Origin of the sequence: Psychrobacter sp. BF1 (assembly GCF_019279065.1) — a bacterium.
In the GTDB taxonomy this organism is placed as follows: domain Bacteria; phylum Pseudomonadota; class Gammaproteobacteria; order Pseudomonadales; family Moraxellaceae; genus Psychrobacter; species Psychrobacter urativorans.
In genome coordinates this window covers 57,672-115,342 of the sequence record NZ_JAGYWV010000005.1, presented here as the reverse complement: position 1 = coordinate 115,342, position 57,671 = coordinate 57,672, and the positions used below count along the sequence as shown (strand labels likewise).

The 57,671-nt window shown below is 42.0% G+C and carries 53 protein-coding genes, 1 tRNA gene and 1 pseudogene (2 of these 55 cut by a window edge); 34 read left to right on the top strand and 21 right to left on the bottom strand.

The window, feature by feature from the left end; genetic code table 11:
* Positions 1–429, top strand: the 3' portion of a protein-coding gene (locus KZA12_RS07715) for a transposase (protein WP_218689820.1). It extends 111 nt beyond the left edge of the window; the window shows 429 of its 540 coding nt (coding positions 112–540); the start codon falls outside the window, past its left edge; the stop codon is at positions 427–429.
* Positions 430–580: 151 nt separating this feature from the next.
* Here the strand turns inward: KZA12_RS07715 and KZA12_RS07710 are convergent, their stop codons facing one another.
* Positions 581–1,210 (bottom strand): BLUF domain-containing protein, encoded by a 630-nt coding sequence (locus KZA12_RS07710; protein ID WP_218689819.1) that lies wholly within the window; start codon positions 1,208–1,210, stop codon positions 581–583.
* Between the two features lie 480 nt (positions 1,211–1,690).
* Between KZA12_RS07710 and KZA12_RS07705 the strand changes: the two genes are divergently transcribed.
* From KZA12_RS07705 to KZA12_RS07690, 3 genes are all read left to right on the top strand, one after another.
* Positions 1,691–5,041 (top strand): type I restriction endonuclease subunit R, encoded by a 3,351-nt coding sequence (locus KZA12_RS07705; RefSeq protein WP_218689818.1) that lies wholly within the window; start codon positions 1,691–1,693, stop codon positions 5,039–5,041.
* A gap of 6 nt (positions 5,042–5,047) precedes the next feature.
* Positions 5,048–5,866: a M48 family metallopeptidase gene (locus tag KZA12_RS07700; protein WP_218689817.1), complete on the top strand. Its 819-nt coding sequence runs from the start codon at positions 5,048–5,050 to the stop codon at positions 5,864–5,866.
* A gap of 319 nt (positions 5,867–6,185) precedes the next feature.
* A complete protein-coding gene (locus tag KZA12_RS07690; RefSeq protein ID WP_216581752.1) occupies positions 6,186–7,409 on the top strand; it encodes a DUF819 domain-containing protein in 1,224 nt (407 codons plus the stop codon).
* Between the two features lie 378 nt (positions 7,410–7,787).
* Here the strand turns inward: KZA12_RS07690 and KZA12_RS07685 are convergent.
* Positions 7,788–7,878 (bottom strand) — tRNA-Ser (locus tag KZA12_RS07685).
* Positions 7,879–8,030: 152 nt separating this feature from the next.
* Between KZA12_RS07685 and KZA12_RS07680 the strand changes: the two genes are divergently transcribed.
* The 3 genes from KZA12_RS07680 (at position 8,031) to KZA12_RS07670 (ending at position 10,188) form a co-directional block, all read left to right on the top strand.
* Positions 8,031–9,005 (top strand): DNA/RNA non-specific endonuclease, encoded by a 975-nt coding sequence (locus tag KZA12_RS07680; protein ID WP_218689815.1) that lies wholly within the window; start codon positions 8,031–8,033, stop codon positions 9,003–9,005.
* 283 nt (positions 9,006–9,288) lie between these two features.
* A complete protein-coding gene (locus KZA12_RS07675; protein ID WP_218689814.1) occupies positions 9,289–9,552 on the top strand; it encodes a histidine phosphatase family protein in 264 nt (87 codons plus the stop codon).
* Between the two features lie 252 nt (positions 9,553–9,804).
* Positions 9,805–10,188, top strand: coding sequence for a DUF2147 domain-containing protein (locus KZA12_RS07670; RefSeq protein WP_201622885.1), 384 nt, complete (start codon positions 9,805–9,807; stop codon positions 10,186–10,188).
* 132 nt (positions 10,189–10,320) lie between these two features.
* On the opposite strand, the gene KZA12_RS07665 is transcribed toward KZA12_RS07670, so the two are convergent.
* The 4 genes from KZA12_RS07665 to KZA12_RS07650 form a co-directional block, all read right to left on the bottom strand.
* On the bottom strand, positions 10,321–11,583 hold the full coding sequence (locus KZA12_RS07665) for an ammonium transporter (RefSeq protein WP_218689813.1): 1,263 nt from the start codon (positions 11,581–11,583) through the stop codon (positions 10,321–10,323).
* A gap of 158 nt (positions 11,584–11,741) precedes the next feature.
* A complete protein-coding gene (locus tag KZA12_RS07660; RefSeq protein WP_201622887.1) occupies positions 11,742–12,080 on the bottom strand; it encodes a P-II family nitrogen regulator in 339 nt (112 codons plus the stop codon).
* A gap of 696 nt (positions 12,081–12,776) precedes the next feature.
* Positions 12,777–13,631, bottom strand: a complete 855-nt coding sequence (locus KZA12_RS07655) for a universal stress protein (protein ID WP_218689812.1) — start codon at positions 13,629–13,631, stop codon at positions 12,777–12,779.
* A 75-nt stretch (positions 13,632–13,706) separates the two neighbouring features.
* Positions 13,707–15,206, bottom strand: coding sequence for a SulP family inorganic anion transporter (locus tag KZA12_RS07650; RefSeq protein WP_201622889.1), 1,500 nt, complete (start codon positions 15,204–15,206; stop codon positions 13,707–13,709).
* Positions 15,207–15,689: 483 nt separating this feature from the next.
* On the opposite strand from KZA12_RS07650, the gene murD reads away from it, so the two are divergent.
* Together murD and ftsW are read left to right on the top strand one after the other, a co-directional pair.
* Complete coding sequence (gene murD / locus KZA12_RS07645; protein WP_218689811.1) at positions 15,690–17,105, top strand: UDP-N-acetylmuramoyl-L-alanine--D-glutamate ligase; 1,416 nt, start codon at positions 15,690–15,692, stop codon at positions 17,103–17,105.
* Positions 17,106–17,358: 253 nt separating this feature from the next.
* On the top strand, positions 17,359–18,552 hold the full coding sequence (ftsW, locus tag KZA12_RS07640) for a putative lipid II flippase FtsW (protein ID WP_218689810.1): 1,194 nt from the start codon (positions 17,359–17,361) through the stop codon (positions 18,550–18,552).
* A gap of 116 nt (positions 18,553–18,668) precedes the next feature.
* Here ftsW and gluQRS read toward each other — a convergent pair whose 3' ends face one another.
* The 6 genes from gluQRS to KZA12_RS07610 all read right to left on the bottom strand — a co-directional run bounded on the left by gluQRS (position 18,669) and on the right by KZA12_RS07610 (position 24,199).
* On the bottom strand, positions 18,669–19,673 hold the full coding sequence (gene gluQRS, locus KZA12_RS07635; RefSeq protein WP_373416601.1) for a tRNA glutamyl-Q(34) synthetase GluQRS: 1,005 nt from the start codon (positions 19,671–19,673) through the stop codon (positions 18,669–18,671).
* A 235-nt stretch (positions 19,674–19,908) separates the two neighbouring features.
* Positions 19,909–20,349, bottom strand: a complete 441-nt coding sequence (gene dksA, locus KZA12_RS07630; protein ID WP_201622892.1) for an RNA polymerase-binding protein DksA — start codon at positions 20,347–20,349, stop codon at positions 19,909–19,911.
* Positions 20,350–20,612: 263 nt separating this feature from the next.
* A complete protein-coding gene (locus tag KZA12_RS07625; RefSeq protein ID WP_256932882.1) occupies positions 20,613–21,392 on the bottom strand; it encodes a metallophosphoesterase in 780 nt (259 codons plus the stop codon).
* Between the two features lie 411 nt (positions 21,393–21,803).
* Entirely contained in the window at positions 21,804–22,619 is an 816-nt protein-coding gene (locus KZA12_RS07620) for a metal ABC transporter permease (protein WP_201622893.1), read from the bottom strand.
* 92 nt (positions 22,620–22,711) lie between these two features.
* Positions 22,712–23,533, bottom strand: coding sequence for a metal ABC transporter ATP-binding protein (locus KZA12_RS07615; protein ID WP_218689809.1), 822 nt, complete (start codon positions 23,531–23,533; stop codon positions 22,712–22,714).
* A gap of 114 nt (positions 23,534–23,647) precedes the next feature.
* Positions 23,648–24,199, bottom strand: a complete 552-nt coding sequence (locus KZA12_RS07610) for a Fur family transcriptional regulator (RefSeq protein WP_218689893.1) — start codon at positions 24,197–24,199, stop codon at positions 23,648–23,650.
* Between the two features lie 186 nt (positions 24,200–24,385).
* On the opposite strand from KZA12_RS07610, the gene KZA12_RS07605 reads away from it, so the two are divergent.
* From KZA12_RS07605 to KZA12_RS07545, 13 genes are all read left to right on the top strand, one after another.
* Positions 24,386–25,339: a metal ABC transporter solute-binding protein, Zn/Mn family gene (locus KZA12_RS07605; protein ID WP_256932881.1), complete on the top strand. Its 954-nt coding sequence runs from the start codon at positions 24,386–24,388 to the stop codon at positions 25,337–25,339.
* 142 nt (positions 25,340–25,481) lie between these two features.
* Entirely contained in the window at positions 25,482–25,880 is a 399-nt protein-coding gene (locus KZA12_RS07600; RefSeq protein WP_218689808.1) for an ATP synthase subunit I, read from the top strand.
* Between the two features lie 532 nt (positions 25,881–26,412).
* Positions 26,413–27,279: a F0F1 ATP synthase subunit A gene (gene atpB, locus KZA12_RS07595; RefSeq protein ID WP_201622896.1), complete on the top strand. Its 867-nt coding sequence runs from the start codon at positions 26,413–26,415 to the stop codon at positions 27,277–27,279.
* 33 nt (positions 27,280–27,312) lie between these two features.
* Positions 27,313–27,561 carry a F0F1 ATP synthase subunit C gene (atpE, locus tag KZA12_RS07590; RefSeq protein ID WP_010197960.1) on the top strand — a complete coding sequence of 83 codons (249 nt, stop codon included), beginning with the start codon at positions 27,313–27,315 and terminating at the stop codon, positions 27,559–27,561.
* Positions 27,562–27,692: 131 nt separating this feature from the next.
* Entirely contained in the window at positions 27,693–28,163 is a 471-nt protein-coding gene (locus KZA12_RS07585) for a F0F1 ATP synthase subunit B (protein WP_201622897.1), read from the top strand.
* Between the two features lie 13 nt (positions 28,164–28,176).
* Positions 28,177–28,809, top strand: a complete 633-nt coding sequence (locus KZA12_RS07580; RefSeq protein ID WP_201622898.1) for a F0F1 ATP synthase subunit delta — start codon at positions 28,177–28,179, stop codon at positions 28,807–28,809.
* Between the two features lie 96 nt (positions 28,810–28,905).
* The gene (gene atpA, locus KZA12_RS07575; protein ID WP_218689807.1) at positions 28,906–30,450 is read left to right on the top strand and encodes a F0F1 ATP synthase subunit alpha; all 1,545 of its coding nucleotides are present in this window, start codon (positions 28,906–28,908) and stop codon (positions 30,448–30,450) included.
* 244 nt (positions 30,451–30,694) lie between these two features.
* Positions 30,695–31,576, top strand: a complete 882-nt coding sequence (gene atpG, locus KZA12_RS07570) for a F0F1 ATP synthase subunit gamma (protein WP_201622900.1) — start codon at positions 30,695–30,697, stop codon at positions 31,574–31,576.
* A 62-nt stretch (positions 31,577–31,638) separates the two neighbouring features.
* Complete coding sequence (atpD, locus tag KZA12_RS07565; RefSeq protein WP_201622901.1) at positions 31,639–33,072, top strand: F0F1 ATP synthase subunit beta; 1,434 nt, start codon at positions 31,639–31,641, stop codon at positions 33,070–33,072.
* A gap of 163 nt (positions 33,073–33,235) precedes the next feature.
* A complete protein-coding gene (locus KZA12_RS07560) occupies positions 33,236–33,652 on the top strand; it encodes a F0F1 ATP synthase subunit epsilon (RefSeq protein ID WP_201622902.1) in 417 nt (138 codons plus the stop codon).
* A gap of 535 nt (positions 33,653–34,187) precedes the next feature.
* On the top strand, positions 34,188–34,904 hold the full coding sequence (locus tag KZA12_RS07555; protein WP_201622903.1) for a response regulator: 717 nt from the start codon (positions 34,188–34,190) through the stop codon (positions 34,902–34,904).
* A gap of 221 nt (positions 34,905–35,125) precedes the next feature.
* Positions 35,126–36,811: an ATP-binding protein gene (locus tag KZA12_RS07550; protein ID WP_201622904.1), complete on the top strand. Its 1,686-nt coding sequence runs from the start codon at positions 35,126–35,128 to the stop codon at positions 36,809–36,811.
* A gap of 266 nt (positions 36,812–37,077) precedes the next feature.
* Entirely contained in the window at positions 37,078–37,257 is a 180-nt protein-coding gene (locus tag KZA12_RS07545; protein WP_201622905.1) for a hypothetical protein, read from the top strand.
* Positions 37,258–37,267: 10 nt separating this feature from the next.
* On the opposite strand, the gene KZA12_RS07540 is transcribed toward KZA12_RS07545, so the two are convergent.
* Complete coding sequence (locus KZA12_RS07540; protein ID WP_201622906.1) at positions 37,268–38,734, bottom strand: ATP-binding protein; 1,467 nt, start codon at positions 38,732–38,734, stop codon at positions 37,268–37,270.
* A 252-nt stretch (positions 38,735–38,986) separates the two neighbouring features.
* Between KZA12_RS07540 and rpsP the strand changes: the two genes are divergently transcribed.
* From rpsP to rplS, 4 genes are all read left to right on the top strand, one after another.
* Complete coding sequence (gene rpsP / locus KZA12_RS07535) at positions 38,987–39,253, top strand: 30S ribosomal protein S16 (RefSeq protein ID WP_201622907.1); 267 nt, start codon at positions 38,987–38,989, stop codon at positions 39,251–39,253.
* Between the two features lie 195 nt (positions 39,254–39,448).
* The gene (rimM, locus tag KZA12_RS07530) at positions 39,449–39,982 is read left to right on the top strand and encodes a ribosome maturation factor RimM (protein WP_201622908.1); all 534 of its coding nucleotides are present in this window, start codon (positions 39,449–39,451) and stop codon (positions 39,980–39,982) included.
* A gap of 95 nt (positions 39,983–40,077) precedes the next feature.
* A complete protein-coding gene (gene trmD, locus KZA12_RS07525) occupies positions 40,078–40,848 on the top strand; it encodes a tRNA (guanosine(37)-N1)-methyltransferase TrmD (protein ID WP_201622909.1) in 771 nt (256 codons plus the stop codon).
* Between the two features lie 162 nt (positions 40,849–41,010).
* Positions 41,011–41,436, top strand: a complete 426-nt coding sequence (rplS, locus tag KZA12_RS07520; RefSeq protein ID WP_201622910.1) for a 50S ribosomal protein L19 — start codon at positions 41,011–41,013, stop codon at positions 41,434–41,436.
* A 220-nt stretch (positions 41,437–41,656) separates the two neighbouring features.
* On the opposite strand, the gene KZA12_RS07515 is transcribed toward rplS, so the two are convergent.
* Positions 41,657–42,211 carry a DUF4442 domain-containing protein gene (locus KZA12_RS07515; RefSeq protein WP_218689806.1) on the bottom strand — a complete coding sequence of 185 codons (555 nt, stop codon included), beginning with the start codon at positions 42,209–42,211 and terminating at the stop codon, positions 41,657–41,659.
* Positions 42,212–42,914: 703 nt separating this feature from the next.
* Here KZA12_RS07515 and uvrC point away from each other — a divergent pair.
* A complete protein-coding gene (gene uvrC / locus KZA12_RS07510; RefSeq protein WP_373416600.1) occupies positions 42,915–44,744 on the top strand; it encodes an excinuclease ABC subunit UvrC in 1,830 nt (609 codons plus the stop codon).
* Positions 44,745–44,816: 72 nt separating this feature from the next.
* On the opposite strand, the gene KZA12_RS07505 is transcribed toward uvrC, so the two are convergent.
* From KZA12_RS07505 to KZA12_RS07490, 4 genes are all read right to left on the bottom strand, one after another.
* A complete protein-coding gene (locus KZA12_RS07505; protein WP_201622913.1) occupies positions 44,817–45,389 on the bottom strand; it encodes a dihydrofolate reductase in 573 nt (190 codons plus the stop codon).
* Between the two features lie 540 nt (positions 45,390–45,929).
* Positions 45,930–46,265 carry a cyclophilin-like fold protein gene (locus KZA12_RS14875; protein WP_227677217.1) on the bottom strand — a complete coding sequence of 112 codons (336 nt, stop codon included), beginning with the start codon at positions 46,263–46,265 and terminating at the stop codon, positions 45,930–45,932.
* Between the two features lie 205 nt (positions 46,266–46,470).
* A complete protein-coding gene (locus tag KZA12_RS07495; protein ID WP_218689805.1) occupies positions 46,471–47,652 on the bottom strand; it encodes an MFS transporter in 1,182 nt (393 codons plus the stop codon).
* A 110-nt stretch (positions 47,653–47,762) separates the two neighbouring features.
* The gene (locus KZA12_RS07490; protein ID WP_218689804.1) at positions 47,763–48,881 is read right to left on the bottom strand and encodes an alpha/beta hydrolase; all 1,119 of its coding nucleotides are present in this window, start codon (positions 48,879–48,881) and stop codon (positions 47,763–47,765) included.
* A gap of 195 nt (positions 48,882–49,076) precedes the next feature.
* Here KZA12_RS07490 and KZA12_RS07485 point away from each other — a divergent pair, with 195 nt between their 5' ends.
* From KZA12_RS07485 to KZA12_RS07475, 3 genes and pseudogenes are all read left to right on the top strand, one after another.
* Complete coding sequence (locus tag KZA12_RS07485; RefSeq protein WP_218689803.1) at positions 49,077–49,964, top strand: LysR family transcriptional regulator; 888 nt, start codon at positions 49,077–49,079, stop codon at positions 49,962–49,964.
* Between the two features lie 178 nt (positions 49,965–50,142).
* Positions 50,143–50,358, top strand: a pseudogene (locus tag KZA12_RS07480) (recombinase family protein); the annotation flags it as partial.
* Positions 50,359–50,498: 140 nt separating this feature from the next.
* A complete protein-coding gene (locus KZA12_RS07475; RefSeq protein ID WP_218689802.1) occupies positions 50,499–51,350 on the top strand; it encodes a thymidylate synthase in 852 nt (283 codons plus the stop codon).
* Positions 51,351–51,498: 148 nt separating this feature from the next.
* Here the strand turns inward: KZA12_RS07475 and lgt are convergent, their stop codons facing one another.
* The gene (gene lgt, locus KZA12_RS07470; RefSeq protein ID WP_201622920.1) at positions 51,499–52,383 is read right to left on the bottom strand and encodes a prolipoprotein diacylglyceryl transferase; all 885 of its coding nucleotides are present in this window, start codon (positions 52,381–52,383) and stop codon (positions 51,499–51,501) included.
* Positions 52,384–52,526: 143 nt separating this feature from the next.
* Between lgt and KZA12_RS07465 the strand changes: the two genes are divergently transcribed.
* Positions 52,527–54,197 carry a DUF4139 domain-containing protein gene (locus KZA12_RS07465; protein WP_256932880.1) on the top strand — a complete coding sequence of 557 codons (1,671 nt, stop codon included), beginning with the start codon at positions 52,527–52,529 and terminating at the stop codon, positions 54,195–54,197.
* A 133-nt stretch (positions 54,198–54,330) separates the two neighbouring features.
* Entirely contained in the window at positions 54,331–55,197 is an 867-nt protein-coding gene (locus KZA12_RS07460; protein ID WP_218689801.1) for an NRDE family protein, read from the top strand.
* A gap of 188 nt (positions 55,198–55,385) precedes the next feature.
* Here KZA12_RS07460 and KZA12_RS07455 read toward each other — a convergent pair whose 3' ends face one another.
* Complete coding sequence (locus KZA12_RS07455; protein WP_201622922.1) at positions 55,386–55,907, bottom strand: RNA pyrophosphohydrolase; 522 nt, start codon at positions 55,905–55,907, stop codon at positions 55,386–55,388.
* 562 nt (positions 55,908–56,469) lie between these two features.
* Between KZA12_RS07455 and KZA12_RS07450 the strand changes: the two genes are divergently transcribed.
* Positions 56,470–56,883 carry an OsmC family protein gene (locus KZA12_RS07450; RefSeq protein ID WP_218689800.1) on the top strand — a complete coding sequence of 138 codons (414 nt, stop codon included), beginning with the start codon at positions 56,470–56,472 and terminating at the stop codon, positions 56,881–56,883.
* A gap of 14 nt (positions 56,884–56,897) precedes the next feature.
* Positions 56,898–57,323, top strand: a complete 426-nt coding sequence (locus KZA12_RS07445; RefSeq protein ID WP_201622924.1) for an MAPEG family protein — start codon at positions 56,898–56,900, stop codon at positions 57,321–57,323.
* 170 nt (positions 57,324–57,493) lie between these two features.
* On the opposite strand, the gene KZA12_RS07440 is transcribed toward KZA12_RS07445, so the two are convergent.
* Positions 57,494–57,671, bottom strand: the final stretch of a protein-coding gene (locus KZA12_RS07440) for a tRNA-dihydrouridine synthase (protein ID WP_218689799.1). The gene runs 827 nt beyond the window's last position; 178 of the gene's 1,005 nt are visible here — the last part of the coding sequence; the start codon falls outside the window, past its right edge; its stop codon occupies positions 57,494–57,496.

Below are 57,671 nucleotides of genomic sequence, written 5' to 3'. Positions count from 1 at the left end.
GCGTTTAAAAAAACTAAGCAGCGTCAGTCGTTTGAGTTAAATGCGATGGTCGTATTACCTGACCATGTACACTTATTGATAACCCTAGCTGATGATAATGACAACTATGCCAATATTGTAGCGAATTTAAAAGCAAACTTCTCTCGTCAAATACCCAAATTAGAGTCTGAAAACATATCGCCATCAAGAGCAGATAAGAAAGAGCGTGGACTTTGGCAACGTCGGTTTTGGGAACATCGTATTCGCGACGATAATGACTATAAACAGCACGTTGACTACATTCATTACAACCCTGTAAAACATGGTTATTGTTCACAGCCAACAGAATGGAAGTATTCAACCATTCATAAATTAATATCCGATGGCCTATATCCCAAAGGTTGGAGCTATAGCGATATAGATGATAGATTTACTCTTTATCATGATTGAAATAATTTGCGCTATAAGCAAGGTTGTGGTGTGTAGGTTGGGTCAGTGCGATGCGTAGGCTGGGTTTTTAACCCAGCTTCAAGACTTTGCAAAATTACAACGCTGGGTTAAAAACCCAGTCTATAATGAGTGATAGTTATCATTATAAACATCAAAAAATAACATTATGTCTAAACAATAAGATTACCGTTGCAGAGCAAATTAGTAAACCAAGAAATATATAAAACAAAACATTATCACGAGCCAGCTTCTTTTTAATAGCGGAATACCCTAGAGTATCAAAGGTAATATAGCTCTGATTTATGTCAGAGTAATCGATTTTTTTTACAGTTTCGATGAAATGTTCAATGAACCAAGAGGGCCAATGCTGTGGTTTGAATGGTGAGATATCACTTACCTTGGTATAGTTTGAAAACTTTTCCCAATTATCATTATCTAAATTGAGACTGTGCATACGCCAATCTGTAAAACTATAACCACCCACCTTTTTAGCAAAAACAACAGTCACATCTTTGTGGTTTTCGTCTTTAAAGATTCTCTGCATAAGCGAAGACACAATATCCTTTGTACCCTCTAAACATTGCAAAAAGCTTTGGTCGTTATTGCACAAAAATCCTGCGATATTATTATCTTTATTAAAAGATTCTGAGTGACTCTGTATATGCTTAAATACAGAGTCACTAGTAGTGTTTAATCCACTAATATATATTAATCTTATCAGAGAGTCTGAAAGGACATCTTTCATAGACTCATCTAGCATGTCGTAACTGGCTATGCTCATATATGTACAGTCATCCCAAGTATTATGCCGTGTTTTTTACGGCTATCAATCTTACTATTTTAAAGTTTTTATTCAAGCTTACCGTATGAAAAACATTAGTAAACGTCCATATTGCCATATATATTCGCTTTAAATGAGAGTCACAGTTTTCAACGAGTAGAACAGGTTTGTAATCCAGTTTATATTACTTAAAAAGCTCTCTATAGCATTTAAATAGGTCAGATAATTAACGGAAGTAATAGAGGTGAGTTACTGTGCTCATTTGTGCAAATATCTGCAAATAGTCGTATTACCCTAGACCAAGCAATCAACCAATATATAGCTAATACAACCGTCACGCTGAGCGCTGTTTAATTAATCAGCAACGGTGGCGGTTTTGCTTTGCCTTTTTTACAGAGTCTTTCATAGGGTTTTAGGCTACAATCAATAAAACCAAACAAGTAATCAAACAAACAAACGCTATGTCTAAAGTGGGCAGATATGATCAACCCCAGCATCAACTTCGCCGAAGAATTCAGCTCAAAGATTCCTGCCTTAACCTTACTCACCACACTGGGCTATCAGTTTATTCCGCCAAGCCAATGCAACTCCATGCGCTCGAAGATGACTTCAAATAAAGCCACCAACCAAGTGGTGTTACTACCTATTATGCGGGCGTTTTTAGCCAAGCAAACCTTTATGTTTGAAGGTCAGGCGCATCCTTTATCGGACAGCGCCGTTGATAAAATCATGCACGAGCTAAACCCAGCCATGAACTTAGGCTTGCAGGCAGCAAACGAGGCACTGTATAACGCCATGCTCTATGGCGTGACCGTGACCGAATTTATCGACGGTAAAAAGACTTCGCAAACTATCAGTCTGATAGATTGGGAGCATATCGACAATAATAGCTTTCACTTTACCGAAGAGTTTGTAGTACAAAATAGCGAGGGTACAGGTAACGTCATTCCTGATATCGTCTGCTTTGTGAATGGTCTGCCTTTAGTGGTCATTGAAGCCAAACGCCCTGACTCTAATAGAGAAGGGCAATCGACTAACGCTCAAGCTATCTCCCAGCACATCCGTAATCAAGGTCAAAAACAAATTCCGCATCTATTCGCTTATAGCCAGCTATTGCTAGCAGTCAATGGTCATGACGGTCTTTATGGAACGTGCAAAACGCCTGAGAAGTTCTGGGCAAAATGGGTCGAAGAAGACATCCAAGAGCCTGAGTTTAATCGCTTAAAAAATCAAGCGCTCAGCCCTGAGCAGATTGATTGTCTGTTTGATCATCGTCCTGCGTCTATTAAAAATGAATATCAGGCGTTAATTGATGGCGGTGATCTAGTGGTTACCGATCAAGACCGCTTAATCATTAGCTTATTAAAGCCTGAGCGTCTGCTTGAGATGACGCGCATGTTTACCTTGTTTGATAAAAAGGCGGGCAAAATTGTTGCCCGTTATCAGCAAGTCTTTGGTATCAAAGCCCTGATTAAACGTATTAGCAGTTTCGATGAAAAGGGCAGTCGTGAGGGTGGGGTGATTTGGCATACCACCGGTAGTGGTAAATCTTTTACCATGGTGTTCTTCTCCAAAGCGCTTATTTGGTTAGAAGCATTGGCACAGTGCCGGGTGATTGTGGTCACTGACCGTGTCGATCTTGAGACCCAGCTCAGCCAAACCTTTGCCTCAGGCGGTGTATTAAGTGATCGCGACAAAACAGACGCCATGGCAACCTCTGGTCGCCGTCTAGCTCAGCAAATCGGGCATGGTAATGAGCGGGTTATTTTCTCTATTATTAATAAGTTTGGCTCAGCCGTTAAGTATGATGAGTGCTATAACGATAGCCCAAATATCATTGTCATGGTCGATGAGGGTCACCGTAGCCAAAACGGTGAGAACAATATTCGTATGAGCCAAGCCCTGCCAAACGCCGCCTTCATTGCTTTTACGGGTACGCCCCTGCTTAAAGACGATAAGACTGAAAATAAATTCGGTAGCATTATTCACTCCTACACTATGCAGCAAGCGGTGAAAGATAAAACCGTCACCCCACTGTTATACGAAGAGCGTATCCCTGAGCTCAATACCAATGATCAAGCCATAGATAGCTGGTTTGATCGTATCACCCAAAAGCTCACTAGCGATCAAAGGACCGATCTCAAGCGTAAGTTCTCGCAAAAGGGTCAAATCTACCAAACTGAAGGTCGTATTGAACTGATCGCTCATGACATCTCTGATCACTTTCAAAACTTTAAACAGCAGCATCTAAAAGGTCAGTTGGCTTGTGAGTCTAAAGCCTCTGCCATCCGTTATAAGATCGCCTTAGACAAGATTGGCAAAGTGTCATCGGTGGTGGCTATATCATCACCTGATACTCGTGAAGGCCATGACACGGTCGATGCTGAATCAAAAGACATCGTGCAAAACTGGTGGCAAGCCAATGTTGCACCTACCTATGGTGGTGATGAAAAAGCTTATACCAAAGCTATTATCGAAGCCTTTAGTCAAGATGATGGTCCTGACATTATGATCGTCGTTGATAAGCTGTTAACGGGCTTTGATGAACCGAAGAATACCGTGCTGTATATCGATAAGCCGTTAAAACAGCACAATCTCATTCAGGCCATTGCACGAGTAAACCGCTTGCATGAGAAGAAGCGCTTTGGCTATCTGATTGATTATCGCGGCATCTTAAAAGAGCTGGATATCACCATTGAGAAGTACCAGGATCTTGCCGAGCGTACGCAAGGGGGCTTCGATATTGAGGACCTTAAGGGCATGTATAACAGCATGGACACTGAGTACAAGCAACTACCAAAGCTGCATAGTGAGCTGTGGGCTATCTTCTCATCAGTAAAGAACAAGCAAGACGGTCCAGCGTTGCGACAAGTGCTAGCCCCTAAGATGCAAGATATCGATGGCAGAGTAGTCGATACTAGGCTTAAAGAACGTGATGACTTTTATGCCGCCTTAACTAACTTTTCTAATGCTATGAAAATTGCTTTGCAATCAGCGTCTTTTTTTGCAGACAGCTCATTTGATAGTAAGCGTGATCGCTACAAAGCCGATCTAAAAGCCTTTGTTAATCTGCGCAAACAAGTACGCGCGGACGCTGATGAAACCATTGATTATGATGAATATGAAGCGGATATTCGCAGCTTGCTCGATAAGCATATAGCGGGGCTTGAAGTGCGTGAGGCAAAAGGTGTTTACTTAGTCGATGGCCTAGGCAATGCCGGCAAGGTGGAAAAAGACATTCAGCCTGAGGCAATAAGTGACGATGAAGCCCGTAATCAAACCGATAAGATCACTGGTCGTGTCACTAGAATGATTGAGCAAGATTTGGCTGATGATCCCTATGCGCAAGAATATTTTTCTAAGCTACTTAAGCAAGCGATTGAAGATGCCAAAGCAATGTTCGATGCACCAGTGAAGCAATACATGATGTTTTTCGGTCTTGAGCAACAAGTTGATGAGCGTAAAGTCGCTGATATACCGAATGAGTTTATTGATGACTCTGGCAATTTAAACAAACATGCGCAGGCGTATTTTGGTTTGTTTAAACAGCTATTTAACGACGATAGCGATGCTACGTTTGCCGAAAAAGATGTTGATAATGAGCAGCTGGTTGCTTACGCCTTTAAGATTGATGAGGTAGTGAATACCGCAGTAGCTGAGTATTCTATCAATCCGGCGCAGATTGAGAACGCTATCAGCGTCAAATTACTGCCGATGCTATTTGCTGACTTAGGTATTGATAAAGCGCAACAGCTTATAGAAGCCGTGCTGAAGATTACCCGTCTTGGACTCTCAAGAGAGACCAAAATCTCCAAAGCAACAAGAGGGTGATGGCTAATGGTTAAAAGCGGCGTAATTTATTATGGTGAAGAAAAAATTCACTATGAAGTCGTGCATAAAGCCGTAAAAGAGCAGTATAAAAACGATACGCTTATTAGCGGAAAAAGCAAACCGAGTAAACCTCGTAAAATCGTTATCAAAGTACATCCTGATCAACGTGTGGTTGCTACTGCTCCTATCGATGCTACAGATGCAATAATATATGATGCGATGATAAAGCGTGCACGCTGGATATGGCAAAGCCTACAAGACTTCGCCAAGCAGCAAGATCATGTGCTACCTAAGCGTTATGTCAGCGGTGAAACCCAGTTTTATCTAGGTCGTCGTTATGTGTTAAAAGTGCTCATCAATGTAGAAAATAACGAGGTTATAAATAGCCCTGTTAAGCTTAGTCGCGGCAAGCTGAATGTAGAATTTTCGCAAAGCGATGCTGAACTAGAAGCTGAAGAACGAGCGAACAAGGTAAAAAGCCTTATTGATCAATGGTATCAAGATAAAGCAAAAAATCTCTTTCATGCTAGGCTTAAAGCTATGCTCACCAAAGCTTCATGGGTTGAAGAGATACCATCATTTAGACTGCTGGCAATGAAGAAACAATGGGGTAGTTGTTCGACAAAAGGCACTCTCATACTCAATCCGCATTTAGTCAAAGCGCCAAAGGAATGCATCGATTACGTCATTCTGCATGAGCTATGTCATATCGCTGAGCACAATCACAGCGAGCAATTTTGGCGCTTACTAACGCAAGTGATGCCGAATTGGAAAGAGGTCAAGGCTAGGCTTGATGGGATGGCTGAGCTTTATTTGAATGAGTGAAGATAGTTGAGAGTGATTTATTAAGATATATAAGTCTGGATTTTAGATAAGAGTCTTAGCTTAAGATGGAGTATATTTTATTTAACTCGTCCTATAGATAAATAGATAGTATTGGTTTGCTATATGCGGTCATGACTCAAGTTGGTTTTACTACCTTAACCACTCAATGGCGGCACTTTGATTATGGTAATCGGCTTTGGGCCTATAACGACAAGCAAAAACATGCAATTTACAGTGCAGCTCATTGAGATATTGTATCTACCTAATGCATAATAATTACTAGTTGTGAGAAACTTACATATCAGGTTTAAGGAAGAACATGATGGAAACATTAATACAGGCTGATGATCATTTAGCGTTGTGGACATTCGTTATGGTTGCCGCAACTTCTGCTATTTTCATTGAACAGCGCTATAAGTGGGCTAGTAAAATTCCAGGCGCTGTCATCGCACTATTGATTGCGATTGCGGCATCGAACATGAAAATTATTCCAATAGATGCCCCTACATACGACATCGTTTGGGGTTATATCGTTCCTTTAGCCATACCTTTACTATTGTTCAAAACAAACATACAGTCTCTGGTTAAAGAAAGTTGGAAGCTTCTACTACTATTTTTAACGTCTTCGATAGCTACCATGATCGGTACTGTTTTAGCATTTTTGGCTTTACGTCACTATATTCCAGAACTAGATAAAGTTAGTGGTATGATTTCAGCATCCTATAGTGGTGGTGGGGTGAATTACGCCGCCATGTCGGCTAAATTAGCGCCAAGTGAGAGCATTAATGCCGCTACTATCGTAGCTGACAATATGATGATGGCCTTTTACTTCTTAATACTTATTGGCTTAGCGGGTATACCTATTATACGCCGCGTATGGGGTTCGCCGCATACGGATGCAATTGAAAAAAATCCAGAAATGCTAAACAGTCGCACGTTGTCAGAAGCGTTCTGGAAACCCAACCTCATCTCTTTAAAAGATATTGCAATTTGCTTAGCATCATCAATGTTAATCGTATTGATTTCATTCAAACTATCAGCATTTTTACAGGCGGTGTTGGGTACTAGTGATAATATTGTGCTTGGCCTTATCATCAGTTTGATCACTGATAAATATCTGTTATTAACAACTATAACATTCGTAGTAGTTTCTATTTTTAAAAACTCTTTTGAGAATCTTAATGGCAGTCAAGAACTCGGTACTTACTGTATCTATCTGTTCTTTGTAGTCATTGGTATTCCGGCATCGATTAGTTTGATTGTCACTAAAGCCCCGCTATTATTTGTGTTTGTATTTATAATTGCTATGGTTAATTTAGCTATTACTATGGGTATAGGTAAATTATTTAAGTTTAATGTTGAAGAGGTGGTACTAGCTTGCAATGCTAATATCGGTGGTCCTACCACTGCAGCAGCTTTAGCTATCAGTAAGGGTTGGACTAATCTAGTAGGCCCGATCCTAGTTATTGGTACTGTAGGTTATGTGATTGGCAATTACGTAGGCACAATTATTTATTTTATAGTCACTCAAATTGGTATGTAAAAACTATCAATGTATAAGTATAAAACCGATGCTATTAGCGTCGGTTTTTGCTTTTTTGCTTGTCAGAAGTCTGTATTAGCTTTTTTAAATATATTGAAAACGGTTTGATAAACCTGGCTTTATATTACATTAGCTATAACAGTCGGTTTAAGCTTACCAATCTTGCCACCGTTTAGCCTGTGGATATAATGAACAAGTAGATAAATAAAACAGGTAGGATAAATAGCATTAAACAGCAATATTTCAGACAGCATAATGCAATAAGCAGAGACTAGAAGTCTTACTAGCAAAGGTTTTAGACTGTCAAAGGTTTCAAATAATGTTTTTTAGGCAAAGCAGAAGAGTAAAGCAGAGTTTTGGATTAAGCAGAAAAAGATATGGCGGTGAAGGAGGGATTCGAACCCTCGATACGCTATTAACGCATACACACTTTCCAGGCGTGCGGTTTCAGCCACTCACCCACTTCACCGTTTTTAGACGGCTTAGTATAGCCGATAGCAGCCACAATGTCACGGTTTTGAGGACAGTGATTTTGATTAATAGCGCTTATCTTTCTTTATTGGTCAGCGCCTGCTAGGATAGGCCCTAAGTGTGAACAGCGATAGAGAGATAGAGAGTTAGATGACGACCAACAGTAAGCTAATAACCGTAAACCGTAAAAAAAGCACTGTAACTGAGCTTACAGCAACTCTTAAAATCAGCACTATGAGCATAACCATCGTTGCCCTATCAGGGTTATCGGTGGCGCATGCTGATGACTTGGTGCAGTGTAACCAGTCTTTCTACGCTGGGATTTATCCTGAATTTACTGAAAATAGTAAACTTAGCAAAAATACTCAAGCGTTATGCTTCGATGGTTTTGCGGTGATGTATTCTGGCATCTCACGAACACCGTTATGGTCAGCTGAATATCTGACTCGTGAGCGTTTGACGCAAGCGAAGCTGATCGATCGTGATGACAGCTTTCATGAAGAGAGCCGCTTACCAAATTCTATGCGTGCCAAACTCGCTGACTATTCAGGTTCAGGCTATGACCGAGGTCATCTAGCGCCCAATGGAGATATGGCCAATCGCAGTCAGCAGTATGACAGCTTTAGTCTGGCTAACATTGCCCCGCAGTCACCGCGTAATAATCGTTATATTTGGCGTAATATTGAATCGGCTACTCGTTATCTAACCCAACAGTATGGCGAGGTTTATAGCATTACTGGGGTGGCGTTCACCGATAAAAAAGCTAAGCAACTTGAACAGCGAGTCTTAGTACCTAGTCATTTTTACAAAGCAGTCTATATTCCAGCTATCAACCAAGCGGGGGTTTATTACGCTCCTAATGATGAGTCTGAGCGCATAGAGGTTATCAGTTTAGATGAGCTGACAGCGCAGACAGGTATTGACGTTATGCCACTGCTAGATCATCAAACCAAGTCAAAAGCCTTGGATTTGCCATTGAAGGCAGGTAATGAAATGGATCCTGCTAATAGCAATAATAACAATAACGATAATGGCAACGATGCTAATACTGTGAATAAAGATCCTGAATGGATGGTGTTTGTCATGGTTATTATCGACTGGCTATTAACGCAATTAAAGGCTTAGTATTCAATAATTGTCTATTAATATTGACACCTGCTAGAATATAGTTAAAATAAAACCGCTTAGTTTTTAGGAGTAAGGTCACGTCTTCAACTGGCTTAACCATACTATTAAAAATAGACCCTTAACTAAAGGTAGGTACTCAAAGTCCATGAGGACAGTGAGCAGCTAAAGGCCGTTTTTAAAGGCTAGTAATGGCAATACTGAACCCGTAAAGCCAAGCCAAGTGTTGCGATACTTTTAACGACAAGTTATTGATTAATAGCTTAATGGATAGGAGAAAATAATGATTGACCCTTTTGCTAATGATCATCAAAGTATGCAAATTGGTGAGCTAGTTATCGAAAACCAAATGGACAAAATTATTATTTATGGCGACCTTGATTTGCATTTGAATGAGCTTGGACGTGAGCAAGCGGAGCAATTGCATCGCTTAACGGAGAAAATCCTACAAGCTTTCTCAGATTCTGATAAAAACAGTAATGACGAGTCAATGTCAAAATTAAAAAGTGACCGATCAGACGTAAATATAGATAATCCTTTTATGTAACTATTTGATATAGTTTTGATTTTGTAGTAATAATATTCTATAAAAAAATTACTAGGCAAAGTTATAATTTTGCTTATAATGAATTAGTCCAACGTTTATGTAGCTCATTATTTTAATTATTATTAGGCGTTTTAATAAACAACTAATAGATGACTGATCGATAATTAGAAGATGGCAAAGGATATAATAAGCGTATAACCCTGTTTTAAAAGTTAACATTTTGAATAATCATCTTACGAAAGGAGTCGATTTATGAAATTATTTACGAAATCTGTGTTAGCAGTGGCTGGAATCAGTATGGCTACTATGGCATTTGCCGCTGACCCGTTGCACAATACTACTTGGCAAACTTTTGATGAAGGCCAACCTAAAGGTCTAGTCAAAATCACCGAATCTAATGGCGTGTTAACGGGTAAGCTAGTTGGTGGTTCAACAGAGAAGGCCAAACAATATATTGGTACTACTGTAATCACAGGTTTGAAGGCAGACGGTAATGGCAAATACAGTGGTGGTAACATTACTGATCCTGCTAAAAACAAAACTTACCGTATGACTGCTAATCTAAAAGGTAATACTTTAGATCTAAAAGGTTATATTGGACCGTTCTCTCGTAGCCAAACTTGGAAAAAGAAATAAGTAATAGGTCTATTTAGATTTTGCTTATTTAAAGTTTACTTATTTAGATGGTAATGATTAAAACCCCGCTAAACCTATAGGTCTAGCGGGGTTTTTGTTTATGCCTTATGGTCTAATTACAATCGTTGCAGCCTATTTAGTAAATTCAGGATAGGCTTCCATGCCACATTCCGCTATATCTGCCCCTTCATACTCGTGCTCTTCGGAGATGCGCAGACCTACTAGGGCCTTAATGATTACCCAAACTACTAAGCTGGCTACATATACCCAAGTAAAAATAGTAATAGCGCCAACGAACTGACCTATAAATGTCGCTGCCGGATTAGTGAGGGGTACAATTAATAGCCCAAACAGGCCTGTCACCCCATGTACTGAAATAGCCCCTACAGGATCGTCTATTTTCATTTTGTCCAAAGCAAGGATAGCTAATACTACGATGATTCCAGCTGCTACACCGAACAGCGTTGCTTGTAATGCTGATGGCGTTGCCGGCTCTGCAGTAATAGCCACTAGACCTGCCAATGCACCATTTAAGAGCATAGTTAGATCAGCTTTACCGAAAATGATACGAGCCAGTAGCAGAGAGCCGATAGCGCCTCCCGCTGCCGCCGCATTAGTATTTAGGAACACCATAGCTACAGTATTGGCGCTAGCGATATCACCTAGTTTCAGTACTGAGCCACCGTTGAAGCCGAACCAACCCATCCATAGGATGAGCGTACCAAGCGCCGCTAACGGTAGATTAGCTCCAGGGATCGCTCGTATTTCTCCTCTAGATCCGTACTTACCTTTACGTGCCCCTAACAGCAATACCCCTGAGAGTGCGGCAGCAGCACCAGCCATATGAACGATACCAGAGCCGGCAAAATCGGAAAAGCCGATATCAGCTAAATTGAATAAGCCAAAGACATCCTTACCACCCCAAGTCCAACTGCCCTCTAAAGGATAGATAAAGCCAGTCATAGCTACCGTGAATAATAAGAACGACCAGAGCTTCATGCGCTCAGCAACAGCTCCTGAAACGATAGACATGCAAGTCGCCACAAAAACCACTTGGAAGAAAAAGTCAGCGGCTACTGAATATACTGAGTCACCAGCAAAACCGCTGCTCGCTGACTGAGTCAAGGCATCAGCAACTAAGCTCTCATCGCCAGCAATGCCACTCAAAAATAGCTCACCACCATACATAATGGCATACCCACAGATCATGTACATAGTACAAGCCGTAGCGAAAAGTGCGATATTTTTGGTTAAGATCTCAACAGTGTTCTTGGAGCGTACTAGGCCAGCCTCTAACATAGAAAAGCCAGCAGCCATCCACATTACTAAGGCGCCACATATTAAGAAATAAAACGTATCAAGCGCGTACTGTAGTTCGAAAATCTGACTTTGCATATTAATTCCCCCTTGAATTGTCAATGCAGTGTTCGGTGCTGGGATTGCTATCGATAGTAAGATCGATGGCTGATCGCAGCCAAGAGCTACTACTTATAGGGGCTTATTAGTGGACTGTAATAAGCGCTATAGAGTAAGCTCAGAAATAGTTAATGCTGTTAGATAGCGTCAGGACCTGACTCACCGGTACGAATACGAATAACTTGCTCAAGCGCCGTCACGAATATTTTGCCGTCACCGATCTTGCCAGTACTAGCGATGCGAGTGATGGCTTCGATAGCAGGCTCAACCATTTCGTCAATTACCGCCACTTCGACTTTTACTTTCGGTAAAAAGTCCACCACATATTCTGCGCCACGATAAAGCTCGGTATGTCCTTTTTGGCGACCAAAACCTTTAACTTCAGTGACAGTAACGCCTTTTACGCCAATGTCAGACAAAGCTTCACGCACATCGTCGAGTTTAAAAGGTTTTAAAATAGCAGTGATTAGCTTCATGAGAATTTCCTTATCTAAGTGATGTCGCAGGCTGATGCTTGCGCTTTAGTGCATCGTACCGCCACTGTGCTCACTATAATTCATTCAAGAATTGTGCCAAACATGCTCAAAAGGGGTGAGTACGTTTGAACTAAGCAGTCTTAAATTATTTTAGTAATAACAGCATAAAATGCCTATAACGGCATTTTAAAGGGTACGAGTGCTATGAAAATACGGTTGATCTATCGCCGGCAGTCCCCGAGCGAAGGTTTTATTATAACCAACTTTAGTAACTTTTTGCGAGGGTATCCTGTGATGATTTGCTAAAAATAGATACTGGATAAAAAGCTGATTATGAGTGCAAGCGCTTAATGGTAGGCGTTCAACTTACTATTCAGGTAGAGGCAGGGCTGATTGTCCAGTACTAGGGCTTGAACATTAGAGCGGATAATAATCTAGAGCAAGCAAAGCTTTAGCTGGACGGTTAATAATAGCAGACGCTGGTCATTGATCGATTGCTAGCTGGTTGCTGATCGTTTGCTAGCTGGCCGCTGATCAATTGCTAATAGGGGCAACCATAGCAGCATAGAAATAAGTGCTACTAGGGGTTGATTATTATTGAGCGCTTATCAAAAAAGGGTATCAAACGAGCTTATCAAAAGACAGCATCGAAGTGAAGAGGGTATAAAGCTGAAATTATTAACAGTGTTTACAGTACTAAGATTTTGGGAAGAGTAGATAAGGAGTTTTAGTGCTGCCTAGCAGTTTTTTAGTATCACTACCTTGCAGTAGCTCGCGAAAGCGTGACTGTCCAAAGGCGCCAGTCATTAGCAGACCTATATTATGTTCGCTTTGATAATAGGTAAGAGCAGCGCTGACATCGCGGCAGTCTAATAGCTTTTTCTTACAACTAAGGCCCGCTTGCTTGAGACGAGCATAGGCTTCTCTTAAAGCATCACAGTTTTCAGAATTCTCTTTGCCGACCATAACGATATGTATAGTCAGCGTGCGCACTAATGGCGTTTTACACAGCCAATTGAGCATTTTATGAGTAGTAGGACGATTGTCAAAAGCAAATAAGGCGCTAGTTGGGGGCAAAAATGGTGCAGGAGTCACCAAAATAGGGCAGTGGCTAAGACGAATCAGTTGGCATAAGGTCGATTTACAAGTGACTTGATGACCAATAACTACCAGCTGGGCTATGTCATCGATATAATCGATACTCTCACTTAGATTTTCGTGCCTATGCAAAGTATAAGTCTGACGTTTAGGTTGATGCTCTAGGCAATAAGACGCTGCTTGGTACAACAACAGCCTACCGTGGGCTTTTAGCTCACTGTTACTGAGATGCTCTTTACTAGCAAACTGATCGAGCAAGTAGCTTTCATCATTGACATTTAGACAACCGGAATAGTTGATGGCTGCTTTTTGTTGCATACTAGGCACTGCATGGAGCAGACCTATCGGCGCTTGCATACGCTTAGATGCCCACATACTAGCATCCAACACTGACTGCACATGATCAGGACAATCTAAACAAGCGATAACGCTATCTATTTTTAAACTACTCATAACACCATCACATCATCTGGCAAGGTAAATACAGGCAAACCGTAGCGCTCATATACGCCCATTCATTAATAGCTGTTAATCAAGCAAGCCGATGTCCCGACGATCATGGATAGAAAAGCGATCAATCAAAGTACGGCTAGCATTATTAAGCCCTACTACTTTGACATCAATGCCTTCACGTTGCAAGCGTATCACTAGCTTATCCAAAGTATCGACAGCGCTAATATCCCAAAAGTGTGCTTGGCTTACATCGATCTCGATATGGTCTAAGGCTTCTTTAGTATCAAAACTATGCAAAAACTGAGTCGTTGAAGCGAAGAATACTTGTCCTTGCACATAGTAATAGCGAGTGTTGCTACTATCATCATATTCACTAAAGACCGTTAAGAACTGACCTATTTTATTAGCGAATGACAAGGCAGATAACAATACACCCACGCCTACACCATAAGCTAAATTGTGGGTGAACACAGTAGTCAACACCGTCGCTAACATAACGATATTAAAAGACATCGGATGGGTTTTAAACTCGCGAATAGATTGCCAATTAAAAGTGCCAATCGATACCATAATCATTACAGCTACTAAAGCGGCCATCGGTATTTGACTGACCCATTTGCTTAAGAATACCACCATAATCAAAAGTACCACACCAGCTATCAAAGCTGATAGGCGCGTGCGTCCCCCTGATTTTACGTTGATCATTGACTGACCAATCATCGCGCAGCCCGCCATACCACCGAAGAAGCCAGCAACTACGTTGGCGATACCTTGACCACGGCATTCACGGTTCTTATTACTAGGTGTATCAGTCAACTCATCAACAATAGTAGCCGTCATCATAGACTCAAGTAGACCAATAATCGCTAGGGTAATAGAATAAGGAGCAATGATTAGTAAGGTATTTAAATTTAGAGGAATATCAGGCAACAAAAACATAGGCAGCGAATCAGGTAATTCACCCATACTGCCCACATTACGAATGTCCAAATTCAGGTACATAGCGACTGCGGTAAGCCCGACAATACATACTAAGGGGGAGGGCAGCACACGACCGATTTTAGGAATCAACGGAAACAGATAGATAATAGCTAACCCGGCAGCGGTCATGATATAGACCGTCAAGCCTACTCGCTCAGTCATCGGATTTAGTTCTGGTATCTGGGCGGCGAAGATCAAAATCGCCAGAGCATTGACGAAACCTATCACTACTGAGCGTGAGACAAAACGCATTAAGTTGCCAAGCTTTAGGATACCCATTACAATCTGCATAGCACCGCACAGTAAGGTGGCGGCTAATAGATACTGTAAGCCATAATCAGCGACTAGATCAACCATCACTAAAGCCATAGCTCCAGTTGCCGCTGAGATCATCCCTGGTCGGCCACCTACAAAGCTAATGACTACAGCGATACAGAACGAAGCATATAAGCCTACTTTTGGATCAACGCCAGCGATAATAGAGAAGGCGATGGCCTCTGGAATCAGCGCTAATGCAACCACAGTGCCTGATAAAATATCACCACGTACATTAGAAAACCATTCGTCACGTAAGCTATCAATATAAGATGTCATAAGTAAACTGCATAGAGTTAAAGGCAAAAAAAGTAATCATTATTGACAGCGAGCGATGATCCATCATAGAGGATGGCCCGCCTTCAATAAGCTACCACGTAGCTCAATAGATCAATACTATCGAGCACTAGGGCAAGATCATTTAGACTAATAATGCTAAGACCAATGATAAAGCATGATTAACTAGCATAAAGCCTAAATAATGACTATAGCTACTGAGTCGTTACAGTATATTTAATGATAAAATATGATGAAGCGTAAGTAGCTATGACGAAGTAGGCTAAAACAGGGTGTCAGCCATACATAATGAAAGTATTAATAGAGAAGTAATTAATGGCTGTCGATTGGCCATAAAAGTATGCGCATAATAGCATAAAGTGGCAAAAAAGCAGTATCGAAACATGAACGATAGCGTTATGATGCCATGCAACGGAGCAATAAGACCCAACTAGTAGTATAACCAGCAGTATAAAAGGATAAAATATGACTAGCCTTGCCACAACAGAGACTCTAATTCAAAAAGGCGGTGGCCTACAAGTAGTAGTTGGTTTAGGGCAGTCAGGGCTCTCGACAGCACGTTATCTAGCCGAACAAGGCTATCGAGTGGCAGTAACTGACAACCAAAGTGCACCAAAACTGGCCGATCAATTGCCCGCAGCAGTCGAAATACGTCAGTTTGGAGAGATCGATGCTGAATTACTGCTACAGGCAGCACGTATCATCATTAGCCCTGGTATTTCACTAGCTACGGCTGCGGTTGCTGCTGCTCGTCAAGCTAATATTCCTGTTGTCAGCGATATACAGCTTTTTTGCGAAGCTTGTAATGTACCTATAGTAGCTATTACTGGCTCTAATGCTAAGAGCACAGTAACTACTTTAGTAGGACAAATGGCTGCTGATGCTGGTGTTGATGTTGGAGTGGGTGGCAATATCGGTGTACCAGCACTGACCCTATTAGCCAATGCTAATATGCAGTTAGCAGTACTTGAGTTGTCCAGCTTCCAGTTGGAGACAGTGACTAATCTAGGCGCACAAGTAGCCACTGTGCTTAACATGTCGCCTGACCATCTGGATCGCCATGGTGATATGCTCGGCTATCATCAAGCCAAGCACCGTATCTTTCAAGGCGCAAAGTCAGTAGTGATTAATCGTGAGGATGCATTAACTCGTCCGTTAGTAGCGGACAATTTACCACGTATAAGTACGGGTATTCATGCGCCTGACCAAAACCACTTTGGACTTATTACTGAGCCTGATGGACAGATTTATTTGGCACGCGGCACTGAACTGCTGTTATCAGCAGATAAGCTGCGGATCAAAGGTCGGCATAATTTGCTTAATGCGCAAGCGGCGCTAGCGCTCGGTGAGCTGGCAGGTCTACCCTTAGAGAGTATGCTTAATACTCTGCAGCAGTTCACTGGCCTTGAGCATCGTTGTCAGTACTTAGCAACCGTAGCAGGTATTGACTATTTCAATGATTCTAAAGGTACAAATATAGGTTCAACAATAGCTGCTATCGAAGGCTTAGGTGCAGTATATGCGCCCAAAGATGGCAAGTTACTTTTGATATTAGGCGGTCAAGGCAAGGCGCAGCAGTTTGGTGAGTTGAGTCCTCATATCAATAAGTATGTTAGCCAAGTTTTATGCATCGGTGAAGATAGTGCTCGGATCGAACAGGAGTTGCGCGCCGCCAAGCTCAGTGACGAGGTTAGATTGCATCAGTGTCAAACTTTGGACAACGCTTTTATTATTATCCAGCAGCTGACTGAGAGTAGTCTATCGCAAGTACAAGCCGTATTATTATCTCCTGCCTGCGCCAGCTTTGATCAGTTTAGTGGCTATGCAGCACGCGGTGAGTATTTTGCAAAGCTGGTCAAGCAGCTTGCCTGCAACAACTGATACTACTAAGGCATAGTGGTATATGAGTAGCTAGTAGCATTGTATTAGCATAAACCATTGTTTTGCCAAGCTATTACTGCTACTGTGCTTTAAAGACGGTGTTATCCCCAGAGCTATGCTGTAGCAAAGATCGTTGGCTCTCAAAAACGGCTTTTAGCAGCAAGCAGGTTGTTTATCGTTAAACGGTGGCGTCTTTTTCTTACATAGGCTAGGCGCCGTGTTCTTCGTTCGTTCGTTAGTGTGTTTAAATATTATGGCGCTCTCCTTTCTTAATAAATTTTCTAAATCTCAAGCAACCACTGGCTCAGATGGTGTCCTTTCGCTGCCGTCAGTACGTTCTATACTGCTATCTAGCGTTGGCTGTATTATGGTGTTGAGCCTACTCATGGTAGCGTCTGCTTCGATACCTTTTGCGCTAAGCCGTGGTATGACTGAGTTGCATTTCTTTGATCGTCAGCTGCTATATATGGGTATAGGCGTGTTCTCAGCGGTGTTGACCTATTATCTAGTGCCGCTAAAGACCTTATATCAGACAGGAACTCAATTTATCTTGTTGGGCATAACGGCCTTGCTATTAGTAGCCACCTTATTCGGTACGCCTATTAATGGCTCTAAACGTTGGCTTAATTTAGTGTTTATCAACTTTCAGGTTGCTGAGCTTGCTAAGTTAGTGGTTATTGTTTTTGTCTCTGATTTTGTGGTTCGACGTTCTTTTGAAGTGCGCAACGGTTGGGATGGGTTTTTGCGTATATCCTTAGTCATAGGCATGTTAACTTTGCTATTACTGTTGCAACCTGATTTTGGCTCATTGGTAGTTATAGTGGGCACTGTGTTTGCGATTTTTTATATCGCTGGTGCACCTTATAAGCAGTTCTTAGCACTAGGTGCGGTAGTTGGAGCTCTTGGCGTCTTGGCCGTAACCTTAGTGCAGTATCGACTCACGCGCGCTCTATCGTTTTTAGACCCTTTTGACGATATTCAAGATACTGATTATCAGTTGGCACGTAGCCTTATCGCTTTTGGTCGTGGTCAGTTCACTGGCGTAGGTTATGGTGAGAGCGTACAGAAGCTATCGCATTTGCCTGAAGCTCATACGGATTTCTTGTTAGCGATTACTGGTGAGGAGTTAGGCTTCGTTGGGGTGACTATGGTGCTGTTACTCGAAGCGCTGATCATTGGTAGCGCTATGCGTATCAGTTATAACGCCCTTAAACGTCGGCAGATGCGTATGAGCTATACCGCTTTTGGTATTGGGGTTATTTTTATTGCTCAGACCATTATTAATGCGGCGATGAACATGGGTGCGATGCCAACTAAAGGTCTGACTATGCCATTCTTCAGTTACGGCGGCTCTTCCATGTTGATCAGCTTAGTGATGGTAGCGTTATTATTAAAGATTTATAAAGAAAGCCCGGAGATAGAAAAAAGCCAGTGCCGTTATTTCTAATTTCAGCACTACTTTTTTCCCTTTTAATTTTCTATCTATAACGCTATAAAGAAAAACCAGATCCTTATCAAAAAATGTCGCTATTGTTAATAGCGGCGTTTTTTTTCAGCACACTTTTAGTCTTCAACTACAGCCAATTGCTGTTGGCCTAGTAGCGGTACATTATCCCATTGGGTAACGGCTTGCGCTAACATACGTGCAGGGGTATCTCTATCCACAGCGGGTTGTTGCAGTAAGCGTAAGGCAGTGGCTAGTAACTCACTAGGCTGGCTAGTATCTATAGGCTGTGCCAAATTCTGCTTAGAGAGCTTTTGACCTTCAGCGTTGAATATCAATGGCAAATGATACCAGTGATCAATAGCTGGCAACTTAGCTGCCTGCATGATAGCTATCTGCGCTGTAGTCATCGGTAAGATATCGAGGCCACGCATCACATGAGTCACTTGCTGCAAGCCATCATCAATACTAGCCGCTAAGATATAGTTAATCAGACCGTCTTGTCGACGCACCACCATGTCGCCTAAGGTTTGCTGGGGATTAGCCCATTGTAGCCCTTGAATATGATCCATAAAACCCATGTCATAATCGGGTAATTGTATACGCAGCTTATGCTGATGCTCATCAAGATCAGCAGTGATGCAACAGCGAGGGTAGCGCTGCCGATCAGGCTGATGAAGGCTCATAGAACTATCGATTGAGTATTTATCATTAAGTGGAGTAGCTGTTGATTGCTGCTGTGCCCAAAAATTTTCTAGGCTTTTACGCGAGCACTGACAGCCATAAGTTAGCGGACGCAGGTTCGATGCTAGATAATCGTTATAGATGTCAGTACGCTCAGACTGATAGATAACGTCGCCATCCCAGTGCAAACTTAAAGCCTCTAAATCTAATAGTATCTGCTCACTAAACTGGGCATCACAACGCTCAGTATCAGTATTTTCCATACGTAAGAGCCAGTCCCCACCCAAAGACTTGATATGGCAAAAGCTAGCTAGCGCTGTAGTCAAAGAGCCAAGGTGCAACTCACCCGTAGGCGAGGGTGCAAAGCGACCAATAGGACGCGGCAGCGCTTGAGTAGTCGTAGCTGGAAGTGCAGTGCTAGCAGTATAAGCACTAGTAATATAATTATTAGCAATCAAAATAAGCAACTGTCAGAAGTAGCAGAATGAGCCAGCTAGGATAAGTAAAATAAAGCTAAAAAGATATTCCTTAAATACAGCTGTTTTGTGACTGATCTGCTAACAGCGCTGAAAACAGCCTATAGAAATATCGGCTGCTATAACGCAAAAAGCGACCTAAGATAAGGTCGCTTTTTTAACAGTTAGTTTAAGAGGTTACCTAGCTAATACTAAGGGTCTAGGTGTGACCTTGGTTTTGACGCTCTTTCATCTCAGATAAAGTCTTGCAATCGATACACTGAGTCGCTGTTGGGCGAGCTTCTAAACGACGCAAGCCAATTTCTACGCCACAAGTTTCACAAAAGCCATAGTCATCGTTTTCAATCTCTGACATAGACTTATCGATTTTGCGGATAAGTTTACGTTCACGATCGCGAGTACGAAGAGCTAAAGCGAACTCTTCTTCTTGCGTAGCGCGATCATTGATATCCGGCATAGAGCTGGACTCATCTTGAATATAAGTTTTAGTGCGGTCCGCCTCACCTATTAACTGACCTTTCCAGTCTAGCAAGATGGCTTTAAAATGCTCTAATTGTGCCTCAGACATATACTCTTCGTCTTTGGCTGGCACATAAGGGCTAAATTTTACATCACTCGGATTTGTGGTTAGGGTGCTCATATGGGTATCCTATTTTTTCAAATTAATCCAACAAAACGCTTTCTCAAAAGACAAAATATTACCACTGTTATAGAAAGCTAAACGCTGTCTTCCTGCAAAACGTTTTACCACTGGGTAACGCAATCAATACAGCTTGTCTGGCTATTTATTCACCCTTAAGTTCTTTGTCATTATAGGGAGGGTAGCCGTATTTTTATTCCTATATCAGCTATCATAGCCGATATTTAGTTACATCCATAGTATTATACGAACAATATTGGCGCTCAAGTATCCAACCTTTCGACCCAGCTTGCAACCTGCCCATTGTTGGCTAATTGCAACCAACGATAACCAGGACGAGCATTGTCATCATAAGTAAAGCTCTCTTCAAAGGGTTTATACTGATAACAAGTTGATGGCGTAGTGTAGACCGTAACCCCATTATGATGTTGGATTTGTTCTTGATGGGTGTGACCGTTAATAATCACTCGTAAATGTTCAAAGTTTGCCATGCGTTGCCAAAACGTATCAGTATTTTTTACGATATGTCTATCTATCCAGTCTGATTGCATGGGTATAACGTGATGATGCAAAGCCAATAATGTTGGTTTATGGCAATGGGTTAATTGTTCGCATAGCCAATCAATATCGTCGCTACTAATTTCACCAGCGATTTCGCCAGGAATAGCCGAGTTTATTAATAGTAATTGCCAGTAAGCAGTATTGATGACTTGGCGACTTAGCAGACGTGAATCAGCAGGTTGAGCGACTAGATATCGCTGATCAAAAGGCAGCTCTTCTCCTACTTCATCGGTCACATCGTGGTTGCCTGCGATACAAGCAAAAGGGATGCCGGTAGCATTCAACACCTGATAGATATAGTCGTAGATAGCGGGTTCGACTTTATTTACTAAGTCGCCAGTGACTAAAATTAAGTCACAGTCACTTCGTTGATTAAGGGCTTGCTTTACAACCGATTCAAAGCCGTACTGACAGCTCGGTGTAGAGGCTGGGTTATCATTAGCAGTCGGATGGGTTGATATATGCAAATCAGTAATTTGCAAAATACTTAAATGCTTGCTCGGTGTTCTGATGGGGTAGACAAGGTTAGTCGGAATAAGATCAACTCCTCATTAAGCCGAAATAATGCTGGTATCAGCGAGTCAAAAATTAATATTCAGCAGTTCATGCACTCGTCAGTAAGCGCTGATTATACCAATAAACGACAGCTGATGAATCTATTTTTCAGGTCATCAGTCAATGCCCAAGATTCCTAAAAGACCAGTTGTATAGGCTTATATCTTCTATACAGGTCGCATTTATAGCATGGATTCTGTAACAAACTCAATATCATTTAGCAAAAAACTAAAATAATGTTCAACAAAATACTTTGGTTATTAAATTTTTAGTTCCTGATAGTAATACAAGCTTTGACGATGACTCAGCTGTAGTGCTGCTCTATTAATACTCTAGCACTAACTACCACTTGATGACCTTGCCGCTAGAACCTTAGAAACTATAAGAGCGGTAAAGAATATGATTGCCAGCACTAATACAATGGCCAGTCCAGTTTGAATATCAAATAAAATACTACCCCAAACTCCTAAAGTAACTCCCAATTGTGCTACTACTAAAGCCAGTATTACCATTTGCTTAGGTGCTGCTGAATACAAGCGTGCGGTTAAGGCTGGCAAGACTAATAAACCGCTAATCAATAAGCTACCCACTGCTTGGAGTGCAATCGCACAAAACCCGGCCAATAGCCCCATAAAGAATAGGCGCTGGCGAGTAGGGTCGATTCCTTGAATACGTGCTAATGCTTCATGAGTCGCTAACTTGACTTGTGCTGGCCAAATATAAACTAGCAAGGCTAAGCCTAGCGCTACACTGACGCCAAGTAATGGTAAATCGGCCCAATCAAGATCTAATAAGTTACCGAATAAGAAGCCCAAAATATTGGCTTGTTGATCAGTCAGCTGCGTCAAAGTTAATAAGCCTAAACACAATAGCGTGACGGCTACTACTGCTAATACGGCATCGACTGGCAAGCGCTCATCATCGACCAATACTAGTCCCAACACCACTACAATGCTGACTAAAGCTACGCCTATACCCATTGGTAACTGCCACCAAACCGCTAGAGCGACGCCCAGTAACGTTCCGTGCGCTAGAGCATCGGCAAAAAAAGCCATGCGTCGCCATAATACCAAACAGCCAAGCGGTGCTGAGAGCAACCCTAAAATACTACCGGCAATCCAAGCCGGAGCAATGATAGCTAACCAAGCAGTCATAACTAATATCGTCCATTAAATTTTATTAAAAGCCAAAAGCCAAATGTTACTAACAACTAACCTTAGCTAAAAGTAGCTAGGCAGCGATTTATCTACCTCGACATTGCGCTTGGCGCATGATGCTCACAGGCGTGAGGCTGATGGACATACGGCTGCTCATAGTGATGACCAAACAGCTTTTGAAATTCAGCCGTGACCGCCAGCTCGCTAGGTTGACCTTCGCAGCAAATATGCTTGTTAAGGCATATCACTCGGCGACTGCCTTTCATCACCCAATGTAGATCATGAGAGACTACTAGCATGGCACAGCGTAAAAAATCTGGTAACTCATCGATAAACTGATACAGCCAAAGCTCAGTATCGGGATCAAGGCCTTGCATAGGCTCATCCAAAATCAGTAAGTTAGGCTTATCTAATAAAGCTCTAGCAAGCAGCACTCGCTGAGTCTCGCCACCAGATAGATGCAGCATTTGCCGTAGTAATAAATGATTTAGGGATAAGTTGTCAAAAATAAACTGCCGCTGTTCAGCATTTAGACGGCGCTGGTCTGCTTGCGCTAATAAATCTTTTACTCGTAATGGCAAAATAGGCGGTACGGCAAAACGCTGTGGCACATACCCTAATTGTAGCGGTTGATGAGTGACGATTTGGCCTTTGCTAGGCTTGAGTAGACCTAAAATAAGCTTAACTAGCGTGGACTTGCCAGCCCCATTAGGGCCGATGAGGCTAAGAGTCTCATTGACAGCGATATCGATATTAATATGGGATACCAAACGCTGTGGGCCAATCTCGTAGCTGACATTTTCTAGGCTGAGTAGCTTAGGGCTAGCTTCGAGCTTTTGGTCACTTATACTAGCGTCAAGCGCTCGAGCAGAATTAATGGCAAGATGCTGAGGGGTAATAGACTGTTTCATGGTATGACTGCTAACGGTTAATGAATAGTGATTAACGAATAATGATGAGTTACTACAATTTAACAGTAACTTACCAAGTTCAAGCTTAAAAAGCAGCTAATGTTCCTGATAAGGTTATTGGCAAGCTTGGCAATGCCCGCTCAATTCAATAACACTACGGGCAACCTTAAAGCCCACATCTTGCTCTGCAAAAATCATCATTTCTTGGATAGGCAGGCTGCTACATTCCTGCACCCGTTGACACTGCTCACAGATAAGAAAAGCGGCAGTATGTTGCGCCCGTGGATGACAGCAAGGCACATAAGCGTTGATCGAGGTCAGTTGATGAATTAAGCCTTCGCTCAATAAAAACTCTAAACTGCGATAAACCGTTGGTGGTGCTACGTTTTTTGGCGTTTGCTTGTCTAAGCTACCATCTGTGCTATCAGCAGCGGTGTCTGAGAAGCGCATTTGCTGCAGCTGAGTGATCAAATCGTAAGCACCAACCGGCTGATTGGCGGTTAAGACTAGCTGATATATCTGCTGACGCAATAGGGTGAAACGTACGCCACGCTTACGGCAGTCCTCTTTTGCGCTGGCTAAGCGTTGAGCAACATCTTCTGCTGTGGATTGCTGTACATCATGCAGATGGTCGGTATCGACACATCTAGTAGCGCAAGAAGTCATAGTATAATTAGAAATAGTAGGGGACACCTTACAGACCTCCAAAATAATAGTGCATATTCAATTGTTATAGTATAACATAATGATAGATAAAATTATGCGCTCATAGCATTATAATTTTTCTTATCATTTATCAAAAAATGTTCATAAAAAAGCATTTTACAAAATAGTTATAGGACAAAACCCCACATGTCTGACAATCAACAAATTTTTGCTAATATCCTAAATAAGCAACGAGTGACATGGCTGTTGAGCAACCTCTCATCGCTAGTGCTAAGGCTCAAGTTTTGGCCAGCAAAAGCATTATCAATGTCAGCAGTTTTAATAGCTATGCTGTTAAGCTCAGTAATAGTGAGCAATGCACAAGCGGCAACGGTCAGTGTTAGTAATTATCCACTTTTTCTGTTAAGTGAAGCTGTGACCGCAGGCGCGCCGTCAGCTAAGCAACTGCTACATGCAGGCGAGGTGGGGCATCATGGTAGCATCAGCCCTGGTGATATTAAAGCCATTCAAGACAGCAAATTTGTAGTTTGGTTTGGTGCCCCTTTAGAGAATAACTTGGCAGCTAGTTTAGAAAAAGCGCCCAATGCTATCTCCTTATTTGCTTTTAAGGCCTTTACTAGACATCCATTACGTGAAGTACAAGGTAAGCCTATTGCTAATACTCTAGATCCGCATATTTGGCTCGATCCAGAAAATGCTAAAGCTATTACTCGTGCACTAGCTGTGATTCACAGTCATGCCAATCCGCAATACAAGTCGCTCTATCAAGCCAATGCAAAAAAATTCGCTCAGCGTATGGATCAAGCAGTAGCAAACCAAAATAAGGTTTCAAAGCAGCAACCTTACTGGGCTTATCACGACGCTTATCAGTATATAGAGCAAGCGGCAAAGCTAAAGCTTATTGGTAGCTTGAGTGTGGATGAACATTTAGCCCCCAAAGCTAGCCAGTTACGTTGGCTAAATGAACAGCGCCCTGCCAAGTCAATGTGCTTAGTGACTCAAGGTAAAGTGGCGAAAGGCTTGTTGGCTAAGCTGCAACCAGTGACTAGTACTGTACAGCTGGAGGATATGAGTGCGAGTAAAGATTTTGTACAAGGATGGCAAGATATGGCGCAGCAAATACGCAGTTGTATAAACTGATAGGGTAAGGAGGCAAAGCTAAACACTTGATAGCACCCATTATTCTCCTTGCTTCAATACAGCTTAGCCCTTATCATGACTGGGATTTTATTTAGATGAATAAGGGAATATCGCACTGATATTTTACACTTTAGGATAGCTAATGACCCAACCTGCCAAACGCAGCCAAAAACAACAAATAAGAGTTTATCTTAAGCGACAGACTTGGGCGTTACTGCTAGTAATCGTTGCAGCTTGGCTGATAGATAACAGTTGGTTCAATGGCGAATTAGTAGTAGCAAAAAGTGCCGCTATCGGTGGCTTGTTGAGCTTTGTGACCCAAATGGTATTTGCTGTCTTTATGTTTAGTCATAGCGGGTACCAGGCGCGTAACCGCATTGTTAGCCAATTTTTTAGAGGGCAGGCGCTAAAATGGCTGCTAACAGTGTTTGGTTTTGCTTTTATTTTTATCACTATAAAACCAATATCTGCGCCAGCCTTGTTGCTTGGATTTATCGTTATGAAAATAAGTCATGTGCTAATGTTGGGTCGTATTAGATAATGCTATAAACTAACAGCAGCCGTAATACACCTAATTTTTATTAAAAACAACATTTAAAAATAAAATCTTACAATTTAATTATCGACGTAAAGCCATGCTAGCAAAGCTGTTAGCCATTAAGTTAGTCATATAGTGGATAAAAAACGAATAATTGCCTTTACACGAATACAACGCTGCATTAATATACACAACTAATTGTTTTGCTCAACCGTACTTAATTGAGCGACAGTCTCGCCGAATGGATACAGGCAGACGAACATATAATATATTTATATGTGAATACTAAGGGCTAGTAGTTATTACTCATAAGCCCTTTTTTTATAGCTACGTTTTATGAAAAGCTAATGAAAACAAGCATTTGCATGCAGAGTACAAGTTAAAATAGGGTGGCTGTTATTGATTATTGGGATGCTAAAGTAGGGTTTGTTTATGGGCTATATCAGCGCAGTAAATATTCGTACTTAAGTCTCATCAGATGACAATCATATTTTTGGTAGTTGAGTAAATCGTTGATTAATAAGAAGCTTATATTATGGCAGGCGAGCAAACAACAACAGAATATATCTCTCACCACTTAACGAACTGGACGTACGGCTATCTGCCGGGCGAAGGTTGGAAAGTTGCCTACACTGCTGAAGAAGCAAGTGCAATGGGCTTTAAAGCTATCCACCTTGATTCTATGCTTTGGTCAATTGGTTTAGGTATTGTTTTCTGCGCTATCTTTTGGATGGTTGCTAGAAAAGTCACTTCAGGTGTGCCGGGTAAACTACAAGCCGCTGTTGAGATGATCGTTGAGTTCGTTGATAACAACGTTCGCGACTCTTATAGTGGTACCTCAAAGCTAGTAGCGCCTTTGGCGTTAACTATCTTTGTATGGATTTTCTTAATGAACTTGATGGATTTACTACCCGTTGATTTTATTCCTATGATTGCTGGACAAATCGGCGCCATGATGGGACATGATCCGCATCATGTGTTCTTTAAGATTGTACCAACCACTGATCCTAATATCACCCTTGGTATGTCCTTTTCAGTCTTTATATTGATTCTATTTTATAGTATCAAAGAAAAAGGTTTAGGCGGCTTTATTGGCGAGCTAACGCTGCATCCGTTTAGCGCTAAAAACCCTATCATACAAATTATTTTAATACCCATCAACTTTATCTTAGAGTTTGTTACTCTAATAGCTAAGCCTATTTCTTTAGGTTTACGACTATTCGGTAACATGTATGCTGGTGAGTTGATTTTCATACTGATTGCCCTAATGCCATTTTGGATTCAGTGGGCGTTGTCAGTACCGTGGGCTATTTTCCACATCTTAATTATTACCCTCCAAGCGTTCGTATTTATGATGCTGACTATAGTTTATATGTCACTTGCATCATCAACTGAACATTAATTAGACATTCAATAGGTAAATGAGGATACATCCATGGATCCAGTATTAGGTGGTTACACAGTTATCGCAGTAGCACTACTTATCGGTTTAGGTGCACTAGGTACAGGCATTGGCTTTGCAATCTTAGGTGGCAAATTCCTAGAAGGCGTTGCACGTCAACCAGAGCTTGGTTCACAATTGCAAACTCGTATGTTCATCGTGGCAGGTCTACTTGATGCTATCCCGATGATCGGTGTTGGTATTGCTATGCTATTGTTGTTCGCGAACCCTCTAGCAGGTTAATCAGAAAGCTCAGTTGTAAATGTTTGATTTTCAAGGTTTTTCTAAAAGATTGTTACCAATAAATTTAGTCAAATTTTGACTATCAAACATGGTCAATGAAACTGATTTTTCATTAACAAAGAGGTGATCACGTGAATATCAATTCTACCCTCATCGGTCAAGCCATTGCTTTTGCAATCTTTGTGATGTTCTGCATGAAGTTCGTGTGGCCACCACTTATCGGTGCTATCAATGACCGTCAGCGCAAAATCGCTGAAGGCTTAGATGCCGCAGAAAAAGCAAAAGCAGATTTGGCCACCGCGGAGCAAGATGTACAGCAGGAGCTTAATCTGGCTAAGACTAAAGCTGCTGCCTTAATTGAGCAAGCGAACAAGAGTGCTAATCAACTCATTGAAGATGCCAAGTCGCAAGCACAAGTAGAAGGCGAGCGTATTCGTCAACAAGCACAAGCGGCAATCGATCAGGAAATCAATCAAGCGCGTGAATCATTACGTGCCCAAGTTGCAGAACTTGCAGTCCTTGGTGCTGAGAAGATTTTGCAAGATAGAGTCGATGTGCAAAAACATGCCAGCATGTTAAATCAGCTGGCGGCGAAGCTGTAATTGTGAGGATATAATGGCTGACTTATCAACCTTAGCACGACCCTACGCGAAAGCCGCGTTTGACTATGCCAATGAGAACGGGATAGTAAACGAGTGGGAAGATTTTTTATTCGTTGCCAGTACGATTGTCAATGATAAATCTTTTCACACCTTGCTAGACAATCCAGCTGTTTCTGCTGAGCATAAGTCAGCCGCTCTGACTGATCTTTATGATACGCAAGTAGCTAGTGCTAGTGATTCTGCCTTTAAGCAACTATTGGGTGCTACCCATGGTCGCAGTGAGCAGATTCATAACAGTAGTGTCAGCTATCCAAAAGTATCAACTGCGCTTAATAACTTTGTAAACCAGCTAGCAGAGCAAGAACGTTTGGCCCTGCTACCTGAAGTTTATAAGCATTATCGTCGTCATAAAGCGATAAGTCTGAAGCAGCTTGATGCTTACGTGACTACCGCCTATCCATTGACTGACGAGCAGCGTGAGATGTTACAAACACGTCTTGCTGCCTCGCTTAATGCCAGTGTAGTGATTCACGAAACAGTTGATTCTAGTCTTTTAGCAGGCGCTACTATAAAAGTCGGTGACAAAGTCATCGATGATTCAATGCGCGGTAAGTTAAAACAGTTAAAAACACAGCTAACGGCCTAATACTACTGATAGACAATACCCTACTGAATGAGTAGGGTGTGCTAGTGAGAGTGTTTGAGTCAGTGGGCGGTATCATAAATTAAAGGAAACCAGGCAATGCAACAATTGAATCCAGCGGAAATCAGTAGTCTGATCAAGCAGCGTATTCAAGACCTTGATGCGGGTGCAACTGCAAAGAATGAAGGCACGATTGTCAAAGTATCTGACGGTATCGTGCAGATTCATGGTCTTGAAGACGCTATGTACGGCGAAATGATTGAATTTGAAGGCGAAATATATGGAATGGCGCTGAACTTAGAGCGTGATTCTGTTGGTGCAGTAGTATTGGGCGACTTCTTAAAATTACAAGAAGGCCAAAAAGCATATTGTACTGGTCGTATTCTTGAAGTACCCGTAGGTCCTGAGCTATTAGGCCGTGTTGTTGATGCTTTAGGTAATCCTATTGATGGCAAAGGTCCTATCAATGCCAAAATGACTGACAAAGTCGAAAAGATTGCTCCAGGCGTTATTGATCGTCAGTCAGTAGATCAACCTGTTATGACGGGTTATAAAGCCGTTGATACTATGATCCCAATCGGTCGTGGTCAGCGTGAGCTTATCATTGGTGACCGCCAAACCGGTAAAACGGCAATGGCTATCGATGCGATCATTGCGCAAAAATCATCTGGCATTAAGTGTGTGTATGTGGCCATTGGTCAAAAACGCTCTACTATCGCCAACGTGGTACGCAAACTTGAGCAAACTGGTGCCCTTGAATATACTACAGTAGTAGTTGCTTCAGCATCAGAGCCAGCAGCACTACAGTACATTGCACCGTACTCAGGTTGTACGATGGGTGAATACTTCCGTGACCGTGGCGAAGATGCATTGATTGTTTTTGATGATTTATCAAAACAGGCAGTTGCTTATCGTCAGATATCGCTGTTGTTACGTCGTCCGCCAGGTCGTGAAGCTTATCCTGGTGATGTATTCTATCTCCATTCACGTCTATTAGAGCGTGCATCACGCGTAAACGCGGCGTATGTAGAAAAGTTCACTAATGGTGAAGTTGTTGGTAAAACTGGTTCTTTAACCGCCTTACCGATTATTGAAACCCAAGCTGGTGACGTTTCAGCATTCGTACCGACTAACGTAATTTCAATTACTGATGGTCAGATATTCTTAGAATCAAGCCTATTTAACTCAGGTATCCGTCCAGCAGTGAACGCTGGTATTTCGGTATCGCGAGTTGGTGGTGCGGCTCAGACTAAGATTATCAAAAAGCTCTCTGGTGGTATTCGTACTGCCCTAGCTCAGTATCGTGAATTGGCAGCATTTGCTCAGTTCGCCTCTGACCTTGATGATGCGACTCGTGAACAGTTGGATCATGGTGAACGTGTAACTGAACTGATGAAACAAAAACAGTATCAGCCAATGTCTATCGCTGAGCAAGCTGCGGTTATCTATGCCTCAAACGAAGGCTTCTTAGCAGACGTTCCAGTCGAGAAGATTGGTTCTTTTGAAGAAAGCTACTTGCGTTATATGCATGATGAGCAATCTGAGCTGATGAAAGAGATCGATGACACTGCAAATTATAATGATGATATTGCAGGTCGTTTAAAGTCGTCACTTGAGACTTTTAAACAAAACCACAGTTATTAATTTAACGGGTTAAGTTGGTTAAAGGCGCTGTGATAGAGGCCTAATATCGAAGTTATTAGTAGCTCTCAATAATATCAATAGGATATTGTTAAGACTTTACTTTAACAGTAGTCGCAGATATTAGTGCCGCTATCAGCCGCCATTACTGACACGTGATTGCATAATGCCACAAGACAATACTTTTTCTATTACTACCTTGTAGCATGTGCCAATGCTTTTTTAACCCTCTTATATTGGAATCATTATGGCAAGCTTAAAAGAGATACGTGCCAAAGTCACCAGTATTAAAAGCACCCAAAAAATTACTCGTGCCATGCAAATGGTGGCTGCGAGTAAGATGCGCCGTGCCCAAGAACGCATGAGCGTGGGTCGCCCGTATGCTGATAGTATGCGCCGGGTTATTTCACATTTGGTGCATGCCTCATCAGACTACAAACATCCGTATATGGTAACGCGCCCAGTTAATAAAGTGGGCTATATCGTTATCACCTCTGATCGAGGTTTAGCGGGTGGTTTAAATATCAATTTATTTAAAGCGCTATCAAAAAGCATTCAGCAATACCAGCAACAATCGGTAGCCGCTGAGTACGCTGTTATCGGTGCTAAAGGCGTCAGTTTCTTTAAAAGCTTCGGTGGCAAAGTCACCTCTGCTGTTACTGATTATGGTGATAAGCCAACCTTTGAGCAGATAAATGCGCCAGTGCAAGCGATGCTTGATGACTATAATCATGGCAAGATAGATCGTATCTACTTAGTATATAACCAGTTTATCAATGCGATGACTCAGAAACCGACTGTCAATCAGTTAGTACCTCTACCAGAAGGTGCCTTTAGTGATGACGAAAGTGGCATGCAGACTGAGTTGAGCTGGGATTATATCTACGAGCCTGACATCAAGACCTTGATTGACGATCTGCTAGGACGTTATATCGAATCTATCGTCTACCAAGCGGTTATGGAAAACATTGCCTCTGAGCAGTCTTCCCGTATGGTTGCTATGAAAGCAGCAACGGATAATGCTGGTGACTTAATTAACGATTTACAGTTGGTTTATAACAAGCTGCGTCAAGCGGCGATTACTCGAGAAATCTCGGAAATCGTTGGCGGTGCTGCTGCTGTTTCATAATTACTGTTTGTCTATAATTGTTTTTATGAAGCCCCCATATATAGAAGTTAAAGGAGAACGCAATGAGTAGCGGTCGTATTGTACAGATTATTGGCGCGGTTCTTGACGTTGAGTTCAACCGTAACGAAGTTCCACAGATTTATGATGCCTTGCAAGTTGACGGCACCGAGACCACTTTAGAAGTACAGCAACAGTTAGGTGATGGTATTGTACGTACCATCGCTATGGGCTCAACTGAAGGCCTGAAACGTAACTTACCAGTTACTAACACTGGCGCTCCTATTTCTGTGCCTGTTGGTATTGGTACTTTAGGTCGCATCATGGATGTCCTAGGCCGTCCTATCGATGAAGAAGGTCCAGTAATAGCTGATGAGCGCTGGTCAATTCACCGTGAAGCACCAAGCTATGCTGAACAGTCAAATAGTACTGAGCTGTTAGAGACTGGTATTAAAGTTATCGATCTACTTTGCCCGTTCGCTAAAGGTGGTAAAGTTGGTCTGTTCGGTGGTGCTGGGGTTGGTAAAACCGTCAACATGATGGAATTGATCAACAACATCGCTCTTAAGCACGAAGGCCTATCAGTATTTGCTGGTGTTGGCGAACGTACTCGTGAAGGTAATGATTTCTATCACGAAATGCAAGATGCTGGCGTTGTGAATACCGAAGACTTTAGCAAATCTAAAGTAGCGATGGTATATGGTCAGATGAATGAGCCACCGGGTAACCGTTTACGTGTTGCCTTATCTGGTTTGACGATGGCTGAATACTTCCGTGATACTAAAGATCCTGCCACTGGCAAAGGTCGTGACGTACTACTGTTCGTTGATAATATCTATCGTTATACCTTGGCCGGTACTGAAGTATCAGCACTACTAGGTCGTATGCCATCAGCTGTTGGTTATCAGCCAACTCTAGCTGAAGAGATGGGTATGCTGCAAGAGCGTATTACTTCAACGCAGTCAGGTTCAATCACTTCAGTACAAGCGGTTTATGTACCAGCAGATGACTTGACCGATCCATCACCTGCTACTACTTTTGCTCACTTAGACGCCACTGTAGTATTAAGCCGTGATATTGCCTCACAAGGTATCTATCCTGCGGTTGATCCACTAGATTCAACGTCACGTCAGCTTGATCCACAAGTGATCGGCGAAGAGCATTATAATGTTGCTCGCGGCGTGCAAGAAGTGTTGCAGAGCTATAAAGAACTAAAAGACATCATCGCTATTCTAGGGATGGATGAGCTGTCTGAAGAAGATAAACTAACCGTTTATCGTGCTCGTAAGATTCAGCGTTTCTTATCACAGCCTTTCCACGTTGCTGAAATCTTCACTGGTGCACCTGGTAAATATGTGCCACTACGCGATACTATTGCTAGCTTTAAAGCAATCATCGCTGGTGAATATGATGATTTACCAGAGCAAGCCTTCTATATGGCTGGTGGTATTGATGAAGTCGTCGCAAAAGCAGAAAAAATGAAATCTACTGCAGCCTAAGCAGATCAATTGCTGAGCTAGTGAGTGCATAAGCTTTAACCAGTTTATCCACTCATACGCCGTATGAATTTAATAGTTATTTCTATAATAGCTTTACTGCTTTTAGTATTCTATAAAAATAACTGCTGTTGGAAACTACTGCTTTTACAATAAGGAATTAAGTATGGCAACGTTACAATGTCGTGTAGTAAGTGCCCGTGAAGAGTTGTATTCAGGGGAGATTAGTATGCTAATCGCAACCGGTAGCGAAGGCGAGATTGGGGTGTTGCCAGGCCATACGCCACTAATTACTTTGCTAAAACCGGGTGCAATGCGCTTACAAAAAGCTAATGGCGAAGAAGAAGTTATTTACGTTTCAGGTGGGGTTTTAGAAGTACAGCCAAAGATGGTTACTATCCTAGCTGATACTGCTATGCGTGCTCATAATCTGGACGAGAGCAAAATCGTTGAAGCTCGTAGAAAAGCTGAGCAAATGCTAGTTAATCAGTCTGATACTCTGCAAACTAACGCAGCATTAGCCTCACTAGCAGAATCAGTGGCTCAGCTACAGACTATACGTAAGTATCAGAATCGAAGCTAAGACAATCAGTAAGCGTTAGATTATTACTGCTAATAACAATATCTTATAAACGACAGTCCATAGTGGGCTGTTTTTTTATGGCTTATTACCCTATATATACATCCTTTGCAAAGTATTAATAAATAATAGTTATTTATCCCAAAAGACACTAGCGATATCAGTGATATTTAGTTATATTACGGTACTACTAACTTTATCAACAGTAGACTTAAAGCGACTTACTAGCAGGCCAGCTTAAGCTAAATGCATTCAGCAGGGCAGAACTGTGCATAAGCAATAGTTATAATAGTGGACACTTATGATTTTCGGACGTTAACTAAAGTTTTAGCCCATATTGTTTATAGGTTTTGTTAATGACAATGAGCTATAGTATAGATGGTAGTAGATTTGCTAGTATAGTAAGCAAGCCCACAAAACTGAAAAACTCAAATAAACATAAATAGATGACTATAATACTTATAAATTATGCCACTTCACGGTGCTATTAATTTCTAATTTTATTACTTTTAACTCAGATGTACTAGAGGATATAGCAATGACAGCAACTGATGACGACAATACCCCTCGAATTTTGATTGTCGAGGACGATGAGCGTCTTGCCATGTTAACCCAAGATTACTTGGTAAAAAATGGCCTAGAAGTAGCGATCGAAACAGATGGTAATCGCGCGATTCGTCGTATCGTTAGCGAGCAGCCAGATTTAGTAGTACTTGATGTCATGTTACCAGGTAGCGATGGCTTGACAGTTTGCCGTGAAGTACGTCCACACTATCAGAACCCTATCTTGATGTTGACAGCCCGCACCGAAGATATGGATCAAGTATTAGGGTTAGAGATGGGCGCTGATGACTATGTCGCTAAGCCTGCTCAACCACGCGTATTGTTAGCGCGTATTCGTGCTTTATTGCGTCGTTCTGAAAACGCCCCTTCTGAAGATGTGCCACAACGCTTAGAGTTTGGCGAGCTGGTCATTGATAATGGTGGTCGTTCAGTAATGCTGGGTGAAGAGTTAGTTGATTTTACTAGCGCCGAATATGACTTACTATGGTTGTTGGCTTCTAATGCTGGTCGTATCTTATCGCGTGAAGATATCTTTGAGCGTCTACGTGGTATCGAGTATGACGGACAAGATCGTTCAATTGATGTACGTATCTCACGTATTCGTCCAAAGATTGGTGATGATCCTGAGAATCCAAAGCGTATCAAAACGGTACGTAGCAAAGGCTATCTCTTCGTCAAAGAAGGCAACTAAGTCTGCATTTAGACTTATTGTAGATTGAGCATAGTCAGTTATTTAGAAAAACCAGCATTATGCTGGTTTTTCTTGGTATAAATTTTAACTTTTTGACCTTATGCATAGCGTTCTATGGTTTAATTAGCTGCTATAGTCAGTGCAATAAGTTACTTTTAGCTAGCAGTTCTTGCTCAGCCCCTATTATTCAGTCATCATTCAACGGTTTGGTCACGGCACGTATGTCATTAGTCTCCTCGTTAAAACACAGTATCTTCGTACGCATTTATGGTGGACTATTAATAGTTTGTCTATGCGTAGCCTTATTTGCGCAGTTATTGATGGATACTATCAATAAAGAGCGGGTGCAATCCTACCGTGAAAACATGGCGACTGGGGCGTTTTACTTAGTAAGTGAAGGCATTGGTCATCAGGATAGTGAGGCCCAGCGTGAGTATTGGTTATCTGATGCTAGCAGTCTGTTCGGCTCCACGTTTAAGATACTGCCGATCAAAGAGGTTGGTTTCAGCTCTAGTGAATTGCGCCGTTTTGATAACGGTGAAACAGTGGTTCGCTATGTTACGCAGCCTACTTATGCTGATGTTTATCATCGATTGCCAGATGGCAAAAGCGTATTGACAGTGCGAATCTCACAAGTTACTGAGCAGCAAGTGCGTGCTATGGCGGTATTTCTTTTGGACGACTTGTCCTACTATTCGACGCTATCAGCGAAAAGCAGTCGTCTAGCGCAACTATCAGAAAAATTTGCTTTCCCATTAAAATTAAAAGGTATTAATAGCTTAAGTCTAGACAGTGACCAAATGGCACGATTACGCCGTGATGAAGTAGTGATATTGTTTCAAGATACTAGCTCCAACCAAGGTGGCTCTTCGATAAAAATAATTGTGCCTTCTGAAATTAACGATATGGTGATAGTGATGGGGCCAGTACCTTTATTTAACTGGTTTCCACTAAATCTAATCATCAGTATGGTACTGATTAGCATGTTCTTAATCAGTTTAGGCGTCTACGCCCTTATATTCCCACTCGAGCGTAAGCTACAATTAATCCAAGTCGGGGTTAATGAGGTCAGCGAGGGCAATCTTGATATTCAAGTACAAGTTATCGGTCAAGACGAAATCGCCCGTTTGTCAGCGACTTTTAATGCTATGACATCGCATATCAAGCGTCTGATTGAATCACAGCGTGAGTTAACTCGGGCGGTGTCTCATGAGCTGCGTACGCCAGTCGCTCGTATTCGTTTTGCGGTTGATATGCTGGCTGATACAGAGGATGAGGAATCGCGTTTTAAGCAGCGCGATTTCATAGATGAAGATATTGAATCGCTGAACGGTTTGATTGATGAGATGTTGACTTATGCCAAGCTAGAAGAAGGCTCACCTAAGCTAGATCTAGAAGCGGTAAATCTTAAAGAGCTAATCGAGCAGGTGGTCCGTGAGACTAATGCGTTAGGTAAAGATATCAAAATCGTTGGTAATCCGCCTAATGCTAAAGTGACAGCCATTGCTGATCGTCGCTATCTACATCGAGTCATTCAAAATCTAGCTGGTAATGCATTACGCTATGCAGAGAGTACTATCATTATCAGTGCTGGGGTAAAAAAAGGCGATGCTTTCGTTATCGTTGAAGATGATGGTCATGGCATAGCAGAGTCTGATCGTGAAAAGGTGTTCATTCCTTTTTCACGCTTAGATGACAGCCGAACCCGTGCTTCAGGTGGCTATGGTTTAGGCTTATCTATTGTATCGCGCATTGCTTTTTGGTTTAATGGTAGTATGTCTGTAGACGAAAGCCCGGAGCTGGGTGGCGCGCGCTTTGCCATGACTTGGCCGATTAAGCCTTTGACTCAAACTATCTCTGCTGATCAAATCACTCAAGAGCAAAGCAATCGTAGTTTTGATAGCTAATATTATATCCAAGGTATCGATGCAAATTTTCGATCCAAATAGTAGAGGCTAAAGAATAGCAGTTAGAGTAGCTCGCAGAGTTTTTATGTACTGTAAAAACAGCTATCAGTATTAGCAGCCTGTCATTCGCATAAATTTTTAGCTAAGCATAAGTCTGAATGTAAACATAGCTGGCTAGGCAGCAGTTGGTTATCAACAAACTTATTAATGAGTTGAAGATAGTGAAGGGGATGGGCCTTACTGTTTGAAATACAGGAGCACAAACAATGCGTTATCTATTTGGCGGTTTAGTATTAATAAACGCTATCACTTTAGCCTACTACTTATTTATACCGCAGCCGTCAGTTACTGACAGTCTAAAGTTGGTTGAAGCTGAGATAATACAGCCACTGGCTTTTACCAATAGCGCCACATATATCGCACCGCCTGTTGGTAAAGTAGAGTAGCCAGCAGTATTTATTGCCCTGCTATTGTATTATCAGCAATAATTTTAGCGTCACCAGCTGAGGCTTCGTCCCCAGTAACTTTAGAGATTAGTGGAATACGCACACAAACCTCTAAGCCACCATCAGGATGATTAATAGCTTCGACTTTCCCATGATGTAGGCGGGCAATACGACTAACAATCGCCAAGCCTAAGCCGCTACCTTGGGTAGTTCGTGCTGTCTCTCCGCGCTCAAAGGGCTGCATAATACGCTCCAACTGATCCTCTGCGACGCCTTCACCACAGTCACGTACACAAATCACTAATTGCTCATTAGCCTCTTTATTCACTTGGCTTTCTCCACCTATCTCACTATCTTCTTCCAGCTCAGCCTCGCTAAGAATGGGTACTACCTTAGCCGATAAATAGATCGGTGGCTTACCATAACGGTTAGCGTTGTTAACTAAGTTGATGATCAGGCGTTTGATTGATAAAGGGCGTACGGGAACGGCGTTATTACATTCAGACTGATAGATAAACTTCATTGGCGCAAACTGCACCATAATCTCTTTAAATATAGTGTCTAAGTTGGTTAAGCGCACTGGTTCATCAGAGCCATCTTTCATAAATGAGATAAACTGCTCTAAGATCGCATCCATGTCCTCTACATCATAAATAAGCCCTTCACGGAAAAAGTCATCCGGCAGCATCTCAGCAGTTAGGCGCATGCGGGTCAGAGGAGTACGCAGATCGTGAGAAATTCCAGCGAGCATAATAGTACGCTCTTTTTGTGCTTGGTTAAGGGTAGTGAACAGACGATTAAACGCGGTGTTTACTTGCCGAATCTCAGTAGGGCCACTATTCGTTGGCAAAGTAGTCGCATGACCCAGACGGATATAATTGTTTGCTGCCCGCTGCAAGTAACGCAGTGGACGATTAAGCTGACGCGCTAATAAAATAATAGTCAATAAGGTCAATATTGGTAAGCCAAACAAAAATAATATTAGTAATACTGGACTGTACTGTGAGTAATAGACCACCGACTCGCGAATCCAAAAGCTAGTATCACGACTGTCTTGTACCCACAACTGGGGAGTAGGTTTAAATTTAAAATACACCGCTACAGGACGCCCAAGTTGAGCCCCAATCTCATGTTGCAGCACGTCAGTGAATAAGCCTACAAAAGCTTTATCTTCCACCTTTGGGAAGTCGCTAGGGTTATTCACTACTGCCACATGTGAGTGCTGATAGACCCACTGCTGCATTTGTGGATTATCTCGCCAGTCACGTTTGACACTATTCATCAGACGCAGCTCACTAGTCAAATAGCGTGCATGGCTTTTGAGCTCTGGTAAATAAAGACTGCGCCAAAAAAACCATATCGATAAGCTAACGCTAATGATTACAATAAAAGTAACCATCATCGTGGTTTTCCAACTATTGGAATAGGAGCGAGTAAACCAGCCTTGACGGCGTGAGCGTGGATTCGGAGATATCATAAGCAGTTGTGGCTCTGGACAATAGGTAATAATGTATGAAGTATAGTGCAATAGTTATTCAGGTGCTATGGGCACTACTAGACTTTTCACTAACCAAACGCCAGCTCTAAGAATCGGCAGCCATTCGTCAGAGTGATTAGCGTTAAGTCACGGTTATAAAAGCATTAAATAAACCTAGTTTAGGTGTTTAATAATAAAATACTATGTTATAATTACGCCCTTTTTGGTATACCTGCGAAAGAGAGAATTCACATGGTTGTTATTCGTTTAGCACGGGGCGGTGCCAAGAAACGCCCATTTTATCAAGTAGTAGTAGCAGATCAACGCCGCGCGCGTGATGGCCGTTACATCGAAAATATTGGCTTTTTTAATCCGCTAGCTAAAGATTCAGAAGAAGCAGTACGCGTAAACATGGAAGCGTACAAGTCTTGGATCGAGAAAGGTGCACAACCTTCAGATCGCGTTGCTTCTTTAGTAAAGTCTTATAACAAAGCAGCTACTACCGAAGCTAAAGCTTAAGTATTAGTTTATCGGCTAATTAGATAAGTAAATGATTAAACAGCGTCAGTTATTTAATCATTCATTTTTATTAGCCCGCTTTAAAACATAGCGTAACTGGTCTAACCAGGCTACGCCATTAACTGTTTATTGCTGTTTTAAGTGGCTGTTGATGTTCACATTAATAAGTGCTTATACAAAGCTAGGTTCGCTGTTATGTCATCTGCTCCAGACGCTAAATCCCTCATGAAAATTGCCCAGCTCAAAAAGCCTTACGGCATTAAAGGCTGGTTATGGTTATTTAGTGAAACTGATAATCGCGAAGACATATTTGGCATGCAGCCGTGGTGGATGAAAACCGCTACTGGTATGAAGCCGTTGACTGTCAAAGCTTGGCGTCAGCAAGGTACAGGGATAGTTGCTCAGTTTGAGCAAGTTCCTGACCGTAACGTCGCTGAGACTATGAACGGAGTTACCGTTTGGGTTGAGCAAGATATACTACCAGAGACTGCTGCTGATGAGTTTTATTGGTCAGATTTGGTAGGTATGCGAGTCATAAACGAGCAAGATGAGTATCTAGGTGATATCACCGAAATGTTTGAAACGGGTGCCCATGATATTATGCGTGTAGCCGTTACTTCAGACAGTATAGATGGTGAAGAGCGTCTGATACCTTGGCATAAGCAAACCGTAGTGCAAGTCGATAAGACTAGCAAAACGGTAACTGTAGATTGGCCAAGCGACTACTAATAACAGACTGTTAGTTCAGTGTGAGTAGCCGTCATTTACCTCTAATAAGTTAAGGTGATGACACTAAGCTGAGTAGTTAAACAAGCGGGCCTAAGATGTATTTTGCAGTGATTAGTATTTTTCCTGAGATGTTTGCATCGATTCGTGATTTTGGTATTACGGGGCGAGCAGTGACTCAGAATCAGGTCACTATAGAGTGCATTAACCCGCGTGATTATACTACTGATAACTACCGCCGTATTGACGAACGTCCTTATGGTGGTGGTCCTGGCATGGTCATGATGGCTGAACCTTTAGCGCAAGCTATTGATGATGCTCGTCAGCGAGCTAGCTTACATGGCTGTCGTATTGACAAAGCGCATTGTCCGGTGATTTATATGTCACCACAAGGGCAAACGCTGAGTGAGAGTAAAGTGCTCGATATGGCTGAGTATGACGGCATGATTATATTGTGCGGTCGTTACGAAGGCATAGATGAGCGCTTATTAGCACAATATGTTGATAGCGAAGTGTCAGTTGGTGATTATGTGCTTACTGGTGGCGAGCTGCCAGCGATGGTACTAATGGATAGTGTGATTCGTCGTCTACCAGATACTATGGGTGATGATCAATCAGCTGAGCAAGACTCGTTCGTCGATGGCTTGCTTGACTGCCCACACTATACTAAGCCGCATGAGTTTGCAGGTATGGCTGTCCCGGAAGTGCTACTTTCAGGTCATCATGCCAACATTGCCAAGTGGCGTTTTAGTCAGCAAGTTGAACGTACGCAAGCGCGGCGTCCAGACTTATGGCAAGCGTTTACTCCCAATGTTCAGCAAGCGAAGTGGCTAAAAGCCTTAGCAAAAGCAGACAGCAATAACCGTTAAAAAATAGTTAATCGTTAAAATTTTGCGCAATAACAAAACAGGTCATACCATAATGGCCGTTTGTATAACCCTTACCTTGTATCTTATTACAGATATAATTAATTATTACAAACAGGTGATATGCGCTTAGCCTCTATTATCTAATGTGAGGAGATAACTCTCATGAGCAACAAGCATCCATTAGTTCAAGTCATCGAAAATGCCCAACTACGTGAGCACCCAAGCTTCAGCCCAGGCGATACTGTCGTGGTTCAAGTAAAAGTACGTGAAGGCGATCGTGAGCGTTTACAGGCCTTTGAAGGCGTTGTTATCGCTAAGCGTAACCGCGGTCTAAACTCAGCATTTACTGTTCGTAAAATTTCGAGCGGTGTTGGTGTTGAGCGTGCTTTCCAATTGCATTCACCTATCGTTGATAGCATTGAAGTGAAACGTCGCGGCGCTGTTCGTCGTGCGAAACTGTACTACTTACGTGAGCGTTCTGGTAAATCAGCACGTATCCGTGAAAAACTTGGCGCTCGTCCAGTTAAAAAAGTCGCTCAGAAAAAGACTGATGCTAACGTTCCAGCCGATACTGCACCAGGTATCTAAGCACTTATTTAAGACTACCGTTACTTCAGCTTCATTCATTGATGGATAGGTTGAAGTAAATCAGTAGACTTAGTGCTCGCTACAAGCCCTTATTCATAGGTTTATCATATTAATAAGTAGGCGTACCAAAAAAGACAAAACCCCAATCTTGCTGATGCCAGATTGGGGTTTTTGTATCTATAGACTTTAATATTAGTCAAGCTGCTAATCTATTAGTCACTTAATCAACAGTATCTAATGGACTGCTCTGGTTTTTAGATTTGCTGTGCTTACGCAGACGAATATAAACCGTTTTAGTCACAGTAGCGATAATTTTTTGTTGATCATCGACGATGTCGGTCTTATAGTCACGAAATACCGCTTCACCCTGCTCTGCTAGGTCACGGATAGTGGCTATCTCATCATTAGGGATCTTCATACGTGCGGTGACTCTAGTTTTGCCAGGGGCGATAAACTCAATATGTGAGCTTTTGTCCCAAACCACATAGCTACTACCAAGCTGGTGCATCAACATAGTCATATAAAAAGGATCAACCATCGAATACAGGCTACCGCCAAACTGGGTGCCAACGATATTTTTATTCATCGCATTGAGTCCCATGCTAACTACGCATAAGCCATGATCAAGATTGACATGCTCAACTTTAATACCGGCACCAACATAAGGCGCATAAGTATTAATACGCAATTTAAGCAAATGAGGAGACAACAGCGGCATAATGTTTTTTTTAGTCTTACGCTTGAACGACTCAAAATTCTTTGGTAATAGGTTCATAGGGTTGTCCTGTTGTTTTTTATAATTATAGCGGTTATCTAAGCTTTAGCTGCGCAAAAGATAACCATAATAGTTAAAAATAGCAGCACTAGCCAGTCTTAAAGGGTAATTAAAGCAATGCTTATCTTAAGCATGAATGAGCGCTGATGCAAGCCAAGCGCTAGCGTATCACCTTAGCATTTCGGGGTTATCGTTTTTGGGTATGTAGATACTATTGCGGTGAAGATGGCAGCAACTACTGGTAAAGTAGTAACGGTCGGCACTATTGCTGCTACTTTTGTGCGCCCTTTAGGACTAAACTAAGATTTTGTATTAGAAAAAGTAGGCTATAAGTTATTAACTACTGCTGCATCTGGATTTTGTAGGTACTAGATGCGCATTCAAAACCAGTCAAACCTATCTTTACTTGACCACTTACTTGCCATTTACTTGCCCACTTACTTTGGCATAAGGTATTAGTATCTCGTATAGTGAGCTTACTATTATTTAAGGTTAAGATCTTTATAGTTATAGATGGACTTATAGTTGTAATGTCGCTTTAATGTGGTTTTGCTACCGCTTTACCCTGATGCGTTGTTGCAATAACAGTAGAATTGCCCCATAAATAAATGCATTACAGCATTTTCTGAGAGTACAGTTCACTATGGTCACTGATTCAAAATCAAGCGTTGTTGACGATGAAAAGCATATCGATAATAAAAAGATAGCCATCGATAAAGAGGATAAGCAAGCTCGTCTAAAGCATCTTATTAAACGCCTGCCAAACTTGCCAGGGGTCTACAAAATGCTGGGCAAAAATGGTGATATTCTCTATGTAGGCAAGGCTAAATCGCTGAAAAGTCGGGTTAATAGCTACTTCGCTAAGACCATTGATCATCCAAAAACTCGTGCGCTAGTGGCTCGTATTCATAATATCGAAACCATTATTACTCGGAGCGAGACTGAAGCGCTATTGCTTGAGCAAAATCTGATTAAGGAGCATCGTCCGCCTTATAACGTCATGTTGCGTGACGATAAATCTTATCTCTATGTGTTTATTTCCGCCGATAAACCTTATCCACGCTTGGCTTATGGTCGTGGCAAAGGCAATCATCAAAAGGGTAAGTTTTTTGGGCCATTTCCTTCGGCACATGCGGCTAAAGAAACTTTAGTACTGATGCAAAAAATGTTTCAGATGCGCCAGTGTACTAATAGCTTTTTCAAACAACGTAAGCGCCCCTGTTTAGAGTATCAGATCAAGCGTTGCCGTGCCCCTTGCGTGGGTTTAGTGACCCCTGAGGATTATATCGAGGATGTGAATAATACTATTCGCTTTCTTAAAGGCGATTCTAGCGATATTCATAGTGCCTTGATTGAAAAGATGGAAGGTGCGGCTGAAGAGCTGGATTTTGAAAAAGCGGTTTTTTATCGAGATCAGCTATCGATGCTACGCGAAGTGCAGGCGCGACAAGCAGTTTATACTATAGAAGGTGAGGCAGATGTGATCGCCATTGCCAGCCAAGCGGGTATGACCACAGTGAATGTGCTGACGGTACGCGGCGGACGCGTACTTGGCGGTAAGAACTACTTCCCTGATGTAGATAGTAGTCTGCCACTAGAAGATAATCTATCAGCTTTTATAATGTCGTTTTATTTCCAAGTAACCGATGATTTGCCGGGCGAGATTATTTTAAGCCACAAGTTACCGGATCAAAGTGCTGTCGCTGAAGCCTTGGCAACCCATTTCGGTAGTAAAGTGGTAATAAAAAATAGCGTACGTGAGCACCGTGCTGAATGGTTAGATTTAGCAACGCTCAATACCAATAATGCTTTGAAGACTAAGCTGGGTGATTATTTAGAGCTGCATGCTCGCTTTGGCGCGTTGAAGGATGTACTAGCCTCAGTAAGTGATCGAGTGATCGATCGTATCGAATGCTTTGATATTTCGCACACTATGGGTGAGGCGACTATTGGTAGCTGCGTAGTGTTTGACCAAGGGGGCTCAAGGCGTCGTGACTATCGGCAGTATGCCATTCATGATATCGTTGGCGGTGATGATTATGCGGCGATGAAGCAAGTACTGACCCGCCGCTATAAAAAGCAGCCGTTGCCAGATTTACTGTTGATCGATGGTGGCAAAGGCCAGTTAAGTATGGCCAAAGAGGTATTGGTAGAACTCAATATCTTGGGTGATACGCTATTAATTGGCGTTGCCAAAGGTGAGGGGCGTAAAGCAGGGCTAGAAGTGCTGCATTTCTTAGATCACGAGCCGCTCGACTTGCCTATGGATAGCAAAGCGCTGCATTTACTGATGCATATTCGCGATGAAGCGCATAGATTTGCGATTACTGCCCATCGTAAAAAGCGTGACAAGCGTCGCTCATCGTCAGTATTAGAAGTGATCCCTGGGCTAGGGGAGAAGCGTCGCCGTGACTTACTCAATCATTTCGGTGGTTTACAGCAGTTACTAGGTGCCTCGCAGCAAGAGCTGGCAGGGGTGCAAGGTATAGGGCCAATACTAGCCAAGACCGTCTATAAAGTGTTGCATGAGTAATCTACAAATCAGTGGCTTGATTGACATAAACCACTGATGCAAAACCTGATAGCGGTAGCCAATAAGCCACTATTAATTAGTGGCTTTTCTTTGGTAAGTCACAAATTTAAAGTCTAAACTGCTTTTGTCATCATGCATTTGCTCAGACTGCTGCGCTACAGTGAAGTCACTAGGTAGCTGAGGATAAAAAGCATCACCAGCCTCAATCTCAGTATCAACATGAGTCAGCTCAATGCGATCAGTATAGAGTAAGGCGTCGCTAAATACTTTTTCACCACCGATAACCCAAATAGTCTCTAAATGTGCACCATGCGCTAGACTGGCAGCTTGGGTCAAAGCATCATCTAAGTTATGCACTACGTAAGCGTTGTCTTTGCCCTCTAAGCCTTGTTGCTGGGCATAATCTAGCTGGCTAGTAATAATAAAGCTAACCCGCTTAGGTAAAGGCTTGCTGCCCATAGATTCAAAAGTTTTGCGACCCATAATAACGATGCCTTTTATGGCATTGACGGTTTCTGCAGTAGTTAGCTGTTTAAAATGCTGCAAATCGGCTGAGATATGCCAAGGTAAATCATTGCCTTTACCGATACAGCGATTGTTACTAATAGCGGCGATTTGGGCCACTTGGGTATTGGCATAACTCATGGAATATCCTTGATCATTAATAAAAAATGGCTTAGTAAAAACAGCATGGTATAAATACTAGCATAGACACTAGCAAAAATAGTAGTTATAAGTGGCGTTTATACTGTTATTATTAATTCAGGCTTAATAACCGCATATGACTAATAATTATCGATAGTAGTATCTTGCTAGCTCACAGCGTAGCTGGCACGGTTAAATGGCATTGTTAGGATTTCTATAGGCAATATTTTAGTGGTCTAACATTGGGATTAGTAGTAATCAATGCTCAACGACATAAGCAAGATATGTTATGTTTTATCAATACACGTAAAAACACTTAATCCTAGCTTAGAAGTTACCCTAAAACCCTATCAATCAACGAATCCGTAAATTGAAATCATGTCTCTTAAGACTGCTTTATCTTCTGTTTTAGCTGTAGGTTATCTTCAATAATATATTCAGCGAATTTCTTTTTAACATAATCACCGTTATGGGAACAAGGAGCGCCAACATAGTGAGAATTTAAACCTTCGATTGTAGGATGATTGGTATCAATCAGCGTCAGTCACGACTAAATGCAATTTGCACATTATCTTGCCCAAATATATCGGCTAATTTATCAGGCTGGTTCACTCTACCAATACGCGTATAAGAATATGATGAGGAGAAATTCTTATAAAATACCACTAACGTTGATGAGCCATATAACATGATGTCACCATTATGAATGGTATTTGCACGACTGGCATTCGTTGGCACTGCATTTGGTAACTGGGTATGCTTCTCGTTACTGTGCAAGTCTTCCATATTTAACGTTAAGGGTAATTGTGCCGCAAAAGCGTTCGCAGTCGCATTGTCTTCAAACGTCACTTCAAAACGATGTCCGTTAACCTTCATCCACATCCTCAATTGTTCCTTTTCTGATATCGGTTGCACCGTATTATTGTGGCTTGTGTTTTGTGTCACGTCTTGATGCACAACGGGTGAGTTTGATGTACCATTTTGATAGTCAGCACAAGCGCTTAATGCTGACATGACACCAATTGCCATCATGATCATCATGCGGTTATTCACATTCATCTGTCAAACTCCCTTAAAGCAGTTACCTTATGGCCAATCGCAATGTTAAGAACGCAGAAATCACTAAAATAATTGCACTAAACACAAACGTTGCTTGATAACCGCTATGATCAAAAAGTACACCACCCAATGTTGAACCCGAAGCAATAGCCAGCTGAACTACCGCTACCATTAATCCACCACCTGCTTCTGCATTTTCTGGTAGCGTTCGAGCAAGCCAAGCCCACCACCCAACGGGTGCTGCTGTTCCTAAAAACCCCCACATGCCGAGCAATACAGCCACAATCATGGTCGATGTACCAAAAAATATCAGCGTCGCTGCAATTGCCGCCATGAGAATAGGAATCACAATCAAAGTTGCATAAAAACGCCGCTCCAAGAAAATGGTAATCACACACGTGCCAATAAAACCCATCACGCCAATGCCAAGCAAAATCAATGACAAGGTAGAAATACCAACTTGGGTAACGGTCTCTAGAAAAGGTCTTATATAAGTAAAAAGCGAGAACTGCCCCATAAAAAACAAACTGACTGCCAACATACCAATCATCACGACAGGATTACGGAGCAACCCCAAAATAGAGGGAGGTTTTTCTGTTTGATCTATGGTGACTTGCATGGAAGGTAAACTGATCCACTGCCAAATAAATGCCAGTATGGCGACAGGAACCAGACAAAGAAAAGCGCCGCGCCAACCAATGATTGAGCCAAGATAACTCCCTAAAGGGGCAGCAATGACCATTGCCAAGGCGTTGCCACTGTTAAAAATGGCCATTGCACGAGGTACATCTGAGCTGGGTACTAAACGCATTGCCATCGCCGCCGACATTGACCAAAAACCGCCGATAACCATCCCAAGCAAAGCTCGGCCTATCATGTAAACCATATAATTTTGCGCAAGCGCAACAATGGCTCCTGATATAGCCATAATGGCGGTTAAAAGCAACAATAGCGTTTTACGATTCATGCTACCTGCTACACGAGAGACCGTCAAACTTGTGATAACCGCAAAAGCACCTGAAATGGCAATACCTTGACCCACCATCCCTTCACTGATTTTAAGATCTACTGCGATCGGCGTGAGTAGACTCACCGGCATAAACTCTGATGCAATCAATGCAAAAACGCATAAGGTCATGGCAAAGACCCCACTCCAGTAAGCGGGCTGTTCTATATTCTTGTCTACTTCTTTGGTGCTTAACATACACACTCTCGATATTGTATTGAGACTCTATTAAAAAAACGGATTTTAAACCAAACCAAAAACCGGCTACCACGTAGCCGGTTGTCTTTATAACTCACTATCTTGCTTTTTTATTTCAAATTTTTGTTAAAAAAGTCTGTTAACTTGTCAAAGGGAATTTTATCCATGCGGTCGTATAAATCGACATGGTTCGTATTTGGTAAAATGAGTAGCTCTTTTGGTTGTTTGGCTTTTTGATAAGCATCTTGACTAAAATAAAGCGAGTGGGCATCCTCACCAGCAATGATTAGAATAGGACGCGGAGATATCTCGTCGATGTAGCTCAGCAGTGGCATATTCATAAATGATAAAGGAGTCGTCGCCGTCCATGCTCCACTGGAATTAACTGAGTTTTTATGAAAACCCCGAGCCGTGCGGTAGTAATCAAAAAACTCTTTTTGTACAGGGTTTGGATTGCTATCTAACGCTTTAGGCAAAATACGATCCGCCGTGGTCACTTTACCGTTATCGTCCACATAGAGGTCATGATTGGCTGTCGCAGGTTGGCCTTTTTCTGCGTCTACCCAGCGTTGTTGATTGAGGTGTTTTAATACCGCTTGACGATCGTCCGCATCATAGCGATCATTACCGTCACCTACCCTATGTCCCATCGCACGGCTCATATCGTACATGCTGGTCGTGGCGACCGCTTTGATGCGTGTATCCATCGCCGCCGCATTCAGTCCCATGCCGCCCCAGCCACAGATACCAATAATGCCAATCCGATTTCTATCAACTTCAGGACGTAATCCTAAGTAATCTATTGCCGCACTAAAATCTTCAGTATTGATATCTGGTGAGGCTACATTTCTAAGCTGACCGCTGCTTTCGCCCGTATACGAAGGGTCAAAGGCAATAGTGACAAAGCCCTGTTCTGCCATTTTTTGGGCATATAATCCTGATGACTGTTCTTTCACAGCGCCAAAAGGCCCACCAACAGCCAATGCTGACAGCTTTTTACCCTTATAATTTTTTGGTATATAAAGATCTGCGGCAAGCGTAATGCCATAACGGTTTTTGAACGTTACTTTTTGATGTGTGACGCTGTCACTTTTAGTAAAGGTTTTATCCCATTTTTGTACGAGTGGGACGGTAGATGTGGCTGCATGTGCCATATGATTCGCTCCAAGAATGGTTGAGCTGACAAGTAATCCCAAGCTAAACTTTTTTAACATTGATGGTAAGGTCATTGGACTTCCTTTTTGATAATAAATAATCACTTAGCTCATGATTACTTATCATATGTGAGAGGGAATAGCCGTGTTCTAAACAAGACAAAGTTTTTTAAAATATATTCTTTGAAGTCATGAGATTATCTTATACTTCTACGATTCTAGTGATAATACCCATTTTTTAACTTTTATTTATTCACTCAGGTTCTGAATATGCGACAACAAGAGAATTATAATGAGCTGCATGCTTTCTTATTGGTTGCTCAAGAAAGCAGTTTTACTAAGGCCGCTGTCAAACTTGGGATATCACAATCCGCACTGAGCCGCTCTATCAAGTTATTAGAGCAGCGCTTAGGTCTACAGTTATTCACGAGAACCACACGTAGCTTGTCTTTGACACAGGCAGGTGAGCAGTTATTTGTGACCGCTGAGCAGAGTTTTGGCTCGTTAGATAGGAAGTTGGATGGACTCAAGCATTTACGCGAAACGCCTGCAGGGTTGGTGCGCATCAGTGCTGGTCAGTATGCTATTGATAAAGTGCTGTTACCAAAGCTGGCCAAATTCAAACAGCTATATCCTGATATTGAATTGGAATTGATAAGCGATACTGCGTTGTCGGATATTGTCAGCACACAATTTGATGCCGGCGTTCGCTTTGGTAGCTTAGTTACTGAAGGCATGATATCAGTACGTATCGATTATGATGAGGAGATTGCTGTGGTCGGTTCGCCAGACTACTTCAATGAGTTTGGCCTTCCTAAAACCCCAATGGATTTAAACGATCATAATTGTTTGGGCTATCGATTTATGAGTGGCGGCATTTATCACTGGGACTTTATGGTTGATGGGCAGCCATATAAATTAAAGACGCAAGGACAATGGGTGTTTTCGACTGATTATTCAGTGATTGATGCTGCAAAACGAGGACTGGGTATTGGTTATGTGCCTATCGATATGATTAAAAATGAGCTAAAAAACGGCAAGCTTATTCATATATTGAGAGAGTTCAGTCATACCTTTAGCGGTTTTCATTTATATTATCCGCATCACAATGTGTCACCTGCGCTACGAGCCGTCATTGATGCTTTGAAGCTCAAATAATAGTTATTCGAGCCCTTAGTATGAAGTTTTCCTGTAGAAATGAGCAGTACATTTATTTTTTGCCTAGATTGGGTATACCCCAAGGGAACCATCTATTTTACGCTATAAACCTATTAACAGACTACTTAAAACAGACTGCTATAATGGAACCACTTATAACAGACTATTTTAGGTGTTTATGTTTATCAGAGCGTATCTACGAGCGTCTACCAAAGAACAAAATGCTAAGCGTGCCAAAAGCGAACTCATAGCATTTGCCAAAGATAGTGACTACAAAATTGCCACCTGCTATGTTGAAAACTTATCAGGAGCTACTTTGGTGCGACCCCAGTTAATGCAGCTGATTGATGAAGATCATGCAGGCGATGTGATACTAGTTGAGCAGATAGATCGCTGATTTCACCCACAGGTTTGTACAATCAAGTCTCAAACTTTATAATACTTAAGAACTCGTCAGGTAAAATGTGCCGTGACCGCATGGCAATAGAAACACAGCCTGATGAGAAAGAAGTTTAGTCTAACTAAGGTGATTGAATGAAACAATATCTAGATTTGTGTCAACGCATAATCGATGAAGGTGTATGGGTTGAAAATGAACGAACTGGAAAGCGTTGTTTAACCGTTATTAATGCTGATTTGCAATATGATGTAGGAGCTAATGAGTTCCCTTTAGTAACTACTCGCAAAAGTTATTGGAAAGCAGCTATCGCAGAGCTGTTGGGGTATATACGTGGATATGATAATGCCGCTCAGTTTCGGGCGATTGGCTGTAATACTTGGAATGCCAATGCTAATGATAATGAAGCTTGGTTAGCCAATCCTTATCGTAAAGGTGAGGATGATATGGGCCGAGTCTATGGTGTACAGGGACGCCGTTGGTGTAACTCAGTAGGGGAGGAGTTCGATCAGCTTCGTAAGATTTACGACAATCTGCGCAACGGGATTGATGATCGAGGTGAAATTCTAACTTTCTATAATCCAGGTGAGTTTGAGATGGGATGTTTGCGTCCTTGTATGCATACTCACACGTTTTCATTGTTAGGAGGAAAGCTGTATTTAACGTCCTCGCAACGTTCATGTGATGTGCCATTAGGTCAAAACTTTAATCAGATCCAAGTTTTTACCTTATTAGCTTTAATGGCTCAAATTACCGGCCATGAAGCAGGAAGTGCTTATCATAAGATAGTAAATGCGCATATTTATGCAGATCAGTTAGAGTTAATGCGCGATGTGCAATTAAAACGCCAACCTTACCCCGCAGCTAAGCTGCATATCAACCCTGAAATTAAATCTCTTGAAGATATCGAAACTTGGGTCACATTGGATGATTTTAAAGTTACCGATTACCAATACCATGAGCCTATTGCGTATCCATTTTCTGTATAAGCAGATAGCTGTAGGCCAAAGATGAATTGAAAACACTGAAAAGATAACTTATAGGCTGAGCAGGAAAAATAGTCTTTGCTAGATTTTCTGCTCTTAACCCTTTACTAACTTTTATAGAAGCTACTTGATACTCGCTTGCGCAAAGCCTTTAATAAGCCGCCTGTTTGCCCCAATCATAAATACCACGCTTATAGGCATAAGCTATCAAGAAGATACCAATAAGGATCATTGGAGCGCTGAGTATTTGCCCTTTAGTCATCCAACCTAATAAGATAAAACCTTGATCCATATCTGGTTGACGGAAGAATTCAATGATAAAACGGCTCAAGCCATAACCTAGCATAAATACGCCAGTAACCGCCATACGTGGGCGTGGCTTCGATGAATACCACCATAAGAATAAGAACAGCAGCAAGCCTTCAGCAAGCGCTTCATAGAGCTGTGAAGGATGGCGCGGCAATAGGGATTGTCCATTTACTTCAGTAACTAAAGCTTGTAGCGTAGGATTGGTTTGCAGTAAAGTAATATCAGCTTGAGCGGCTTGTGGAAAAAAAGTAAGCCAGTTATAGCCCCCATCAGATACTCGTCCCCACAGCTCACCATTTATATAGTTGCCGATGCGTCCAAACAACAGTCCTGTGGGCACACAAGGAATGATAAAGTCCAGTACTTGAAAAGGCGTCTTTTTATATTTACGGGCAAAATATAGCATGCCAAGACCAACGCCAATCAGGCCACCATGGAAAGACATGCCACCTTCCCAAACTTTAAATAAGTAAGCTGGGTTCTGTAATAATTCGCCAAACTGATAAAACAATACGTAACCAACACGGCCACCCAATATTACCCCTAGTGCACCAAAAAACACTAAGTCAGATACCATATCGTTCGACCAGTTATCACGTTTAGTACTGCGATACCAGGCGAGACCATAAGCGGCGGCAAAAGCCAATAAATACATCAGGCCATACCAATGTACGGCTACTGGGCCCATGGATAGAGCTACAGGATCATACTGTGGGTGAATCATCATAAGGGCATCATAATATGGATAATAAAATGCTGACTATCATAACAAATTTTACGCTCACGGACATCATTAGCATGCAATGGATGGCAAAGGGTTTAGAAAAGCGATAGTATAGAAAAAAGCGTACTGACTACTAAGGGATTATTATGCAAGCGCACTCATCAAAGTCAATGACTTCACTAGTATCTGTCACTGCAAATTCACAGCTAGTAGCCAACGCTAGCCTGGGAATGGCCAGCAATAAATGGCTGCCCTTATCACTAGTTACTACCGCTGCATTAACTATGATTAGCCCTAGTGTACAAGCGGCTGCGAGTAGCGTAGAGCAAGTCACTATTTATCAAGGTTTGGCTAGCGTAACTCGGGCCCTACCTATCACTGGTAGTGGTGAACAGACTTTAGTTTTTTCTTGTTTATCGCCTTATATTGATAAAGAAAGTTTGAGTGTTCAGGCCTTGGGCAATGTCAACATCGGTGAAGTGAGTATCGAGGAATTAAGTGGTGAGCAGGCGGCGCAGTGTCAGTATCAAGGCGATGCAAAAGTACAAGTTGGACAGCAGAGCTTAGCGACGATTAAAGCTGAACTAGAGGCCGCACAGTTAGCCAAAGCCTACTTGCAAAATCTGACTAAAGTTACGCAAATAACTATAGAAGGTACGCTGACTAATAATACTCGTGATATAGAAGCACAAGCTGCAGCTATTAATAAAAGAATCTTAGATATTCAGCAGCGCCAAGTGCGTGCACAAGATGAGCTAAATCAGCTGATGGCGGGCAGCACTACCTCGACTCGTGATAATGTTACCCAAGTCAGCGTACGTACGGCTAGTCGCAGCCCCAGCTCAGTCAAGCTGCATTATCAAGTGCGTGGTGCAGGTTGGGAGCCAACCTATCAGGCACGGCTGAACACAGAGAGTAAGCAGCTCAGCATTATTGCCTCTGCTATTATTGCCCAGCAAACGGGAGAGAACTGGATAAACGTGCCTTTGACTTTGAGCTCTGTCAATCCTAATCAGAACACTACTGGCCAACTGCCCAATGTGCCACGACTATCCTTATATGAAGAAAATAAAGACGGCGTCGTAAGTGTCCCACCGATGATGGAGCCTTCTATCGTAATGGTAGATGCGAGTTATGAGCGTTCTGCAAAAGTCGCAGGGGCAGCGCTGCCGAACTTTACGGTGAGCAGTGAAAATAAAAACGGTATTATCGAGTATAAGCTACCGCAGCGCATTAGTATTCCAAGCGATGGTAGACGGGTGCGTACTTTGATTGATGAGCAGTCAGGTAGCAGTAAGCTGTGGATTCGTAGTACCCCAAGCCAAGAGATGGCAGGATACTGGTATGCATCAGCGCCGTTTTTGACCCCAGCTTGGGTTGATGGATCATTACAGTTATACCGTGATGACAATTACGTTGGTCAGTCACGTTACAGCTATCAGCTGCTAAAAGAGCAGGGTATTGGCTTTGGTATTGACCCTAATACTATCGTTAAGCAGTTAGCTGACGAGGATAAGCAAGGCGATAAAGGGGCGTTTAATCGCACCCAAACCTTTACTAAGACACAAGCTTATCAGTTTACTAACCAGCATACTCGTTCTATGCGCTTGCAGGTATTAGGTAGCGAGCCTATCAGTCGTGATGACAGTCTAAAAGTTGCCGTGACTCATACGCCACCTGTTACCGAGCGTGACTGGAATGATAATAAAGGCATAGTTGCTTGGGAGTTCGAACTACCGAGCAAACAATCACAAGTGATTCAGTCTACTTATCAGCTCAGCTATCCTGCTAATAAAGTATTGTCTGGTAACTATTAAAGCTAGTGATTGCTATGAGTGCTATGAGTGCTATGAGTGCTAGCTATTAACAATGCTAGTTATTAAAGCTGCTACTCATTAAAACTGGCAGTTATGAAAATCAGCCACTGTGGCAACAGAAATAAGGATAGTCATGTGCATAGTCGCTATTGCTTGGCAGTTATTTGATCAGCTGCCCCTAGTATTATTATCTAACCGTGATGAGTTTTTGCAGCGCCCAACTGAGCCGCTACATCAGTGGCTAGATCAGCCAATCTATGCCGGTCGTGATCGTCAAAGTGGTGGTACTTGGTTAGGTATCCATCAGCAGCAGCAGCATAAAAGTAACGATGCTGAGGGGTCAGCACTTTATCAGCACAATGGTCGTTGGGCCGCTGTATTGAACTTCCGTGATGGGATACAAGCAACTACTGATGAGCGGTCACGTGGTGAGTTGGTGACTGAATTTTTGACTAGTGATCTGACCCCGATGGCCTTTGCACGGCAGATTAACTTACAGGACTACGCAGGCTTCAATCTAATCATCGGTGACACTAAGCAAGCGATCATCGTCAATAATCGTGGTCATGCGCCTACAGCTTTGCATGCAGGACTGCATGTGTTATCTAATGGCCAGCCAGAAGAGCGTTGGTTTAAGACAGAACGGCTACGCGCTAGGCTACGCCAAGAAGTGCTGCCGTTAATAGCTGAGGATAGTGCGGCTGACTACTGGCAAGCAGCGGCCTTTGAGATATTGTCTGATTCCGTGCCAGCCCCAGCGCACGAACTGCCAGATACAGGTATTGCTCCTACTATAGAACAAGCGTTGTCTTCTATTTATATTGAGCCGGCAACTTTGACTGATTTAGACGCTCCGATGCCGCTATATGCGACTCGTACGCAAAGCATCTTAACTTTGTATAATAAATACGATGCTGTTAGGCCAATAGAACTAGCCAATCGAAACGCAGATTTTAAGATTCAGCTTATCAGTCGTGAGTTAGCGCATGTGGAGAGTTAGCAGTAGGGATAGCAATGAGTACTGCAGGGCTGATACATAGTGATAGCTAATAAGTACTAATATATTAATAACTAATCACTAAAGTAAATATGTTTATCTATCAAGCACAAAAATGCCTGTATCAAGTTCTAAATGATTTAGAATTTGATACAGGCATTTATTGGTTTATGACCAGGGTTATTATCTGTTTATTCCATTAACAGATGATTGTTCTGGTCTGGAATAATCAACTCTTGCTTTAGCGGCAGCTCACGTACTAGCTCCTGTAAAGCCCGACGATATACTCCGCGTTTAAAGTGAATCACTTGTCCGAGTGGATACCAGTAGCTGACCCATTGCCAATGGTCAAATTCAGGTTTTCCTTCATCAAAGCGGATGTGTTGAGTATTTGGCTCATCTAAGCGTAGCAAAAACCATTTCTGTTTTTGCCCGATACACAAAGGATATTGTCCATGGCGCACATAGCGCTTGGGTAAACGATAACGCAACCAATCTTGCGTAACCGCTAATAAGTCTACGTGCCGCGGATGTAAACCGACCTCTTCCCAGAGTTCGCGATACATCGCATCCATTGGCGTTTCCCCATGGTCAATACCACCTTGTGGAAACTGCCAAGCGTTATGACCAATACGTTTTGCCCATAGTACTTGTCCTTGTGTATTTGCCAAGATGATACCGACATTGGCGCGAAAGCCGTCTGCATCTATCATGACTAACCCTTTTAATTTGTCTAAAAACAGCTCATTTCAATGCGATATAGTGATGGTGACCATAATTATTATTCGTTGGCTACCATCGATATCTAACAAAAATGAGTTTCATTACTGTCATTAAACCAAGAAATAGCCTAAATGTGTAATAATATTTTGCTATAAAATGTTTCATGAAATTAACATGCCCCATTGTCTACGCTATAGGGGATATTACATACTATTTCTATGACTCAAAACCAGAGTTTATCGGTGTTTAAATGGATAATAAATTTCAGCTAAGTAATAGTATTTTGCATTACTGATGCAAATTGATCAGCTACTTATTAATGAGAGGTAGCTGAAGTTAAAAAGGCTTAACTACTAGTAAATAATGGATAGGCAGTAGATGACAATTACTCTATAAAAAGCAGCATTATCCTGTGCTAAACTGATGTTATCTAATTTTAACTATTAATTTTTAATAACTGATTTTTAATAGTTAAGTTTTAATAATCGATAATAAATTCAGCACCAAGCTTTGATTGGTGTAATCAGCATTTTATGACAAGGATATTGGATAATGGCAGAGTTAAAGGCAAGCGTAACTTGGCAACAAGACAAAGCATTTATGGGTGTAGCGCCTTCTGGACACGAAGTGCAGATAGATGCCGATAAAGAAAAAGGCGCAAGCCCAATGGAGCTGATTTTGCTCGGCCTTGGAGGCTGTGCTAGTTATGATGTAGTCTCCATTTTGCAAAAGAGCCGTCAAGAGGTTAAAGATGTACGCTGTGAGCTAAGCGCTCAACGTGCCGAAACAGTTCCAGCTGTTTATACTGCTATTCATATGCACTTTGTAGTAACAGGTACAGATATAGCGGACAAACAAGTAAAAAGAGCCATTAAACTTTCTGCCGAAAAATACTGTTCTGCTAGTCGCATGTTGGTACAAGGCGGTGTTGAAATCACTCATGATTTTGAAGTTGTTGCAGGTTAGGGGTAGAGACACTGATGAATTTACTTTTTGGGTTAATTTCTGATACTGCAGCATCGGCATTATGGGCGATGATAGTAGCGAGTTTGCTACCAGTAAGTTTGGCGATGATGGCTAAAGTGTTCGGCGGCTTTAATTTAGCTGATAATGCCCATCCACGTGATTTTTTACAACAGACTACAGGCGCAGCAGCACGTGCTAATGCGGCCCAAAAGAACAGTTATGAGACCCTGCCAGTATTTTTGGTGGCAGTATTAGCAGCTATGCTATTCTTCGTGCCTCAATCAATCATCAACATTTTAGCTTGGCTTTACGTGCTTATCCGCATTGGTTATTGCGTGGCTTATATCACTAATTTGCCAATGTTTCGCTCGATACTTTGGCTGTTATCGATGGCATGTTGTGTCATGCTATTTTACTTAGCGATTAGAATTAGTGCTTAATAGTAAAGCTAAACAGCATAAACTTAGTTCAAGATATCTACTCAAAATCAGCTTTTCTAAGTAAGTTTGCCATAGGCTAGCCTAAGACAGTCTAAGTTGTATAGCTATGGCATCTATTATCAGCAGTTATTATTGTTATCAGCAGTTATTATTGTTATCAGCAGTTATTATTATAGCGAGGTAGCTTCTAGCGCTGTGATAATAGCTGCTTTATTTTTTTCACGTTTTAGAGCATTCCATAAAGGCTGCGCTTCGCTATAGCCTTTAGTCAGCATACCTAACCATTGCTTATAGCGACCGACTAATACTACATCGCTTTTGGCCGTACCTTGCAAAAATTTGATTTGA

What these genes read in the sequence shown, in the direction of transcription:
- KZA12_RS07710 (WP_218689819.1), bottom strand. Translation starts at nt 1,210, where the DNA reads ATGAGCATAGCCAGTTACGACATGCTAGATGAGTCTATGAAAGATGTC.
- KZA12_RS07705 (WP_218689818.1), top strand. Translation starts at nt 1,691, where the DNA reads ATGATCAACCCCAGCATCAACTTCGCCGAAGAATTCAGCTCAAAGATT.
- KZA12_RS07700 (WP_218689817.1), top strand. Translation starts at nt 5,048, where the DNA reads ATGGTTAAAAGCGGCGTAATTTATTATGGTGAAGAAAAAATTCACTAT.
- KZA12_RS07690 (WP_216581752.1), top strand. Translation starts at nt 6,186, where the DNA reads ATGATGGAAACATTAATACAGGCTGATGATCATTTAGCGTTGTGGACA.
- KZA12_RS07680 (WP_218689815.1), top strand. Translation starts at nt 8,031, where the DNA reads ATGACGACCAACAGTAAGCTAATAACCGTAAACCGTAAAAAAAGCACT.
- KZA12_RS07675 (WP_218689814.1), top strand. Translation starts at nt 9,289, where the DNA reads ATGATTGACCCTTTTGCTAATGATCATCAAAGTATGCAAATTGGTGAG.
- KZA12_RS07670 (WP_201622885.1), top strand. Translation starts at nt 9,805, where the DNA reads ATGAAATTATTTACGAAATCTGTGTTAGCAGTGGCTGGAATCAGTATG.
- KZA12_RS07665 (WP_218689813.1), bottom strand. Translation starts at nt 11,583, where the DNA reads ATGCAAAGTCAGATTTTCGAACTACAGTACGCGCTTGATACGTTTTAT.
- KZA12_RS07660 (WP_201622887.1), bottom strand. Translation starts at nt 12,080, where the DNA reads ATGAAGCTAATCACTGCTATTTTAAAACCTTTTAAACTCGACGATGTG.
- KZA12_RS07655 (WP_218689812.1), bottom strand. Translation starts at nt 13,631, where the DNA reads ATGAGTAGTTTAAAAATAGATAGCGTTATCGCTTGTTTAGATTGTCCT.
- KZA12_RS07650 (WP_201622889.1), bottom strand. Translation starts at nt 15,206, where the DNA reads ATGACATCTTATATTGATAGCTTACGTGACGAATGGTTTTCTAATGTA.
- murD (WP_218689811.1), top strand. Translation starts at nt 15,690, where the DNA reads ATGACTAGCCTTGCCACAACAGAGACTCTAATTCAAAAAGGCGGTGGC.
- ftsW (WP_218689810.1), top strand. Translation starts at nt 17,359, where the DNA reads ATGGCGCTCTCCTTTCTTAATAAATTTTCTAAATCTCAAGCAACCACT.
- dksA (WP_201622892.1), bottom strand. Translation starts at nt 20,349, where the DNA reads ATGAGCACCCTAACCACAAATCCGAGTGATGTAAAATTTAGCCCTTAT.
- KZA12_RS07620 (WP_201622893.1), bottom strand. Translation starts at nt 22,619, where the DNA reads ATGACTGCTTGGTTAGCTATCATTGCTCCGGCTTGGATTGCCGGTAGT.
- KZA12_RS07615 (WP_218689809.1), bottom strand. Translation starts at nt 23,533, where the DNA reads ATGAAACAGTCTATTACCCCTCAGCATCTTGCCATTAATTCTGCTCGA.
- KZA12_RS07610 (WP_218689893.1), bottom strand. Translation starts at nt 24,199, where the DNA reads ATGACTTCTTGCGCTACTAGATGTGTCGATACCGACCATCTGCATGAT.
- KZA12_RS07605 (WP_256932881.1), top strand. Translation starts at nt 24,386, where the DNA reads ATGTCTGACAATCAACAAATTTTTGCTAATATCCTAAATAAGCAACGA.
- KZA12_RS07600 (WP_218689808.1), top strand. Translation starts at nt 25,482, where the DNA reads ATGACCCAACCTGCCAAACGCAGCCAAAAACAACAAATAAGAGTTTAT.
- atpB (WP_201622896.1), top strand. Translation starts at nt 26,413, where the DNA reads ATGGCAGGCGAGCAAACAACAACAGAATATATCTCTCACCACTTAACG.
- atpE (WP_010197960.1), top strand. Translation starts at nt 27,313, where the DNA reads ATGGATCCAGTATTAGGTGGTTACACAGTTATCGCAGTAGCACTACTT.
- KZA12_RS07580 (WP_201622898.1), top strand. Translation starts at nt 28,177, where the DNA reads ATGGCTGACTTATCAACCTTAGCACGACCCTACGCGAAAGCCGCGTTT.
- atpA (WP_218689807.1), top strand. Translation starts at nt 28,906, where the DNA reads ATGCAACAATTGAATCCAGCGGAAATCAGTAGTCTGATCAAGCAGCGT.
- atpG (WP_201622900.1), top strand. Translation starts at nt 30,695, where the DNA reads ATGGCAAGCTTAAAAGAGATACGTGCCAAAGTCACCAGTATTAAAAGC.
- atpD (WP_201622901.1), top strand. Translation starts at nt 31,639, where the DNA reads ATGAGTAGCGGTCGTATTGTACAGATTATTGGCGCGGTTCTTGACGTT.
- KZA12_RS07560 (WP_201622902.1), top strand. Translation starts at nt 33,236, where the DNA reads ATGGCAACGTTACAATGTCGTGTAGTAAGTGCCCGTGAAGAGTTGTAT.
- KZA12_RS07555 (WP_201622903.1), top strand. Translation starts at nt 34,188, where the DNA reads ATGACAGCAACTGATGACGACAATACCCCTCGAATTTTGATTGTCGAG.
- KZA12_RS07550 (WP_201622904.1), top strand. Translation starts at nt 35,126, where the DNA reads ATGTCATTAGTCTCCTCGTTAAAACACAGTATCTTCGTACGCATTTAT.
- KZA12_RS07545 (WP_201622905.1), top strand. Translation starts at nt 37,078, where the DNA reads ATGCGTTATCTATTTGGCGGTTTAGTATTAATAAACGCTATCACTTTA.
- KZA12_RS07540 (WP_201622906.1), bottom strand. Translation starts at nt 38,734, where the DNA reads ATGATATCTCCGAATCCACGCTCACGCCGTCAAGGCTGGTTTACTCGC.
- rpsP (WP_201622907.1), top strand. Translation starts at nt 38,987, where the DNA reads ATGGTTGTTATTCGTTTAGCACGGGGCGGTGCCAAGAAACGCCCATTT.
- rimM (WP_201622908.1), top strand. Translation starts at nt 39,449, where the DNA reads ATGTCATCTGCTCCAGACGCTAAATCCCTCATGAAAATTGCCCAGCTC.
- trmD (WP_201622909.1), top strand. Translation starts at nt 40,078, where the DNA reads ATGTATTTTGCAGTGATTAGTATTTTTCCTGAGATGTTTGCATCGATT.
- rplS (WP_201622910.1), top strand. Translation starts at nt 41,011, where the DNA reads ATGAGCAACAAGCATCCATTAGTTCAAGTCATCGAAAATGCCCAACTA.
- KZA12_RS07515 (WP_218689806.1), bottom strand. Translation starts at nt 42,211, where the DNA reads ATGAACCTATTACCAAAGAATTTTGAGTCGTTCAAGCGTAAGACTAAA.
- KZA12_RS07505 (WP_201622913.1), bottom strand. Translation starts at nt 45,389, where the DNA reads ATGAGTTATGCCAATACCCAAGTGGCCCAAATCGCCGCTATTAGTAAC.
- KZA12_RS14875 (WP_227677217.1), bottom strand. Translation starts at nt 46,265, where the DNA reads ATGAAGGTTAACGGACATCGTTTTGAAGTGACGTTTGAAGACAATGCG.
- KZA12_RS07495 (WP_218689805.1), bottom strand. Translation starts at nt 47,652, where the DNA reads ATGTTAAGCACCAAAGAAGTAGACAAGAATATAGAACAGCCCGCTTAC.
- KZA12_RS07490 (WP_218689804.1), bottom strand. Translation starts at nt 48,881, where the DNA reads ATGACCTTACCATCAATGTTAAAAAAGTTTAGCTTGGGATTACTTGTC.
- KZA12_RS07485 (WP_218689803.1), top strand. Translation starts at nt 49,077, where the DNA reads ATGCGACAACAAGAGAATTATAATGAGCTGCATGCTTTCTTATTGGTT.
- KZA12_RS07475 (WP_218689802.1), top strand. Translation starts at nt 50,499, where the DNA reads ATGAAACAATATCTAGATTTGTGTCAACGCATAATCGATGAAGGTGTA.
- lgt (WP_201622920.1), bottom strand. Translation starts at nt 52,383, where the DNA reads ATGATGATTCACCCACAGTATGATCCTGTAGCTCTATCCATGGGCCCA.
- KZA12_RS07465 (WP_256932880.1), top strand. Translation starts at nt 52,527, where the DNA reads ATGCAAGCGCACTCATCAAAGTCAATGACTTCACTAGTATCTGTCACT.
- KZA12_RS07460 (WP_218689801.1), top strand. Translation starts at nt 54,331, where the DNA reads ATGTGCATAGTCGCTATTGCTTGGCAGTTATTTGATCAGCTGCCCCTA.
- KZA12_RS07455 (WP_201622922.1), bottom strand. Translation starts at nt 55,907, where the DNA reads ATGATAGATGCAGACGGCTTTCGCGCCAATGTCGGTATCATCTTGGCA.
- KZA12_RS07450 (WP_218689800.1), top strand. Translation starts at nt 56,470, where the DNA reads ATGGCAGAGTTAAAGGCAAGCGTAACTTGGCAACAAGACAAAGCATTT.
- KZA12_RS07445 (WP_201622924.1), top strand. Translation starts at nt 56,898, where the DNA reads ATGAATTTACTTTTTGGGTTAATTTCTGATACTGCAGCATCGGCATTA.